Origin of the sequence: uncultured Victivallis sp. (assembly GCF_944391105.1) — a bacterium.
Taxonomy (GTDB): Bacteria; Verrucomicrobiota; Lentisphaeria; order Victivallales; family Victivallaceae; genus Victivallis.
On sequence record NZ_CALXSK010000003.1, the window covers coordinates 1 to 55,937 of the forward strand.

Annotated in this window: 55 protein-coding genes, 3 tRNA genes and 2 pseudogenes (1 of these 60 running past the window's edge); 41 read left to right on the top strand and 19 right to left on the bottom strand. The window is 58.7% G+C overall.

All coding sequences use genetic code 11. The features are described 5' to 3' along the window. Window positions 1–168: 168 nt before the first annotated feature. The 5 genes and pseudogenes from Q0K10_RS01795 to Q0K10_RS01810 form a co-directional block, all read right to left on the bottom strand. Complete coding sequence (locus tag Q0K10_RS01795) at window positions 169–480, bottom strand: hypothetical protein (protein ID WP_294502381.1); 312 nt, start codon at window positions 478–480, stop codon at window positions 169–171. 93 nt (window positions 481–573) lie between these two features. After that, window positions 574–804, bottom strand: a pseudogene (locus Q0K10_RS15560) (YdaS family helix-turn-helix protein); the annotation flags it as partial. Further along, the gene (locus tag Q0K10_RS01800; RefSeq protein ID WP_294502383.1) at window positions 743–1,165 is read right to left on the bottom strand and encodes a hypothetical protein; all 423 of its coding nucleotides are present in this window, start codon (window positions 1,163–1,165) and stop codon (window positions 743–745) included. The gene Q0K10_RS01800 and the pseudogene Q0K10_RS15560, both read right to left, overlap by 62 nt. A 25-nt stretch (window positions 1,166–1,190) precedes the next feature. Beyond that, window positions 1,191–1,349 carry a hypothetical protein gene (locus Q0K10_RS01805; protein WP_294502384.1) on the bottom strand — a complete coding sequence of 53 codons (159 nt, stop codon included), beginning with the start codon at window positions 1,347–1,349 and terminating at the stop codon, window positions 1,191–1,193. 30 nt (window positions 1,350–1,379) lie between these two features. Beyond that, window positions 1,380–1,592, bottom strand: coding sequence for a helix-turn-helix domain-containing protein (locus Q0K10_RS01810; RefSeq protein ID WP_294502386.1), 213 nt, complete (start codon window positions 1,590–1,592; stop codon window positions 1,380–1,382). 151 nt (window positions 1,593–1,743) lie between these two features. On the opposite strand from Q0K10_RS01810, the gene Q0K10_RS01815 reads away from it, so the two are divergent. From Q0K10_RS01815 to nrdD, 31 genes and pseudogenes are all read left to right on the top strand, one after another. After that, window positions 1,744–2,091: a helix-turn-helix transcriptional regulator gene (locus Q0K10_RS01815; RefSeq protein WP_294502388.1), complete on the top strand. Its 348-nt coding sequence runs from the start codon at window positions 1,744–1,746 to the stop codon at window positions 2,089–2,091. Window positions 2,092–2,145: 54 nt separating this feature from the next. Continuing rightward, complete coding sequence (locus Q0K10_RS01820) at window positions 2,146–2,763, top strand: hypothetical protein (RefSeq protein ID WP_294502391.1); 618 nt, start codon at window positions 2,146–2,148, stop codon at window positions 2,761–2,763. A 614-nt stretch (window positions 2,764–3,377) separates the two neighbouring features. Beyond that, window positions 3,378–3,824 (top strand): hypothetical protein, encoded by a 447-nt coding sequence (locus Q0K10_RS01825; RefSeq protein ID WP_294502394.1) that lies wholly within the window; start codon window positions 3,378–3,380, stop codon window positions 3,822–3,824. A 12-nt stretch (window positions 3,825–3,836) separates the two neighbouring features. Further along, window positions 3,837–4,160 carry a hypothetical protein gene (locus tag Q0K10_RS01830; RefSeq protein ID WP_294502397.1) on the top strand — a complete coding sequence of 108 codons (324 nt, stop codon included), beginning with the start codon at window positions 3,837–3,839 and terminating at the stop codon, window positions 4,158–4,160. 12 nt (window positions 4,161–4,172) lie between these two features. Next, on the top strand, window positions 4,173–4,802 hold the full coding sequence (locus Q0K10_RS01835; protein WP_294502400.1) for a hypothetical protein: 630 nt from the start codon (window positions 4,173–4,175) through the stop codon (window positions 4,800–4,802). After that, window positions 4,786–6,207: a hypothetical protein gene (locus Q0K10_RS01840; protein WP_294502403.1), complete on the top strand. Its 1,422-nt coding sequence runs from the start codon at window positions 4,786–4,788 to the stop codon at window positions 6,205–6,207. The genes Q0K10_RS01835 and Q0K10_RS01840 overlap by 17 nt, the downstream gene beginning before the upstream one ends. Next, on the top strand, window positions 6,182–7,747 hold the full coding sequence (locus Q0K10_RS01845; protein ID WP_294502406.1) for a DUF935 family protein: 1,566 nt from the start codon (window positions 6,182–6,184) through the stop codon (window positions 7,745–7,747). Before Q0K10_RS01840 ends, Q0K10_RS01845 begins: the two co-directional genes overlap by 26 nt. After that, window positions 7,744–9,030, top strand: a complete 1,287-nt coding sequence (locus Q0K10_RS01850; protein WP_294502409.1) for an ADP-ribosyltransferase — start codon at window positions 7,744–7,746, stop codon at window positions 9,028–9,030. Before Q0K10_RS01845 ends, Q0K10_RS01850 begins: the two co-directional genes overlap by 4 nt. Before the next feature lie 2 nt (window positions 9,031–9,032). Beyond that, window positions 9,033–9,260, top strand: coding sequence for a hypothetical protein (locus Q0K10_RS01855; RefSeq protein ID WP_294502412.1), 228 nt, complete (start codon window positions 9,033–9,035; stop codon window positions 9,258–9,260). A gap of 99 nt (window positions 9,261–9,359) precedes the next feature. After that, window positions 9,360–9,953 (top strand): hypothetical protein, encoded by a 594-nt coding sequence (locus Q0K10_RS01860; protein ID WP_294502417.1) that lies wholly within the window; start codon window positions 9,360–9,362, stop codon window positions 9,951–9,953. A 63-nt stretch (window positions 9,954–10,016) separates the two neighbouring features. Then, window positions 10,017–11,090 carry a phage protease gene (locus Q0K10_RS01865; protein WP_294502421.1) on the top strand — a complete coding sequence of 358 codons (1,074 nt, stop codon included), beginning with the start codon at window positions 10,017–10,019 and terminating at the stop codon, window positions 11,088–11,090. A gap of 1 nt (window position 11,091) precedes the next feature. Beyond that, entirely contained in the window at window positions 11,092–11,490 is a 399-nt protein-coding gene (locus Q0K10_RS01870; RefSeq protein ID WP_294502422.1) for a hypothetical protein, read from the top strand. Window positions 11,491–11,506: 16 nt separating this feature from the next. Beyond that, window positions 11,507–12,406: a Mu-like prophage major head subunit gpT family protein gene (locus tag Q0K10_RS01875; protein ID WP_294502424.1), complete on the top strand. Its 900-nt coding sequence runs from the start codon at window positions 11,507–11,509 to the stop codon at window positions 12,404–12,406. Further along, window positions 12,403–12,813 (top strand): phage protein Gp36 family protein, encoded by a 411-nt coding sequence (locus Q0K10_RS01880; protein ID WP_294502425.1) that lies wholly within the window; start codon window positions 12,403–12,405, stop codon window positions 12,811–12,813. The genes Q0K10_RS01875 and Q0K10_RS01880 overlap by 4 nt, the downstream gene beginning before the upstream one ends. A 155-nt stretch (window positions 12,814–12,968) precedes the next feature. Continuing rightward, window positions 12,969–13,379, top strand: a complete 411-nt coding sequence (locus Q0K10_RS01885; RefSeq protein ID WP_294502426.1) for a hypothetical protein — start codon at window positions 12,969–12,971, stop codon at window positions 13,377–13,379. 55 nt (window positions 13,380–13,434) lie between these two features. After that, window positions 13,435–13,782, top strand: coding sequence for a hypothetical protein (locus Q0K10_RS01890; protein WP_294502427.1), 348 nt, complete (start codon window positions 13,435–13,437; stop codon window positions 13,780–13,782). After that, complete coding sequence (locus Q0K10_RS01895) at window positions 13,782–14,531, top strand: hypothetical protein (protein ID WP_294502428.1); 750 nt, start codon at window positions 13,782–13,784, stop codon at window positions 14,529–14,531. The genes Q0K10_RS01890 and Q0K10_RS01895 overlap by 1 nt, the downstream gene beginning before the upstream one ends. 9 nt (window positions 14,532–14,540) lie before the next feature. Continuing rightward, window positions 14,541–16,706, top strand: coding sequence for a hypothetical protein (locus tag Q0K10_RS01900; RefSeq protein WP_294502429.1), 2,166 nt, complete (start codon window positions 14,541–14,543; stop codon window positions 16,704–16,706). Between the two features lie 186 nt (window positions 16,707–16,892). Next, on the top strand, window positions 16,893–17,651 hold the full coding sequence (locus Q0K10_RS01905) for a hypothetical protein (protein ID WP_294502431.1): 759 nt from the start codon (window positions 16,893–16,895) through the stop codon (window positions 17,649–17,651). A gap of 7 nt (window positions 17,652–17,658) precedes the next feature. Continuing rightward, window positions 17,659–18,222: a hypothetical protein gene (locus tag Q0K10_RS01910; RefSeq protein WP_294502433.1), complete on the top strand. Its 564-nt coding sequence runs from the start codon at window positions 17,659–17,661 to the stop codon at window positions 18,220–18,222. Between the two features lie 181 nt (window positions 18,223–18,403). Beyond that, window positions 18,404–19,354 carry a hypothetical protein gene (locus tag Q0K10_RS01915; RefSeq protein WP_294502435.1) on the top strand — a complete coding sequence of 317 codons (951 nt, stop codon included), beginning with the start codon at window positions 18,404–18,406 and terminating at the stop codon, window positions 19,352–19,354. Continuing rightward, window positions 19,351–21,768 (top strand): putative Ig domain-containing protein, encoded by a 2,418-nt coding sequence (locus tag Q0K10_RS01920; RefSeq protein ID WP_294502438.1) that lies wholly within the window; start codon window positions 19,351–19,353, stop codon window positions 21,766–21,768. The genes Q0K10_RS01915 and Q0K10_RS01920 overlap by 4 nt, the downstream gene beginning before the upstream one ends. Continuing rightward, complete coding sequence (locus Q0K10_RS01925; RefSeq protein ID WP_294502440.1) at window positions 21,768–22,697, top strand: hypothetical protein; 930 nt, start codon at window positions 21,768–21,770, stop codon at window positions 22,695–22,697. The genes Q0K10_RS01920 and Q0K10_RS01925 overlap by 1 nt, the downstream gene beginning before the upstream one ends. Window positions 22,698–22,707: 10 nt before the next feature. Continuing rightward, complete coding sequence (locus Q0K10_RS01930; protein WP_294502442.1) at window positions 22,708–23,304, top strand: hypothetical protein; 597 nt, start codon at window positions 22,708–22,710, stop codon at window positions 23,302–23,304. A 12-nt stretch (window positions 23,305–23,316) separates the two neighbouring features. Further along, window positions 23,317–24,399 (top strand): hypothetical protein, encoded by a 1,083-nt coding sequence (locus tag Q0K10_RS01935; protein WP_294502445.1) that lies wholly within the window; start codon window positions 23,317–23,319, stop codon window positions 24,397–24,399. A 17-nt stretch (window positions 24,400–24,416) separates the two neighbouring features. Then, window positions 24,417–25,670: a hypothetical protein gene (locus Q0K10_RS01940; protein WP_294502447.1), complete on the top strand. Its 1,254-nt coding sequence runs from the start codon at window positions 24,417–24,419 to the stop codon at window positions 25,668–25,670. Window positions 25,671–25,690: 20 nt separating this feature from the next. Then, window positions 25,691–26,326, top strand: coding sequence for a hypothetical protein (locus Q0K10_RS01945; RefSeq protein ID WP_294502449.1), 636 nt, complete (start codon window positions 25,691–25,693; stop codon window positions 26,324–26,326). A gap of 28 nt (window positions 26,327–26,354) precedes the next feature. Then, window positions 26,355–27,125: a hypothetical protein gene (locus Q0K10_RS01950; RefSeq protein WP_294502452.1), complete on the top strand. Its 771-nt coding sequence runs from the start codon at window positions 26,355–26,357 to the stop codon at window positions 27,123–27,125. Window positions 27,126–27,177: 52 nt separating this feature from the next. After that, window positions 27,178–27,582 (top strand): hypothetical protein, encoded by a 405-nt coding sequence (locus Q0K10_RS01955; RefSeq protein WP_294502454.1) that lies wholly within the window; start codon window positions 27,178–27,180, stop codon window positions 27,580–27,582. Continuing rightward, window positions 27,575–28,012: a hypothetical protein gene (locus tag Q0K10_RS01960; RefSeq protein ID WP_294502457.1), complete on the top strand. Its 438-nt coding sequence runs from the start codon at window positions 27,575–27,577 to the stop codon at window positions 28,010–28,012. The genes Q0K10_RS01955 and Q0K10_RS01960 overlap by 8 nt, the downstream gene beginning before the upstream one ends. After that, a pseudogene (gene nrdD, locus Q0K10_RS01965) lies at window positions 28,011–28,130 on the top strand (anaerobic ribonucleoside-triphosphate reductase); the annotation flags it as partial. The gene Q0K10_RS01960 and the pseudogene nrdD, both read left to right, overlap by 2 nt. 504 nt (window positions 28,131–28,634) lie before the next feature. Here nrdD and uxuA read toward each other — a convergent pair. From uxuA to Q0K10_RS01980, 3 genes are read right to left on the bottom strand one after another with little or no spacing between them, the layout of a single operon-like run. Then, window positions 28,635–29,831, bottom strand: a complete 1,197-nt coding sequence (gene uxuA / locus Q0K10_RS01970; RefSeq protein WP_294502460.1) for a mannonate dehydratase — start codon at window positions 29,829–29,831, stop codon at window positions 28,635–28,637. Between the two features lie 2 nt (window positions 29,832–29,833). Further along, complete coding sequence (locus Q0K10_RS01975; protein ID WP_294502462.1) at window positions 29,834–30,676, bottom strand: SDR family oxidoreductase; 843 nt, start codon at window positions 30,674–30,676, stop codon at window positions 29,834–29,836. Window positions 30,677–30,693: 17 nt separating this feature from the next. Further along, the gene (locus Q0K10_RS01980; protein WP_294502465.1) at window positions 30,694–31,779 is read right to left on the bottom strand and encodes an ROK family transcriptional regulator; all 1,086 of its coding nucleotides are present in this window, start codon (window positions 31,777–31,779) and stop codon (window positions 30,694–30,696) included. A 210-nt stretch (window positions 31,780–31,989) separates the two neighbouring features. On the opposite strand from Q0K10_RS01980, the gene Q0K10_RS01985 reads away from it, so the two are divergent. The 3 genes from Q0K10_RS01985 to Q0K10_RS01995 all read left to right on the top strand — a co-directional run bounded on the left by Q0K10_RS01985 (window position 31,990) and on the right by Q0K10_RS01995 (window position 34,814). Beyond that, window positions 31,990–32,064, top strand: a tRNA-Asn gene (locus Q0K10_RS01985). Window positions 32,065–32,179: 115 nt separating this feature from the next. Further along, entirely contained in the window at window positions 32,180–33,490 is a 1,311-nt protein-coding gene (locus tag Q0K10_RS01990; protein ID WP_294502466.1) for a tyrosine-type recombinase/integrase, read from the top strand. A 316-nt stretch (window positions 33,491–33,806) separates the two neighbouring features. After that, window positions 33,807–34,814: a hypothetical protein gene (locus tag Q0K10_RS01995; RefSeq protein WP_294502468.1), complete on the top strand. Its 1,008-nt coding sequence runs from the start codon at window positions 33,807–33,809 to the stop codon at window positions 34,812–34,814. Here the strand turns inward: Q0K10_RS01995 and Q0K10_RS02000 are convergent. Next, window positions 34,800–35,129, bottom strand: coding sequence for an AlpA family transcriptional regulator (locus tag Q0K10_RS02000; RefSeq protein ID WP_154418300.1), 330 nt, complete (start codon window positions 35,127–35,129; stop codon window positions 34,800–34,802). The genes Q0K10_RS01995 and Q0K10_RS02000 overlap by 15 nt on opposite strands. A gap of 331 nt (window positions 35,130–35,460) precedes the next feature. On the opposite strand from Q0K10_RS02000, the gene Q0K10_RS02005 reads away from it, so the two are divergent. Further along, on the top strand, window positions 35,461–35,862 hold the full coding sequence (locus Q0K10_RS02005; RefSeq protein WP_294502474.1) for an arsenate reductase ArsC: 402 nt from the start codon (window positions 35,461–35,463) through the stop codon (window positions 35,860–35,862). A 282-nt stretch (window positions 35,863–36,144) separates the two neighbouring features. On the opposite strand, the gene Q0K10_RS02010 is transcribed toward Q0K10_RS02005, so the two are convergent. Then, window positions 36,145–36,219 (bottom strand) — tRNA-Met (locus Q0K10_RS02010). A 6-nt stretch (window positions 36,220–36,225) separates the two neighbouring features. Next, window positions 36,226–36,302, bottom strand: a tRNA-His gene (locus tag Q0K10_RS02015). A 348-nt stretch (window positions 36,303–36,650) separates the two neighbouring features. On the opposite strand from Q0K10_RS02015, the gene Q0K10_RS02020 reads away from it, so the two are divergent. The 4 genes from Q0K10_RS02020 (at window position 36,651) to Q0K10_RS02035 (ending at window position 41,967) form a co-directional block, all read left to right on the top strand. After that, window positions 36,651–37,019 (top strand): hypothetical protein, encoded by a 369-nt coding sequence (locus Q0K10_RS02020; protein WP_294502476.1) that lies wholly within the window; start codon window positions 36,651–36,653, stop codon window positions 37,017–37,019. Window positions 37,020–37,149: 130 nt separating this feature from the next. Further along, on the top strand, window positions 37,150–39,810 hold the full coding sequence (locus Q0K10_RS02025; RefSeq protein ID WP_294502479.1) for a valine--tRNA ligase: 2,661 nt from the start codon (window positions 37,150–37,152) through the stop codon (window positions 39,808–39,810). Window positions 39,811–39,888: 78 nt separating this feature from the next. Next, on the top strand, window positions 39,889–41,712 hold the full coding sequence (locus tag Q0K10_RS02030) for a serine protease (protein WP_294502482.1): 1,824 nt from the start codon (window positions 39,889–39,891) through the stop codon (window positions 41,710–41,712). Window positions 41,713–41,742: 30 nt separating this feature from the next. Further along, a complete protein-coding gene (locus Q0K10_RS02035; RefSeq protein WP_294502486.1) occupies window positions 41,743–41,967 on the top strand; it encodes a hypothetical protein in 225 nt (74 codons plus the stop codon). Window positions 41,968–42,030: 63 nt separating this feature from the next. Here Q0K10_RS02035 and Q0K10_RS02040 read toward each other — a convergent pair whose 3' ends face one another. Continuing rightward, window positions 42,031–43,326 (bottom strand): class II aldolase/adducin family protein, encoded by a 1,296-nt coding sequence (locus tag Q0K10_RS02040; protein ID WP_294502488.1) that lies wholly within the window; start codon window positions 43,324–43,326, stop codon window positions 42,031–42,033. 152 nt (window positions 43,327–43,478) lie between these two features. Between Q0K10_RS02040 and typA the strand changes: the two genes are divergently transcribed. Both typA and Q0K10_RS02050 read left to right on the top strand, forming a co-directional pair. Continuing rightward, the gene (gene typA, locus Q0K10_RS02045; RefSeq protein ID WP_294502490.1) at window positions 43,479–45,284 is read left to right on the top strand and encodes a translational GTPase TypA; all 1,806 of its coding nucleotides are present in this window, start codon (window positions 43,479–43,481) and stop codon (window positions 45,282–45,284) included. Between the two features lies 1 nt (window position 45,285). Next, the gene (locus Q0K10_RS02050) at window positions 45,286–46,623 is read left to right on the top strand and encodes an alkaline phosphatase (RefSeq protein WP_294502492.1); all 1,338 of its coding nucleotides are present in this window, start codon (window positions 45,286–45,288) and stop codon (window positions 46,621–46,623) included. A 56-nt stretch (window positions 46,624–46,679) separates the two neighbouring features. Here the strand turns inward: Q0K10_RS02050 and Q0K10_RS02055 are convergent, their stop codons facing one another. The 7 genes from Q0K10_RS02055 to folE form a co-directional block, all read right to left on the bottom strand. Further along, complete coding sequence (locus Q0K10_RS02055) at window positions 46,680–49,571, bottom strand: sialate O-acetylesterase (protein WP_294502494.1); 2,892 nt, start codon at window positions 49,569–49,571, stop codon at window positions 46,680–46,682. Further along, window positions 49,568–50,680, bottom strand: a complete 1,113-nt coding sequence (gene ispG, locus Q0K10_RS02060) for a flavodoxin-dependent (E)-4-hydroxy-3-methylbut-2-enyl-diphosphate synthase (protein WP_294502496.1) — start codon at window positions 50,678–50,680, stop codon at window positions 49,568–49,570. The genes Q0K10_RS02055 and ispG overlap by 4 nt, the downstream gene beginning before the upstream one ends. Next, a complete protein-coding gene (locus Q0K10_RS02065) occupies window positions 50,661–52,406 on the bottom strand; it encodes a site-2 protease family protein (protein WP_294502498.1) in 1,746 nt (581 codons plus the stop codon). Before Q0K10_RS02065 ends, ispG begins: the two co-directional genes overlap by 20 nt. Window positions 52,407–52,530: 124 nt before the next feature. Next, window positions 52,531–54,144 carry a hypothetical protein gene (locus Q0K10_RS02070; RefSeq protein WP_294502500.1) on the bottom strand — a complete coding sequence of 538 codons (1,614 nt, stop codon included), beginning with the start codon at window positions 54,142–54,144 and terminating at the stop codon, window positions 52,531–52,533. Next, window positions 54,141–55,292, bottom strand: coding sequence for a 1-deoxy-D-xylulose-5-phosphate reductoisomerase (gene dxr / locus Q0K10_RS02075; RefSeq protein WP_294502503.1), 1,152 nt, complete (start codon window positions 55,290–55,292; stop codon window positions 54,141–54,143). Before dxr ends, Q0K10_RS02070 begins: the two co-directional genes overlap by 4 nt. A gap of 1 nt (window position 55,293) precedes the next feature. After that, a complete protein-coding gene (dtd, locus tag Q0K10_RS02080; RefSeq protein WP_294502505.1) occupies window positions 55,294–55,734 on the bottom strand; it encodes a D-aminoacyl-tRNA deacylase in 441 nt (146 codons plus the stop codon). Continuing rightward, window positions 55,731–55,937, bottom strand: the 3' end of a protein-coding gene (gene folE / locus Q0K10_RS02085; protein ID WP_294502508.1) for a GTP cyclohydrolase I FolE. 333 nt of this gene lie beyond the right edge of the window; only the last 207 of its 540 coding nucleotides appear in the window; its start codon lies beyond the right edge, outside the window; the stop codon is at window positions 55,731–55,733. The genes dtd and folE overlap by 4 nt, the downstream gene beginning before the upstream one ends.

The following is a 55,937-nucleotide window of genomic DNA, read 5'->3' on the forward strand; positions in this document are numbered from 1 at the left end:
CCTCCGTTTTCCGTTGTGCCATCGTGGCACAAAAATTCTGATACAGCTTCCCGACTTTCGGCAGACACACGCGGCAAACGGTCAGCTCGAACGTCGGGCGCTGCTTCGCCTCGATCCGCAGCGTGTAAAGGTTGTCCGCGCCGGGTTCCCGCCGGCAGCATTCGCATTTCATGGCTGCGCCTCCTCTCCGGTGCCATCGGCGGCACCGGCGGCTTCGGAGCCGGGAACTCCGGAGTCCCCGATGCAGGAATAGCGGCACTTGCTGTTGCATGTTTCAGTGCCGGCATACCGGCAGTTCCAGGCGCAATCATCCGCACCCCGCTCTTCGGCCGCGCAGAAATGTCTGCCGATCGCGATCTGCAACTGCTTCAACCGCCCCTGCAGCTCCGGAGGGCACTCTATTTTCGGGCGGAAGTTCAGTGTCACAATCAGTGCATCCAGCAGATGCAACGTATTCAACTGAAAATCGTCTTCACTCATTGATCCGTCTCCTGTGCTATCGTGGCACAATGTTTCCGCCGTGGTACCGGCCAAATACGGCTTGATGTGCGGAAACAGGGTTTTCCATACCTTCGGTGAAATCGATCTGACTCTGCCTTGTAAATATTTACTGATGTTCTGCGGTGAGATCCCCGTCGCTTCCGCGAATGCCTTTTGCGATCCGGCGATCTCGCACGCCCGCAGAACTGCCTGCCTGATCGTGCCGTCAAATTTCCGCATGGTTCTCACTCCCTCTCCGGTGCTATCGTGGCACAACGTCTCGTTCACGCGAACGGGCATTCGAATTCGTATCCGCGCCGCCATGCCGTTTCCTTTCGGATCCTGTCCCCGGTTCCTCCGTGGCAGTCTGAATCCGTTCCGGATGATCGATTATAATAAGATCCGGCCGGTTGCTTTTGCCCGCCTCACGTGCAATATCATCCCACGAACGCGGCCCGGCAGCGATGAACAGGCAGACTTTTTTTAACTTGAATACGGCCCGGGTTATCTCTGGCATATACTCCGTTTTGCAGGAGAATATCGGTATTCCCGCCTCAAGCCTGATCAGTTCTCGCGCCACCTCCGCTTCCGAAGCGGCCAGGCAGTAGAATAGAATACGGGTTTTCGGTTCTTCGCTGAGAATGCCGTGGATTACGGCTATATGCTTGCGAGTTTTTTCGTCCATGTTTCATTCCTCTCCCTGCGGTCGTTCACGCGAACGGGCACTCGAATTCGTATCCGCGCCGCCATGCCGTTTCCTTTCGGATCTTTGCCCCGATCCGGACACGGCCGTCCGGATCGACCGTCCAGGTCGTGACGTAACCGGGCTTCTCATTTCCCCATTCAAAGTATTTGACTCTCTTTTTCATCGGTGTTCCTCCTTGTCTTGTCTGGTGCTATCATCGTACCGCACGGGTGCGCGCTCTGGAAAACTCCATGAGATCCGCCGGACGGCATTGCAGCACCTGGGCGTAACGTTCCGCCGCATCGGCGTTGCGGATCCCCTTTTTCTCGGCAATGCAGACACATTGACGAGAAACCTGCAGCCGTCGCGCCAGCTCTGCCTGGCGGAGTCCCCGCTTTTTTCTCATATCCTGCAGTTTTGTCATCATAACCTCCATCGGAAATATCCTGTTTGTGGTTATAATACTACGATCAGGATATTTTGTCAAGCAAAAAAAGAACAATATCGCGAAATTTATTTGATATGGCGGGTTTTTGTGATATTGTGTAAAGCGAAAATATAACATACAGGATACTGCGATGATAGAAAAACTCGTTCTCGATGCGCTGAAAGAGGCGTGCGTACGGGCTGGAAATCAGCTCGAACTGGCCAATCAGTGCGGGGTTTCGCAGGGGCAGATTTCCGATTACCTGTGCGGCCGCCGCCAGATCCGCAACATGACTCTCGGGACACTCGAGAAGTTGTTTCCAGAGCTGGTTCTGACGTTCTTCCGCGATCAGGGCGGTTCCGCCGCGGATCCGGTAGAGCATGAAATCATGCGGATCGTCCACGGCATGACGCCCGCGCAGAAAACACGTTGCCTGAAGATCATCGCCGCGAACTTTCCCGATGAAATCATCAGCGAAATGAAGCAGCCGGAGGAGTGACCGCGAGCCAAATTTTGGCGAAATGCGAAGAAAAATTAAAGGGGAGGCTGGGAAATGAATTCGGAAGATGTTTTGTGGGTATTTGCTATTGCCATTGTAGCATTGGCCGTTTGGTGTTTTGTCCTGTTGACTTGGGGAACTAAAAAGCACCCGATGGAGAAAGATGAATGGTACGAACTGAAGTTCAAACGCCTGCTCGAAATGTTCTTTGCCGGGCTTATGTTCTTTTCCATCATCATGTCATTTTTGGCACTGTTACCCCGCTATGATTACGAGAGCGTCAATCAGAAGTTTGAGGATTTGAAAAACAAAATGACCGAAATCGAAAGCATACAGCAGAGAATTGATGCGCAACAGGCGGAAATGGAGAAGCGGCATTCCGAATTGGAAAATGTAATCGCAAAACGGCTGAGTCGCTATAATGACGCTGTTAATAATGAACTCAGGAAGGTGAATTTGCAATTCAATGAGATTCAAAAACAGATTATGTCCTTGCGCGACGAAATAAAAAAGGGTAAGAGCGCAACAGAGGCGCAAGAGGTGGATCGACTCATCCCTGATATTGCAGTTCCCAAGATTGAGGTCCCAAAGGTCGATGTCCCAAAGGTCGATGTCCCAAAGGTCGATGTCCCAAAGGTCGATGTCCCAAAGGTCGATGTCCCCCGCATTTGATCTTACCGGCTTGACAACCGGGGCGGGTTCGAGTATAGTAATCTTGACGCGGCGGAAGTAACGCCGCTCCCACGACCTTTCGAGGCGTGGGTTTTCAGAAAACCATCCGCTATGGTCGTAGGCGACTGCAAGCGCGGGATATCCGTTTTACCGGATATCCCGCCATATTTTTACCTGCCGCACTGTCCAGTGATTGCGTGTCACCATTTATCATGTTAATAACTAACTTGTTAGTTATTAAAAAATCCGGTTTTGTGAATAAAATCGGGTATTTCCCCCCATATATAGAGGACCTTTCATCGGGGGTTCCTTGTCTGGAGAACCGGGCGGCGCGGCCGTTCCGGTTCGTTTTTTTGCTCCCGTGGCAGAGCAGGAAAGTATGAAGTAGAAAGTATGAAGTAGAAAGTATGAAGTAGAAAGTGTACCTCTTACCTCTTGCTTTTTACCTCTTACTTTTTACCTCTTACCTCTTACCTCTTGCTTTTTACCTCTTACTTTTTACTTTTTACCTTGTTTTACACATCAGCTGTGACCGGCTTGAATGGTCGTTTCGTTTGCATGTGCGCCTTCCCGGTGCGAAAACCGGGAACCAACCCAACAATCGGAGTTTGCAAATGGATTCACTCTACAACACGCTCGTCTCGCTCCTGGGAGGCGGCCTCTCCGGCTGGATCATCGCCTCGCACCAGAAGCGGCTCGACCGGCGCGACGAGGAGGAACGCCGGAAGGCAACCGACGAGATTGAACGCATGCGAGAAGAGCGCCGCCGGGCGACCGAAACCGAAATCAGCGAGATCAAGGCAAGCCTCAAGGAGCTGTCGAAAAGCCTCAAGGCACACGCGGACGCGGACAAGGCGGACGTCATTTTGAACGAACTCAAGAACATTTCCGGCGAGCAGAGCACACAGGGCGCGATGATTACGAACATCTCCGGCGAGGTCAAGCAGCTGCTCGTCGCCGACGGCGTCCGCAAGGAGAAAATCGACAGCCTCGAACGCTACATCGTCGGGGTTGACACCTCGCTCCGGGAACACAAACGCAACCATCCGGGCGGAAAATAAGGGAGGGACAACATGAATAAATACGCCATCCGGCGCGCGATCGTCCGCGCGCTTTTCGATTTTGAAAATCCGCAGGAGTTTTCGGTCGTTCTCGGACATCATGCGGTCATTCTCGCGGCGCAGAAGCTCGCGCTCTCGAACGAGGAGATCCGCGATGTCCGGCACGAGTGGAACTATCTCATCGAAAAGGGATATTTGATTCCGATTCCCGGTTACGACGACTACTGCCGGCTCTCGGGGGATCTGCGCAGCACGATCGCCTCGGCCGATCCGCTCTCCGGCATCGACCCGCTGCGGCACGACGAACGTCTCTACGGCCCGGCCGCGCTCCGGTGAAAGGGGGATCGCATGGCGAAATCAAAAAACGGGCCGCGCTCGAATTTTTCGCTGCTCCCTTTCGAGCTGCAGTACAAGATCATCGCAATGATCCAGGACGGCGCGACGTTCGCCACGATTGCCGCCGATTCCGAGATCGCCGAAGCGTACCGCAGCCGCGGTTTGAAACTCACCGCCCCGGCCATCTCGCGCCTCAAGAAGAGCGAACAGTACAAGGCCTGGACCGATCAGCGGCTCAAAGAGCGCTCGAACTTCACCGCCGACCGGCTGACCACCGCTTTTCTGCGTGAAAACGACTCCCTCGACACGATCGCCGAGCAGACGAAGGTCGCGCTGCTGAAACTCGTTCAGGAGTGCGTCGCCGGCGCGGAGGATACGAAGGAGGTCGAACGGCTCGTCCGCAGCGCGGCGACGCTCTCGAACACCGCGAAAGACAACCAGATCGCCGATCTCCGCCGGAAACTCGAACGCGCAGACGCGGAAATCGCGGAACTCAAGGCCGAACTCGCCGAACGTGAGGTTCATTACCGCGAGGAACTCGCGAAACTCCTGAAGAGAGAGAACACCGTCGCGGATCCGGAGCGCGTCGCCGACGAACTCGCGAACATCCTGGGAGTGCGCAAACATGAATCCAGTCAATGACTATTTTCTGCCGTACCAGCGCGCGTGGATTCTCGACGATTCGCCGATGAAATTCTACGAGAAGTCGCGCCGGATCGGCATCACCTACGCGACGAGCTTCCGCGTCAACGACAAGTGCCTGCGGCGGCGCAATTTCACGCAGTGGGTGACCTCGCGCGACGAACTGACCGCGCACGAGTTCATCACGGATTACATCGCCAAGTGGGCGAAGGCGTCGAACGCCGTCTGCCGGGGACTCCTCGGCGATGATCTGCAGGTCATCGATCCCGAGCGCGGCATCCGCGCGTTCGTGGCGACCTACGAGGCGACCGGCAGCCGCGTCGTCTCGCTCTCGAGCACGCCGGAGGCGTTCGCCGGCAAGGGCGGCGACGTCCTCATCGACGAGGCCGACCTGCACAAGGATTCCGGGCGCGTCATCGATATGGCGCTGCCCTGCACGACCTGGGGCGGGCAGCTCGAAGTCCTCTCCGCGCTGAGCGTGGACGGCGGGCCGAACACCCCGTTCTGCAAAATGGGGCGCGACATCCTCGAAAACGGCAACCCGATGGGGTGGAGTTTTCACCGCACGACGATCGTCGACGCGGTCGAACAGGGGTTCGTCGAGAAACTCAACGAGGTGACCGGTCAGCACTACACCCGCGACGCCTGGCTCGCGATGATGCGCGCGAAATGCCGCACCGAGGAGGCGTGGCAGACGCAGTACATGATTCAGCCGTCGAGCGACGGCGCGGCGCTGCTCTCGTATGAGCTGATCTCCGGGTGCGAGATTCCGCGTTCGGAGTGCCGCGACAGCGGCCAGGGGCTGCTTTTCGGCGGATACGACGTCGGCCGCAAAAAAGACCTCGGCGTTTATTTCGAGCTCGAACTTGTCGGAGACGTGCTCCGGCAGACGGAGTACCGGGTGTTTGACCGCGCGCCGTTCCGGGTGCAGAGCGAGTATCTCTACTCGCGGCTGAACAACCCGCGGCTCGCGCGGCTGTGCATCGATTCGACCGGCATGGGCATGATGCTGGCCGAATACGCGCAGGACCGGTTCGGGAAGTACCGGGTCGAGGCGGTGAATTTTTCGGGGCCGGTGAAAGCCGAGCTTGCGATGCCGCTTCGCGCCAGTTTCGAGGATCGCACGATCCGGATCGCGTCGGATCCGGAGATCCGCGAGGATCTTCACAAGATCCGCAAGACCACGACGGCGGCCGGCAACGTCCGCTACGAGGGCGAACGCGACGAAAACGGCCACAGCGACCGCTTCTGGGCGCTGGCGCTCGCCCGGCACGCGAAAGGCGACTCCGCCGGGCCGTGCCGGTTTGAATCGTGCGGATCGCGGACGCGGGACACCATTTTGAACGATAATTTCAACAATCCGAAACGGGTGATCGAACATGAAATACCAAGCTGGCCGTGTTAGACGGCAACGTGCGCGCAGCACGATTCCCGCCCGGCGGGTGGTCATCACGCCGGAGGATCGCTATCGTTACAGTACGCCTGCGAGCTACACCCCGGCGCGGCTTTACGCGCTGTTCCAGGCGGCGAACTCGGGGGACATCGAGCAGCTCTGCCTCTGCGGGCGCGAGATCCTCGAACGCAACTGGGATATTCAGGGCGCGATGGATCAGCGCGCGGACGCTCTCTGCGGCGTCGGCTGGGAAATCCTGCCGGGCGGCCCCGGAGAGGCCGCGAAACAGGCCGCGGAGGGGTTTGCCGCGGCGCTCGACGAGACCGGGCTCTCGCTCGGATTCACCGATCGGCCCGAGACGTTCCAGGAGCTGCTGCGCAATCTGCTCGACGGCGTGATTCTGCCCTTTTCCGCGGCGGAAATCGTCTGGAAAGAGGGGGGCGCGATCGAGGGGTTTCAGACCATCGAGCCGCACTGCTTCACGCTGCGCGACAGCATGGTTCCGCGCCTCGTGACGGACGAATATCCGGACGGGATGGAGCTCGTTCCGGATCAGTTCATCATTCACCAGCACCGGCGGCGGCCGGATCCGGCGCGCGGCGGCAAAATCCGGGTGCTGGCCTGGCTGCACTGCCTGCAGAACTGGCCGCTCAAAGACCTGTTCAGCTTCATCGAGCGGTTCGGCATGCCGTTCGTCGTCGCCCGCGTCGACCAGAACACCTGGGAGAACGAGCGCGAGGTGCTGCAGCGGATCATCCGCTCCTTCGGGCCGGACGGCGGCGGCGTTTTCACGAATTCGACCGAGATCCAGCTGCTCAACGCGGCAAACACCGGCGGCGACAACGTCTATTTCCGGGCGCTGGAGTTCTGCCACGACGCGATTTACACGCTGCTGGTCGGGCAGCTCGCTTCGAGCGGCGACTCCGCCGGGATGAGCAACGGCGACGCGCAATCGGCCGTCCGGCAGGACATCCTCGAAGCGGACGCCCGCGCGATCGAATCGACGATCCGCGCGCAGATCGCCGCTCCGTGGACGCGGTTCCAGTTCGGCGACGGCGTGCCGGTGCCGAAAATCCATTTCAAGGTCGAGCCGCCGGAGGACGAAAAGGCGACCGCCGACAAACTGCTCGTCCGTGCGCAGACCATTCAGACGCTCACCTCCTCCGGATTCATTCCGGAACTCGAGGAAGTCTCGAAAATCTTCTCTCTGCCGATGCGTTATGAGCCGCCGCAGACGGGATTCGGGCAGCAGGGCTCGCTCGGCCTGGCGACGGAGGTTCCGGAGAAAAACGATATCGGACTCAGTGCGGACAAGTCGGACAAGTCGGACAAGTCGGACCTGTCAGACCTGTCGGATGCGTTGACCGAATGGCTCGGGCCGCTGGCGGCGGAACTCAATCAGCTCTCCGCGGATACGGAGATTTCCGACGAGGAGTTCTCGCGGCGTCTCTCCGCCTGTGCGGAGGGGAGGAAAAACGGTTCAACCGGGAAACTCGAAACGTTTCTCGAGGGGCAGATCTATGACGGCATGGCACGGGGAATGACATCATGACCTACGACGAGGCGAATGAATTCATCAAAAACCGGACGTCCAAACTCACCGGGATGGGTTCGCGCGGAATTTCGCGGCGGGTTCCGCCGAAGATCCGGGCGCACTGCTTTTTCAGCGCGCGGGTGGCGGATGCGCGGGTGCTCGAAAAGATCCGCGAGATCTCGGATGCGTTCAGCGCCGGAAGAATCAGTCAGTCGGAAGCGCGGAATCAGCTCCGGACATGGCTCCGGGGGAATGGTCGGGACGACGGCACGGCGAGTGTCCGCAACCTCGGCAGCAAAGCGCGGGTCGACCTCATCCTGACGCAGAACAAGCGCATGGCGGTCGCGGTCGGGAAGTACGCGAAAGACCGCGATCCGGCGGTCGAGGCGCGTTTCCCGAGCTGGGTTTACCACTGCGGACGCAATCCGAGGCCCGATCACAAGGCGCTCGACGGCAAGGTGTTTTTGAAGAGCGACCCGATCTGGCACAAGATTTTCCCGCCCTGGGAATTCAACTGCAACTGCTGGGTCGAGAACTCGGACAAGACGCCGTCCGGCGGGGTCTCCGCCGCGCAGATCCAGCCTCCGGCGAGCGGCTATCAGTTCGACCCGGCGGATGCGTTCGAGGATTACAAGGTCGACAACTATGATTTCGATCATCCGGATCCGCCGTCGGTTCAGCGGGCGCGGGTCGAGGCAAAAGAGCTCGAACGCGAGGAGCTCAAACGGATGTACCGCGATGTGGAGAACCGCCAGCCTGGAATCATCGCCCAGGCTGACGACTTCTGGGACGATCTCTCGCAGGAGGAGCGCGACGTCATCACGCGCTACACTGCGAGCGACGAACTCGACCTCAATCGGGCCAGCCGCGGCATCGAGGATATGACCGATGAGCGTTCGGACGAGATGGATCGATTGTCGAACGTTCTGGAAAAGGCGCCGAAATACACCGGCGGGAGCGTTTACCGCTGCATCAACCTGCCGTCGGAGGAGCAGTTCAATTTGCTGAAAGACAATTTGAGCAGCAGTATTTTCGGGCTGAAAGGATTCAACTCGACATCGGTAAGTATGGATTCCGCAAGGCAGTATGCCAATCCGAAGGCGGATTACAAGATCATGTTTCATGTGGTTCGGAGCCGCAGCGGGGCGTTCATCGGGCAGCACTCCTGGATCAATACGGACAAAGAGGTGCTTTTTGACCGGAAATGCAAATTCCGCGCTTTACAACCGTGGGAACCGGGTTATATTAAAGAGGACGTCGTAAACGACGGATTCCGTCATATAGCCATTGTGGAGGTGTGAAAATGCAGGAAGAGTGGTATGAACCGACGCGAAGGGATAAACTTCGTGCCGCTGCGTTTGCCTCCACGCCCGCAGGCCGTCGAGCGCATGAGCGAGACCACGAATTGAACATGAGATGTATCGACTGGAGAGTCAGGAATGAAGGCTTTGTTCCGTCTCCGGAGACCATGAAATCATACGAAGAGTGGCTGGCGAAGCATCCGGAACTCTACAAGAATCCGCACAAGTAATCCCTGAATAAAAACCGGGCTCGTCGAAGCCCTGTATCGTACACGCTGGTGAAATACCCCGCGTGTTTTTTCGTGTCTTTTTTTGCAGGAGGGGGGGGTATGAAAATCCGCTTTTCCGTCGATCTGCGCGAGTTGCTCGACGCAGAGGCGAAAATGGCGCTGGAGTCCCGGCTCCCCGAATTCGCCGCGAAAACGCTCGAGGTATCATTGCGCGATCGCGCGGAGAGCAACGCCAGGAGCAAGATCGGCAACGGCGGGTTCGGCCAGGAACTCGCCGAGGGGATCCGCACTCGATCAGACGGCGCGGAGGTCGTCATCGATCACGTCAGCAACGACACAAACCATCTCGCGCAGCATGTGCACGAGGGGGGCGTCATCCGGCCGCGAAACAGCCGGTTTCTCGCAATCCCGATTGATCGTTCCGTCAAGGGCGAATACGCCAGGCTCCACAGCTGGAACACCGCCGACGGCAGGCCGCTGTTCATCCGGAAAAAGGAGGACGGCCCGAACGGACGCGCTTATCTCGCGGAACCGAGAGGCAAGCGGGCAAAACCGAAATTCCTCTATGTCCTCGTCCGTCAGACGAAGCCGCAGAAGCCGCGTCCCTGGTGGCCGACCGACGAGGAGTTCACGGAACTGACCGGGCGCGAACTGGAGTGGTGGCTCAAGTACACGCTCCCGCAAACGATTTAAAATCAGGTCTGACTTGTCGGACCAGTCGGACTTGTCGGACATTTTCTAACGAAAGGTTTACACATGAACTGGATCGCTTTAACTTCGGAGGGCGTCGACGTCCGGCGTGACGAACAGGGCGTCCCGGTCGAGTGGACGCTGCTGCGGATCGGCGACAACCCGATCTGCCAGGAGGGAGAGGACGGCAACATCAGCATCTCCCCCGAACAGATGAACGCGATCGTCGAGTATTTCGAGAAAAAAGGCGAGGAGATCCCGATCGACTCCGAGCATTACCTCTACGAACTCGCGAACAAGAACAAAGTTGACGAATCCGAGGCGCTTAAATTGTTTCCCGGCGGGGTCGCCGCTCTCGGCTTCGGTCAGCTCAAACTCGTTGGAAACGCGCTCCGGATCCGCGTCAAGTGGACGCCGACCGCATACAAGTTTCTGAAAGAGAAGATTTACAAATATTTTTCTCCGAGCCTGCGGGGGCTGGAAAACGGGCCGCTCCGGGTCACCTCGGTCGCCATGACCAACACTCCCGCGATCAACAACCTGGATGCTCTCGCGGCATCCGCAAACAAACGGCCCGCAACGGGCGGAAAGGGTGAAATGAGCAAACTCGAAAAAGCGCTCAAGAGGCTGCTCGGCCGCGATTCGATCGCGCTCGAAGCGGAGACGGATGAAACGAAAAAAGACCAGATCGCCTGCGAGGTCGAGGAGAAAGCCTCCCTCATCGAACAGGTCAAGCAGCTGCTCGGCCTGGAACCGGCCGCCACGCTCGACGAGGTGATCGCCGCGCTGAAAGCCGAAGTCGACAAGGCGAAAACCGCCGACGAGAAGCAGGAGAAGCTCGACGAACTCGCCGCGAGCGCCGAAAAAGCCGAACACGCCCGCCAGGTCGCCCGCGGCCGCGCCGAGGGAAAGATCGTCGAAGCTGACATGGAGTATGTGAACAGCCTCGACAGCAAGGCGCTCAAGGCTCACCTTGACCACACGGCGCGCAAGGTTCCGCTCGCGCGGGTTCCCGCGCCGGCGCGCAGATCCGACTCGACCGCGCTCTCCGCCGTTGACCGCGTCGCGATCGACTGCCTGCGCAACGCCGGGATCGAAAACGCCGAATCCGAATACCTGAAACAGAAGAAAGGAGAATAACATGGCTGCTCTCACTGAACCCAGGAACACCCGCGAACTGCACGTCGGTGCGGTTCATTACAGCTACGAGCGCGTGGTCGCCGCGGACGCGACCGTGTTCGCCGGCGCGCTTGCCGCGCAGGATGCGTCCGGAAACGCGGTTCCCGCCTCCGACGCCGCCGGACTGGTCGTTCTCGGCCGCGCCGAGGCGACGGTCTCCGCGGGGGACGTGCTGGTGATCCGCCGCGGCGCGTTCCTGTTCGACAACGGCACGAGCACCGAGGCGCTCACCGTCGCGGACATCGGCGCGGATTGCTATGTCGTCGACGATCAGACGGTCGGCAAGCTCGGCGGAACCAACAGAGTCAAAGCGGGCAAGGTGCTCGACGTAACCGATGACGGCGTCGCCGTCCTCATCTGAAGAAAGGGGAAATTTCATGAATCTTACGACTGAAAAATTTGCCGCCATGCGGATCGCCTACGACATGGCGTTCAAGGCCGCGTTCAAGGCCGCTCCGACGGTTTACGAACAGTTCACGATGATCGTCGGAGACTCCGCGCACACGACCGTCAAACTGCCGTTCATGGAGCAGTTCGCCTGCATGAGAAAGTGGCTCGGCCCGCGGCAGATCAAGAACCTCGAAGGCAAGATGATCACGATGACCGAAAATGCCTACGAGGAGACGGTCGGCATCAAATCGCGCGAAATCGAGACCGACAACTGGGGCATGTATCTGCCGAGCATTCAGCAGATGGCGGTCTCCGGCAAGGCGCTGTGGGATCAGCTCGCGATCGACGCGCTGCTCTCTCCCGCCGCCTGGATCGACAAGAAGGCGTTTTTCGCCACCGACCGGAAGTACGGCAAGTCGACGATCTGCAACAAGACCACCACGGCGCTCTCCGCCGCGAGTTTCAAGCTCGCGCGGCAGACGATGCTCGCTTATGCCGGGCACGCGGGAGAACCGATCGCGGTCAGCCCCGACACGCTGATGGTCGGCCCCGCGCTCGAATTCACGGCGCGTGACATCCTCGAGAACGATTTCGAGCTCGATTCCTCCGGCAAGATCGCGGTTCGCAACACCTGCAAAGGCCTGGCGAAACTCATTGTCAATCCGCGCATCACCGGCGACTGCGCGAACTACTGGTTCCTGATGAGCTGCTCCGGCCCGATCAAGCCGGTCGCCGTCCAGAAGTCGAAGGAAGCGACGCTGGTGAGCAAGAACCGGCCGGACGACGAGGGGGTGTTTATGGAGGACATGGCCATTTTCGGCACGAGCGCCTACGGCTCCGCCGCGGCTGCGTTCCCGCACCTCGTCTACGGCGGAATCGTCGAATGATGAGTTACGCTACGCCCTCCGAGCTGCGCGCCCGGCTCGGTGCAACGATTTTCGCGGAGATCTATCCGGAGGAGACGGACGCCTCGCCGGATCTTGAGAGTTCCGCGGCGGAGATCGACGGTGCGATCGCCTCCCGTTACCGGCTGCCGGTCACGGGAGAACGGTCGCTCGCGCTGCTGCGCGACTGGACGCTCACGCTCACCGAGGAGCGCGCCTACGCCCGCGCCGCCGGCAGCACGTTCGCGGAAAAGGTCAAGGAGCGCGTCGCCCAGGTGCGCAAATATCTCGAGTTGATCCGCACAGGGGGATTCAAATTCCCCGACGCCGAGGAGCGGAACGAGGGCTCCGTGGCATTTGCCACCGTCCGCGAACCGGTGTTCGGCCGCGAGAACATGAAAGGATTCTAATCTCCCCGAAAAGTGGCCACCCTTCGGCCACGGGCCTCGGGTCCGCTTCGCGGCTCCGGGTACTTTTCGGGGGCCCCGCTCTCCGGGTCTCCGTGCGGCTTCGCCGTACTCGACCCTGCGAGAAAGGTTTTTAACCAGTCGGACGAGGAGATTTCATGAAACTGCAGGAACTCGCCGGGGAGCTGCGAACGCAGCTCCTCGAATTTTTTCAGACCGTCCGGATCACGGCGATTCAGAACGCGGATCAGTTCCTCGCAGAACTCGCCGCGATCAATCCGGATAAACTCCCCGGCGTGCTCATCGTCTACGAGAGCACCATGTTCAGCGCGACGAATACGATCCGGGATGAGCGTTTGACGCTCGTTCTCATCGACCGGTTCCGCGCGAACAGCGACGACCGGGCGCTGCAGCTGTTCACCGCACTCGAACAGCTGCTCGAACTCTTCCCGCCGGAGGGACGGATGATCGAGGAGGTTTTCGTGCGTCCGGAGGACGTGCAGGCCTCGTCCCCTTCGGCGGATTTCGCAGCGGTGGCGCTGGGATTAATCATTTCGCAGGGGATTTAACCTGTCGGACAAGTCGGACTTGTCGGACTTGTCCGGCTATATTCAGGAGTTTAATATGAGCGACAAAATTGTTTTCGGCCTCGCGACCTACAAAAACGCGGTCGCCGGGCTGCATCTCCAGACAGTCACCTACGGCGAGAGCGCCTCCAGCGCGGAGGCGACCGACGAGGACGGCTACATCGAACAGATCGATGTCTACGGCAAAAAGCGGACGATCCAGTGCGAGGGCAATGTGACGGTTGACGCTGATCTCTCCGCCCTCACCGTGGGGGGAAGCCTGACCGTGGACAGCAAGGATTACAAAATCGATTCCGTCTCGATCAAGGAAGCGGTCAACGGACACAAGACCGCCTCCATCAGCGGCTCCGCGCCGATGGAGAAACCCGCTGACCTCGGAGGCTGATGATGCGCAGAACTCCGGAGGAACTCCGCCTGCTCGCGACTCCGGAGTTCTCGCGGCTCCTCGCGACGGATCCCGAGCTCATCCGGCTGGAGGCGGAGAAATACGATAAAAACGGCGAGACACGGCTTCTGCTGGAACTTATGGGTCTCGGCGACTTCCGCATCGGGAAACTGCCGATCCGGCCCCTGACGGCCGCGAAATGGGCGTTTCTGTGGATGCTGGAGAACCGGTACGCGACCGGCGGCGAGATCCGGGTGATCGACAACGACGTCGCGCTCTATGTGCTCTCGCTCTACGACCTGCGGGATCTGCGGCGGGAGGGCGGCGCGCTGTGGGAGATTCCGGGGCGGGCGTCCGGTTACGCCGACGCGACCGGGCTGGAGTTCCGCGAGCTCTGCCGCGAACTGGTCTGCTGGCGTGATTCCGCGTTCCGTCCGCTCGAACTCATGCCGCCGGCGGAGCAGGCGGAGGAGTCGCCGCGGTTCGACGCGCAATGGCTGACCAGGATCTGCGCGATCGCCGCGCACGAATGCAACGAGACGCTCGAGCGCGTGATGTTCGAGCGGACGCTCTCGACGGTATGCTGTCTCTTTGTGAACTACGCGCAGCGCCAGAGCGCCGAGCCGCACCGCTTCCGCCGCCGCCCGAACGAAAAACTCGCCGCGAAAATTTCCGCGAGGATCGATCAGCTCTCGGAAGAGTTTCTGTCGGACAAGTCGGACCAGTCGAACCGGTCCGACAACCAATGAGGAAGAATTATGCCTACTGTCTGTAAAATCACGCTCGACGCCACCGAGTATCGGCGCGAACTCGCCGCCGTCGTGGCGGAGAGCCGCGAGGCCGCCCGGACGCTTGCTGCGGTTTCGTCCGCGCCGTCACCGTCTGGAGCGGTGTCTCCATCTGGTTCGATGGACAGTATGACGCCCGATGCAACATCCATCGGAATGTCCTCCGAGCCGGTCGAGATTCCCGCCACGATTGCCGTGGATACTGTCGAGGCGGAGCAGACGATTGATGAACTCGAGGATAAGCCTGTAAAACCGGAAGCGACGGTAACGGCTGATACCACCCCGGCGGAAAACGAGATGAACGATCTCGAAAAAAAGCCGGTCGAAGTAGAGGCAAAGGTGACCGCGGACACCTCCCAGGCGGAGGCCGCGACCTCCAAAGTCTCGAAATTCGGAACCGCGATCCGAGGAGCGATGAAGGGAAACGTCGGGGAACAGATCGGCAAGGGTGCTGCGGCGATCGGGGCGGTCGGCGCAATGGCGGGAGCGGCGGTTCCTCCGGTCGGAGCTCTGGCTGCGGTCGTCAACGCCCTGCTCTCTCCAATCGCGATTGTAACCGCGGCCATCGCGGCTCTCGTGGCGATCGGCATGGAGGTCTGGGATTATCTGACCGTGAGCGCGGAGGAGTATGCCGAAAAGACGAAATATGCCTCAGAAGCGGCAGAAAAGCATGCGGAAAAGGTTCGCGAACAGGATCAGGCGGCGCAGGCGTACATGGATCGGCTGCGCGAAATCGCCACAATCGAAAATGCGGGAAACAGCACCAAAGCGGAAACGGCGCAGATCCTGCAGGTGCTCCAGGAGCGTTACGGGGACCTCGGTGCCGAGATCGACTCCACGACCGGGCGGGTCAAAAATCTGCTCGAGGTCGAGCAGCGACTGAATGAGGAGCGCGGCAGACGCCTCGGAACGGCGAACATGAAGCAGGCCGAGGCCTATATGAACGAGGCAAAGGCAGCCTATACGAAAGCGCGCGGGAGCGAGTGGAGCACCACTGAAATATATGCGTCCGGCGAATTTCAAGGCATGATGGAGTCGCGCACATACGAGCAGATTCTCGCAGATCTCGAACAGCGTGCGCAAAACGCATCCCGTTCCGATGAGATTTCCGGTTACAACGATGCGATCAGCAAGGTCAAGGCCGCGATTGAGGCTCGCAACCGGGCAGCGAGTTCCGTTGCCACCGGATACGAAAGCCGCGAGGAGTACGAACAGGCGCTCGTTCAAAAAAAAGGCGCGGCGGGGGCGGCACAGCGTGATCGCGACGCGGCGATCCAGGCGGCGGCCGACCGGCGCAGTGACGACGAGTTTTCCGATCTGCGGGACATCGATGCGAAAAAAGCGAACCGGCAGGAACGGATCGCGGCGGAACGGGCCGAACGGCAGCAGCTGCAGTCCCTTCTGGACGAGGCACGGCAGAACGTCGCCAAAGCGGAACAGGAAGGCAGCGAAATCGCCAGGGAGGACGCTCTGAAAGCGCAGTATGATCTCGAGCGCCAGATTCAGCAGTCGCTCGATCAGGAATACGCTTTGAAGCGTCAGATCGATACTCTGGACAAACAGCGTGCCGAGGCGGTCAACCGAATCACCACGCAAGCGAAAAATGAACTCGAGTACAACGCGCTGATCCTCGCCGGTGAGTACGACAAGGCCGCCGCGCTGAAGCTCGAACAGGAGCTCAAGGCCCAGAACCTCAAGCTCACGAAAGAGGAAAAAGACGCGATCCTCGAACAGCGCAAAGCGCTCGGCAGTCAGAACCTCAAGCGCAATCTTCAGGATCAGGCGTTCGACCTCTACGGGCAGGCGATGAACAAGGCCGGGCTCGGCAAGGAGTTCGAGATGCAGAAGGCGCTCCGGGACGCCGAGCGCGCGAAAGGTGCCGAACTCACGGAGGAGGAGGCGAATCAGGTGAAAATGCTCACCTCGCTCTCCTACGACCTCGCGAATCAGCGGGACATGCAGTTCGGCGACACCTCGATCAAAACGAACAGCCTCACTTCGCGCGGCGGATTTTCCGGAGGCGCAAAAATGCCGGACTCGGAGAAGATCAACCGCGAAATCGCAACCACCAGCAAACTGCAGCTTGAGCAGATGCGATACATAGCCACGATCTGCGAAAAGCTCGGAGCGTTTTAACACCAGGTCGGACCAGTCAGACCAGTCTGACCAGTCGGACAAGTGAAAGTTTCATTGCTCGCAGGCATGAGTACGGCGAAGTCGCACGGAATGCCGGAGAGCGGGGCCCCCGAAAAGTACCCGGAGCCCCGCGAAGCGGGGACCCGAGGCCCGTGGCCGACGGGTGGCAACTTTTTGGGGAGTATTATGGGCGTAAAATTTCAAAGCCGGGTGCAGGAGAGCACCACGGACGGGATCACCACGACCATCGTCTGGAGCGGCACTGTCGAGGAGATGCTTCAGAAGCAGAACGAGGTTCTCATCAACGGCTATACGGACAACGGGCAGCTCAAGAGCTCGCGCGTCACGCAGGTCAGCCCGAAGATCTGGAACTGCGAACAGAAGTTCCTGCTCGCCGCGGACGGCGAATTGTCCGAGCCGCCCGACACGAGCTACGGGAAGAAGTCCGCACAGCTCAAGGGGTCGATGCTTTCAATGCCGCTTGAGACGCTCAAGGATTATCTCGCCTGCTGGAACTACTACCTCGCCGCCGCTCCCGGCGTGAGCGATGTGCCGAAGTGGTGGGAGACTGCGAAAGACACCGTCCTCGGCCTCAAGGATTCGCAGTCCTACGTCTGGATCAAAACGCCGGGCGAGCTGCCGACCGGCCCGAAAGGGAGATGGCGCATTCTCAAAAACCCGACGAAGCCGGGCGTGGAAACATACGATCTGGCGACCTACTCGGTGACGGAATCCGCCCGGTTCCGGTCGGCCTCCGCCGCCGGAAAAATGGTCGCGAACACGCTGAACAAAATCGGCAGACCGTCCAATGATTTCAACATCAAAGGCGGCGACTGGAAATGCGACGACGCGAGCGTTTCCTACACCGGGAGCTACTGGCTGGCAACGTTGACCTGGACGCTCTCCGGCGATGCAAAAGGTTGGGATAAAGAACTGTACAAGTGAGGCGATCATGATTCCCCGAAAATTACTCAGAGGCGACAAGTTCACCTCGCTTTACGATCTCTGGAATCAGATGATCGATCATCTGTACGAGATCCGGCCGGTTGCCGGATCCGGCATTCAGATCCAGCGGATGCCGGCGGGGATGCGGTTTTCCGCGACCGCCAGAGGAGGCTCCTCCGGTTCGGGCGGATCGTTCGGTGATCTTGGCCCGTTCGCCGTGACGCTCGAGGAGAACGCGGAGACGAAAAAGCAGACCGTCAAAATGCACAACTCCGCGAGCGACGGCGAAATCGCCGGACTTGTCACGATCGGCAGCTCCCGGTTCGAGATCAAAAATCAGGAATGGGCGCCCGCCGCCGGGATCGTGTTCTGCGACATCACCTGCAACGCGGAGTCCGGCGAGTATCAGGTCTTGTTCAGTCTCGCGGAAAAGCTGCCGGAAACGACGGACGAAAAACGGTACATCCTCCGGCTCGCGGAGGTGACCTGTGACAAGGATCAGAAAACGTACAGCGTCGCACAAATTCGCGCAGTCGGCGACATCGAGGTGCTGGGAAGATGGGTGAAATAATCCCCGAAAAGTGGCCACCCTTCGGCCACGGGCCTCGGGTCCGCTTCGCGGCTCCGGGTACTTTTCGGGGGCCCCGCTCTCCGGCATTCCGTGCGGCTTCGCCGTACTCATGCCTGCGAGAGTGGATTTTTTAACGGACCAGTCGGACCAGTCTGACAAGTCGGACAGAGAGGAGCAGGAGATGCAGGAGTTGAACTGGCAGGCGTTCGGATTCCCGCTGGTGGCGTTTCTGCCGGCGTGGAAACCGGCGGAGGGGCTGCAAAAAGCGCTCGCGGAACGCCTGCTGCCGTTCGCCGAAACGTGGGACATTGAGACGATCGCGGAAACAACGTTCCTGCCGCTGCTCGACGAGTGCCGCGCGGGGCGCGAATGGTCGCTCGCGTTCGACCGCGAGCTGCGTTCCGTCGCGGAACGGTATTTGAATCACACGAAGCTCGACCTCACTGATCCGGCAGAGTGGAGCAACCCGCTCTGGACGTGGGAGGATCTCCTCCTCGCCGCGGCGGAGGGGGAGGAGAAACGGATTGCGGATCCGGAAAAGGGCGACCTTTCCCCGGAGTGGAATCTCGAATGGGCGATTCAACGCATGCGGGCGATCAATCTGCTCTGCTATGCGCCGGTTCCGTATCTGTACGATTACCTTTCCGGCAGCACGCACAACGGGGAGCCGTCCAGCCCGTCGGCGTCGATCTCGGCGGCCTTGAAGGGCGAAGAGCCGGGAACCGGCAGCGGACTCCCGGCAAGCTACGTCAACAACATCTACGGCCCCGACCACGGATGGCGCGAGGGATCGTACTGCTGCAACGTGGTCGTCTGCAAAAAGATTTACGCGACTCTTCCGGAGGGATTCACGCCGGACGGCAACGTCTGGCTGTTCCTCGACGTGACCGGAGCGGACGGCAGCGAGCAGGGATTTTCCGGATCCGGCGTGACGTTCGGCATGAACCGTTTTCCCGCGGACGCGGAGGGGGTGTTCGTCACGTTTCCCGATAACAACATCGGTTCCGGGGTCGCGTGGCCGACGCGAGACCACCCGACCTGGGGCGGCTGGAAATCGACCAGCTGCCAGGCATTCGCGGATTATTCAAGTCTATTTCATTTCAAAAACGAGTCCGGGGGCGAAACATCATGATTTTGTGCTACAACCTCACGCGGCAGCTGATGGTTGACGCGGACAACTGCCGCATCAACACGAAGCCGTCGCTGTTTTTCGGCGAGCGTCCGGTCTGGGAACTCCGGTTCCTCGAGGGCGAGCCGGGAAGCGCCGGCACCGCGTCCGACCTCTCGCACATCGTCTCGTACCGGGTGGCGGTTGACACCGACTGGAACAGTGCGACCGAGCCGATGTGCCGCACGGTCGAGGGGATCGACAAGAGCCGCGCGGCGGAGGGGGTTTTGCTCGTTCCGGTCAATGCGAACACGCAGAATTACCTTTCAAAAATCGAGGGCAAAGAGTCGGTCAACGCGACGTTCGAGCTGCGCGGATTCGATGAGAACGGCATTGTCGTGCTGATCGTTCAGATTGCCGTCACCTGCCGCGGCGCGATCGATCCGGAGGGGGGAAATCCTCCGATGGAGGTCGATTCGGATGTCGCGAGCAAGGCGTGGACGCGGGGCGTGCTCGCGCAGCAGCTGATTTTCGAGTACAGCATCGACGGCGCGACGAACTGGCACAGCGTCTGTGCAAACCATGTCGACCAGTTTCAGCGGGTCAGGCACGGCGCGGACGGCGTCTGGAGCGAGGTTCAGCCGATCCCCTACGGCGAGGACGGCATGACCGTCGTCCCCGATGCCGTTTCGCCGATCGCCGACCGACCGGCCGCCGCGGACGAGGGAAGCTGTTTCGTTTCGAGCGACGAGGGAAAGGTCTACTGGTTCATCGGCGGGGCCTGGACTCCCGGCGCGCCGCTGGCGACGGTTCCGGGGCCGGAGGGGCCGCAGGGGCTGCAGGGAGAAGTCGGGCCGCAGGGCGCGCAGGGGCCGCAGGGACCGCAGGGCATTCAGGGGAACGACGGCATTCAGGGGCCGCAGGGCGTTCAGGGCGAGCCAGGCGACGGGCTTATGATCGACGCGACCGGAACACTCGCGAACCGGCACAATTACGACGCGGCCGACCGGGGATTCCGCTATCTCGCGACGGATCTCTACTGCGAATCGATTACCGCAAGCTCGTCCGGAACCGTGTTCGCGCGGCTCGAGTCGGAGGACGACGGCACCCGCGCCCGCGCCTGGAGCGACGGTACGACGATCGTTTACACGGATCTCGCCAGCCCGGCGCTGCTCGATCCGATCTATCCGGACGTGTCGCTTTCGAGCGCGGCGGACACCGTGCTTGCGACCTCGACGCGGTATCAGCTCTACTATCAGAAAACCTCGGACGACCTCGGCGCCTGGAGCGCCGGGATCCGGCTCTATTGCGGGCCGCAGGGGCCGGAAGGGCCGCAGGGGCCGGAAGGGCCGCAGGGGCCGCAGGGCGAAAACGCGGCGCTCGCCGCGCCGGTCGATTTCGGAACCGGCGGAAGCGCGGCGCTCGAGATCGTCGCGAACGCGGTCGAACTCGTCGGCGTCCGGCCGATCGCGTCGGTGGAGCTCTATTTCGATGATCCGGACGATCCGGGCGAGGTCAAAACCGCAGCCGTTACGCACCGCGTGACGATTCACTACTGCGACACGGACAATAAAACGCACGTCTATTTCACCGACGCGACCCTCGATCTTTCGCTCGGCGGCCGCATCCGGTTCGCGCAGGGCGTCGGCAGCATGACGCAGTATCAGGAGTACCTCGAACAGGGCGGGACGCTGACCTATCTCGAATGGCTGCAGGCCGTGCGCAACACGATGGAGGAGGCCCCGCTGGACGGCAAATTCTACTGCCGGCAAAACGGCCGCTGGGTGGCGGTCGCAGTCGCGGCACTGGAGGACGTTTCGCTCTCCGGTACGACGGAATATCAGGAGGAGCTCAAGGTCGGCGCGCCGTTCTCAATCGTGTTCGACGTCGTCGCCTCGAACGGTGCGGACGTTGAATTCACGCTGACCGGGGGAACGCTTCCGGACGGGATCACGCTCTCCGGGCGGACGCTTGCGGGAACGCCGACGGCCGGAGGCAGCGCGGAGCTGGTGTTCACGGCGCAGGCGACCGGCGTCACGCTCGAGATTACGGTTTCCCTCGTGATCGTCGAGGCGCAGACGATGTATTACGGTTACGTGATGTCCAGCGAAGAGGTCTATCGCGTGACGGACATCACGGCGGATATGCTCGAAGTGCCGACTGTCAAGAGCGCGAACGCGGCGGCACTCGGGAAAACGAGCCTCGGCGACGCTCCCGCGGGCGCAATCGTGTTCGTGATGCTGCCGAAGTCCTCGCTGCTCACCGCGGCAAAGTTCGACGGCATCAGCGGATACGTTGAGTTCGAGGAGGATGCCGGCGGAATCACCGGATCGGGGGCGAACGGCACGGAAATCACGCTTTTCGGCGCGACCTATCTCGCGTATGGCGAGGTTCGTCTGATCGCCGGGGAAACATTTATCAAAGTGGAGGCATTGTAATGGCGGATTATATCACGCTCGCGAAACCGCTGCAGCTCTCGACGCCGGGCACTGCGCCGATCGCCGGGCTGACCGTGGCGGACACCGCCGCGCTCGAGGCGATCGACTCGCCCTGGCTCGGCATGTTCGTGTACGTCCAGGCGGACGGGAAAACCTACCGCGTTACGGGGTTGAAGGAGATCAGCGTCGGCGTTTTCAAACGCCTCGCGGTCGCGAGTTATGAAGCGCTGCCGGATCTCGATGCGATGGAGACCGCCGCCGCTCGGCCGGCGTCGATCACGCTGCCGGTTCCGTTCGATGAGAATGACGACAACGTTTCGCTCGTCGTGGATTTTTCCGAGGACGAAACGTTTCCGGAGGAGGAGTTCACCCGCGTCACGATGTCCGTTCACCACGCGAAAATGCGGGTGTTCTCCGGGGAAAAGTACGTTTCGATCGACGAGACCTGCGTCGGCAAACCCTATTACGGGCAGTCCGTCACGTTCACGCTCGATGACGAAATGTTCCCCGGATACGTCGCCGGGAAAACCTATTTCGCGCGGTATTCCTGGGTGGACAGTCAGGGGGGATTTTCCGAGTGGCGAGGCTTCAAATTCACCGCCGACGTGGTCGATTTCGAGCCGATCCGGATTCCGCTCCTCTCCAGCACGAAGGTCAAGGCGGAAACGAGCGTATCCGGCGAACTCCATCTCGACTACCTCGAGGGCGGAATTCAGAACTATACGATGTATGACGACGTCACGATCGCGCTCGAAAACGTCTCGAACGTCCCGTTCGCCGAGGCGCTGGTCGTCAATATGCGCCGCACCGGCGGGACGCTCACGGTCAAGCGGGGAACCGTTTCGCAGACCTATTCGGCCGACAAAACCTACATGATCGCCGTTACCAACTTCGGCGCGCTCAACATCATTGTAACCGAAACCATTTAGAGGAGGAAAAATGAAAAAGCTCTGCGCAATTCTGACCGTCGCGCTGCTGTTCGTCGCGGCCGTGGTGTTCGCCTGTTTCGACGACGACCCGTTCTCGAACCTGAACAATGTCGCGACGACGGTGGTCGGCGGACACGGCTCCGCGACTGATGTGGAGTTTCCGGGGGATCAGTATTTGCACCCACTCCCGCCAGCGGAGTCGCTGAACTCGTATGCGAACGTCGTCGAAACGTCGTTCCCGCTCACGCTCGAAGTTGCGTTCTCCGGGTTTGTCGATGAGCAGGGCGAACAGGTGACCGAGCCGATTACGCGCATGTGTGTGCTCTACTACTCGACCGCCGGGAAGTGGACGATCCTGCATGACATCCGCAACCCGAAGTACACGGTCATCTATCCGGCGGACGAGCGGCGCGCGCTGTTCGGGCGCTACACGATCCCGTCCTCGCTCGGATTTTCTCCGGGGCAGTACATCTCCGTGATGCTCTATTTCGCGACGGCGAATTACGAAAATTTCGACCTCGACACGGTGCTCGCCTCGTCGGCGAAAACCCCGATTCCCTCCACCGCGATCGCGCTCGTGCCGACCGGAAACATCAAGCCGTACTGAGGACAGCATAGCATGAAGCCGTATTTGTTTGCAATCCTCGCGGGAACGCACAAGCACCGCTGGAAAAATGGCGTCTGCGAGACCTGCGGACAGACGCACTCGCCGCATAGTTTTATAGACGGGACGGGTGTCTGCTCAATCTGCGGATTTTCCTGTGCGCACCCGCAGGGGTTCGAGTATCTGACGGAGGCGTTTCACCGCTGCCCGGTCTGCAATCACTCGGAACTCCATAACCCGTCGAGCGTCGTCGCGACGCATGACGCGTGCTGTCACTGCGGAGTCTGCGATCATGACATCACGACGCACCATTTCGGCTCGGACGGGATCTGTCAGTTCTGCGGATACGTGTGCAACCACGCGGGGACGCTCGTCGCGTATGGGACTACCCAGCACCGGTGCACGTTCTGCCAGTGGGTCGGTCCGCATGATTTCAGCGTCGTCGCCTCTCCGCTCGTCTGCAAACACTGTTCGAGCTGCGGATATGATCTCAAGCACGATTTTACCGGGAATCACTGCTCGACGTGCGGATTCACCTGCGACCACTCGTCGTATGAGTGGAAACACGGAATCTGCCTCATCTGCGGGATGCAGGTATGCCAGCACGAGTTCGATCCGGCCGACCTCACCGGGGGCGCCGTCTATTGCACGCTGTGCGGCTCGCTTCTGAGGCGGCAGGGCGATCCGTTCTTCTGTACCGAGGGCGAATACATGGGCAGCTATTACCACACGTCTGGGAACGAGGTGAACGGGCAGAAGATTTACATCCGCTACCGCGAACACAAGTATATCAATGACGACGGAGTGCTCGTCGATGTCGGAATGATCGGCTATCAGTACGGGATGGTCGCGTTGAACATCACGACGCCGACGCGGTTCGGCGGGGACTATATGTACACCTGCCGCGGACTCGTGTTTTCCGATGACCCGAAAAATCTGCCGATCAACAACACGCTGCTCTCCGGCAACGGGAAATATATCGTTTCGATGCGGCAGTACAACCTGGACGGAACGCCGAGGAGCGACGAGGTGAGTTACACCTCGCCAGACTTCCCGACCCTGTACGGCGTCGATCGTGACGCCCTCATCAGCATGTAACAGGAGGAATCAATGCAATGAACACAATCACGAAAACCGCCGCCGGGGCCGCTGCTGCGGCTGCGGTGGCCGCCGGGGTGGCGCTTTACTCAGCGTTCGACCAGGAGCCGCAGATCGATACCGCGTACGTCGATGACGTGCAACCCGTGACCGTCGAAACGCCGAAAATCGTCGTCCCGAGCGTCGCGGCCGCGACCGTCTCGATCCCGGCGATCGATTCGTTCCGGACGGTCAGCTCGTTTGACCTCGAATCGCTCGGCGTGCCGCGCGTCCAGTCAGCCGCCGTCGCAACGCCAGCCGTGACCGATGCCGCGGCGGACATGCCGGAGGCGGTCTCCCTGCTCAAAACGCTGCTGCCGCTGATCCGCGACCGGCGGACGCTGCTCGGCTCGGACATCTCATCAAACAGCACCGCCTGGCAGCGCTGGGCGGCGATTTACCAGGACGCGGAGTATACGCAATACGTCCCGGATTACAAACCGCTCGCGCCGGGGCTCCGGATCATCAACGAGGTAAAGTGCCCGGCGGACGCGGCGGAGTTTTCGACGATGCAGAGCCGCCTTGACTACTACGCCGCGCGCGGTTACAACGCCGTGCTCGTCACGTTTGACACGACCGGGAACCTCCCGCGCCTCAGCGCTGCGGTCGATTACATCAAATCCGCCGGGTTCCGTGTGGTCATCGCCTATGCCGGGCGCGAGGATCTGCGCGAACCGGTCTGGCGTGATCCGGATACGCTGCGCCGCTGGCTCTCCACGCTCGGCGGCAAGGCGGACGCACTGCTGCTCGGCTGGAGGCGCACGAGTCTGCATTTGTTCCTGCCGGATCGCGCGTTTACGAATTTCCTGATCCGGTCGGCGCGGGAGGGGAATCCCGATCTGCCGTTTATCGGCATGGCGTACTACGGCGAAACGGCAGAGACGCTGCAGGGGATCACCTACGACGTGCCTGAAAACTGCTCGGCGGTGCTGGTGGTCGGACTCGGGTATCCGCGCGCCTCGACGCGGACGGCGCTCCGGACGCTGTTCCCGGAGGTCGCCGATCATCCGCATTTGATCGGGCTTGCGGTCGGCGAAAAACCGTATTTCGACACGCAGAACGCGACCGGCAAAAGCCGCGCCGAGAACGAGGCGATTCAGCGCCGCATTGAGATCCGCCTGCTGCAGGCCGGATGCGCGTCGACGATGACCTACTCGGGCGACGGCTCCGACGGCGCATACGGCGACACGACGAAAACCGAAAACCTCTGCCGTGTGTACGGCGGAAAATAACAACCATGAAAGGGAATCTCATGAAACGACTCCTCACGCTGTGCCTGGCGCTCGTCTGCTGCGCCGGGTTCGCCCTCTCCCAGGATGACGCGAAAACGCTCACCGAGGCGGAGGCAGTGCTCGCAAACGCGGCCGCGCCGTACACGCCCGAGCAGTTTCACGCGCTCGCGATGCGGGAGATCCTGACCGGCGACGATCCCGCCACGTTCGCCGCAGTGCAGGAACGCATTGCAAAGGCTGCCTCGCAGGTCGCATTCAAAAACGACGACGAGCGCGCCGAGCGGGTTCGGGGCGTGACGATTTCCGCCTCGCTCTGGAAGTACGGCGGGCGGTTTGTCGAGGAGGGATACGCCTACGCGAAAGCCGCCGGTGTCAGCGACCCATATTTTGCTCTCCATGCTCAAAAGCTCGGGATGTCCGAGGCGGACGAGCTGGCCGGTTACATCGAGCTGTTCAGCCGCGCGTATGAGGCTGACGTCTGGATTTTTCGCAGCCGGAGCAACCGGTTTGCCGCGCTGCTGAGCACGCTGCCGGAGGAGGAGGCGCGGACGATCCTGAAGCGGCTGAACCGGGTCTATTCTCCCCGCCTCGTCGAAAACGATGAACTCTATCGCCCGGTCGTCACCGCGATCCGGACGATGCTCGAAACGTATTAAAAAAAAGTAAGGAAAGGTTTGCGCAAAAATGAAAAAACTCGTTCTCTCGACTCTCCTCGTTCTCTCGTCCGTCATCGGCGTTTCCGCGTTCGACTGGAGCGCCTCGTCTGCTGTTATGAATGCAATCAATACGCAATTTGTGACGGATGCCGCGTTGATCGAAAATGCGCAGGCGTTCGTTGATGCGGCACAGCCGACCGATGACGCCCAGCGCTATCGTGTGATCCGGATCCGCGCTCTGATCCGGTTTCAAAAGGCTGCCGGAAACATCACGTTCGACGACCAGAAGAAATTCATTGACGACCAGCTCTCAGAGCTGAAATTTGATGGGGAGGTCAAGGCGCAGGATTACCTCGACTGCCTCTACATCTGGTGGTATCGCGGGTGGGACAATGAGGTTTACAGCCTCATGAAAACGCTCGACGGCCATGAAAAGTGGCAGGATGCCGGACACGTCTGCGACAAACTCGGGAAATACGAGGAGGCATACAACTATTATGTGGAGTCCGACACGTTTCCTGATCGCGCCGTGAGCATTGCAGCAACCCGTCTGAACGATCCTGCCAGAGCGTTTGCCGCCGCAAAGCTGATTCTTGAGCGGACGTACTGGGCGAGTTGCGTTTCGTCGGTGATCTCGAATACCGTTTCGCACCTGGTGGGGAATCCGGCGATTCCTGCGGACGAGATGAAAACGTTCCTCACGAATGCGAACCGGAAATACTCCTCGAAATTGATTGAGGATGACGCCGCCTGGCGTCCGGTCATTACGATGATCCGGACGATGCTTGAAACCTACTGACCAGAGAACGCGCCCGCCCGGATCACCGCCGGGCGGGTCTGAAAGGGTTGACATGTATACGGAAACTCAAATTCTCGAAAAACAGGCCGACGCCGAGGCCGCCGGGCTCGCGGGAGCCGAGCTGCTCGATGACGTCGGGCGCGCCGTCCAAATCTGCAACGGAATCGGCGCATGCTGGATGCCGGAGCGGCTCCGCGCGCTGATCTCTCGGCTGTTTCCGATGCTGGTGCTCCCCGCGGATATCCATGACTTGCGTTATGACCAGGGCGGCGCCGAGCTTGACCGGCTGCTCGCGGACGTGGAAATGCTCGAAAACGGCATCCGAAACGCGAATCACAAGTACCGGAGGTTCGATCCGCGCCGGTACATCGTGCAGTTCGTGATGCTGCAGTTCTACATCAAATTGAGGGAGTACGGTTCCCTCTCGTTCAACAAGAAGGAGGACGAAAATGCGTAAACTGATTCTCACATTTGCCGCCGCCGTCGCGGTCGCACTCATTGCCGCCGGCTGCGCGAGTACCACGACGACGATCACCGAGTTCGACGCCGAGGGCAACGTAATCAAGACGACAACGACGAGCGAGAGCGTCATCAAAACCGTCGTCGCCTCCACGCAGGGAAAGAGCGTGCTGGCCTGGGAGGACGGCTGGGCTGCTTATCTCTCCGTGAGCTCCGGAACGCTCGAAGACCCGACGCCGCACGGAAAAATGTTTGCCGGGAAAACGAACCGCGGGGCGCTTTCGCTGCTGCCGAACCAGCAGGGGCTGCCGGGGATCGCCCGGATCATCCAGGCGACGAAGAGCGACATCTCTGCGAGCCTGACCGACGGCGTGGCGGCCACGAGCAGCGAGATCCAGACCGCCGGAAAGGAGTCCGCAAATGAGTAAATGCAAAGCCACATGCGAGGTTTACAGCCGCGTCTGCGGCTACTTCCGCCCCGTGAGCAACTGGAACAAGGGCAAGAAAGAAGAGTTCAAGGAGCGCAAGACCTACAAGGTGCAGTAAACGAAATTTTTCAAACACCCACTGATGTCACATAGCATTGATTTGCGACATTGCAACAGTGTCGAGCGTTTTTTCAGATCTTATATATGAATAGCCGGGCGTCGTGATGGCGTCCGGCTATTCATTTGCCTGGTAAGTGTGTAAACAGTATTTCCTATTTTACCATCAAGGTTTACACTTTCCCTCCCTTGCAATATCTACGCGACTGTGTAAACAATTCCTCCCCCCCTGCTCAAACCGCCCCTTACAATATACAAATACAATGTGATACTTGCATTTCCATGTTGTGTGTGATAATTTGTCAGTTGTCATTTGAAGCTCCGTTCTATGGGTTGCGATTGGCGAATTGCAATACTATAGCACGGAGTTTCTTCTCTCGCCTTTAAGCTGAAGCTATTCGGCTACATACCGGCGCAGCCGGTAGTTTTTTTGCGCTTAAGCAATATAAAAAAACACCCGGTTCCGTTGACGGAACCGGATGTCCGGAATCAGAGTTTCGGGATTTTAGAGCCCCATCGACTTCAGAATGCCATGCTCAAGCCCGCGAATTTCGGCGAGCCCCTTCAGACGGCCGATCGCGGTATAACCGGGATTCGGGCAGGGCGGTTTCGCGAGATCGTCGAGCATCGTGTGCCCGTGGTCCGGACGAAACGGCAATCTCCAGTCGGAACGTCCGGCCTTCCTGCGCCGGATCTGCTCCTCGATGATCGCTTTGACAAGTCCGTACATGTCGACCACCCCCTCGAGGTGGTTCGCCTCGTAGAAGTTCCCCTTGCCGTCGTGCGCGGTGCTGCGCAGATGAACAAAGCCGACCCGGTCCGCGCACGCCTTGAACATCTCGACCACGTCGTTGTCGAGCCGTCCGCTGAAGCTGCCCGCGCAGAAACAGACTCCATTCGCCGGGGAGTCGACCATCGCCAGCAGATTGCGGACATCGTCGATCGTGCTGAAGATCCGCGGCAGTCCGAGGATCGGGTAGGGGGGGTCGTCCGGATGGATGACCATGATGCAGCCCGCTTCTTCCGCGACCGGGCACACTTCCGAGAGGAAATGCTTCAGATTCGCTTCGAGATCGGCACGGGTCAGGTGTTCATACTTCTTCAGCATCGCCCGCACATCTTCGAGCGTGACTCCCTTGAAGCCCGGGAAGTTGTCGATGAGCCCGGTTGTGAACTTCTGCAGCTCCTCCTGGTTCAAGCTCTCGTAGAACTCCTTCGCCTCCGCGACCTTTTCCGGCGTGTAGGATTTTTCCGCATCCTTCCGCTTCAGGATGAAGATTTCGAACGCCGCGAACTGCGCCTGGTTGAAGTAGAGCGCCTCCGAGCCGTCCGGCAGCTTGTAGGCCAAATCGGTGCGGATCCAGTCCAGCACCGGCATGAAGTTGTAGGTGATGACCCGAATCCCGCACTTGCCGAGATTGCGCAGCGAAACCTTGTAGTTTTCGATGTACTCTTCGCAGCGGCCGGTTCCGGTCTTGATGTCCTCGTGGACGGGAAGGCTTTCCACCACGCTCCAGACGAGGCCCGCGTCTTCGATGAGTTTCTTATGTTTTTCGATCTCATCGACGCTCCACACTTCGCCATAGGGAATGTGGTGCAGCGAACTCACAACGCCGGTTGCGCCGGTCTGGCGGACAAACGAGAGCGGAACCGGATCCTTCGGCCCGTACCAGCGGAATGTCTGTTCCATGTTGTACGGCATGACTACACCCCCGAAAATGCCGAGAACGCCCCGTCGATCGGCAGCACCACGCCGTTAATGAAGGAGGAGCTTTCGTCGACGAAGAAGAGCAGCGCTCCCGTGAGATCCTCCGGCACGCCGAATCTGCCCATCGGCGTGTGCGCGAGAATTGTGTTGCCGCGCGCGGTGAGAGTGCCGTCCGGATTCGTGAGCAGCGTGCGGTTCTGCTCGGTGAGGAAGAATCCCGGAGCAATTGCGTTGACCCGGATTCCGACCTTCGAGAAGTGCACCGCGAGCCACTGCGTGAAGTTGCTGACCGCCGCTTTGGCGCCGGAGTAGGCCGGAATCTTGGTCAGCGGAGTGAACGCGTTCATGCTGGAAATGTTGATGATGCTGCCGCATCCCTTCTCCGCCATGGCGCGGGCAAATACCTGCGTCGGCAGAAGTGTGCCGAGGAAGTTCAAATTGAATACGAATCCAACACCCGCCGGATCAAGGTCGAAAAATGTTTTGAGTCCTTCCGCATGATTTTTCAGATCCTCGGGGAAGAGGAACTCCTTGCTGGTTGTTCCCTTCGGATTGTTGCCGCCCGCGCCGTTGACGAGGATGTCGCAGTCGCCGAATGCTTCCTTGACGGCGGCTTCCGCTTTTTTGAGGCTGTCGAGATCGAGCACGTTTGCGGCGACGCCGATTGCTTTGCCGCCGGCGGAGACGATCTCGTCGGCAACCTTGACGGCCGCCTCCTCCTTGAGGTCGAGAATCGCGACTTTCGCGCCGCTTGCGGCGAGTGCTTTGGCCATGACGCTGCAGAGGATTCCGCCGCCGCCGGTGACGACGGCTGTTTTTCCGGTCAGATCAACTTTCATGATGGTTACTCCTTGGGTTATGAGATTTTGGAAATGTTGTCGATAACAACTTTTAAAGCGGCTCCGAGGGCTGCGCCGATTCGACCGCTGCCGGAGAGCTTGATCGCAAGCGGACGTTGCGGTTCAATATGGAGATGCTGCCCGAGTTCAGCCGCAAACCGGTTTCCGAGATCCCGGAATCGGCCTCCGAGGACGATTTCCGCCGGATCGAGCAACATGGTGAGCAGTGTGATGACATACTCCGTGCAGTCGAGAAGATATCCGACCGCCGTCCTCGCATCCGGATCGCCGGAGCTCCAGGCGCTGATGAGTTCGGTGGATGAGAAGCGGTTGCGGGCGAGTTCGAGCAGGAATTTCTCGTTCATGGCCTGTTCGATGGGCAGGAACGAGGTCCTGTCGGGGGAGGGGACGCAGAGAGTACGAATTTCGCCCGCGGTACCGGAGCGCCCCTGCAGAAGTTTGCCGTTCTGATAGATGGCCGTACCGATGCCGCGTTCAGCGGAGATGAAGATAAAATCCTCCGTGGTGCGTGCCGCCCCGAAATAATATTCCCATTGAGCTGCAGTTCTGGCGCGGTTGTCGAGAACGACCGGCATGGATACTTTCTGCGAGAGCTTTCTGGCGAACTCGCGTCCTTCGAGCGGAAAGTTTGCACAATAGACCACTTCGTTTGCGGTGCGGTCGATCTGTCCTGCGATGGCGACGCCGATTCCCGCGACCGGTGCAGGCGCAAGATTCACAAGTTCTTCCGCAAGTTCGGCCGTCCGGGACAGGATTCCGTCGAAGGAGTTGTCATGTTGGATTTCGCGTGCTGCGGAGAGTTTGCCGGCTGCGTCGCAGAGGACTCCGCGGAGTACGGATTCATGCCCGATATCGATGCCGATGGCAGAGATGCGCTGAGGTTCGAGCGTCAGGAGGATCGGGGGTTTTCCGCCGCTGGAGATGCCGCATCCGGATTCCCTCAGCATGTTTTGACGGATGAGACCGTCGACCAGTGTGGAGACGGCGGGTCGGCTCAGGCGCATTGCCTTTGCGAGATCCGCTCGAGAACAGGAGCCCTGTCGCAGTAACATCAAAAGCAGTTTTACGGCGGAGGAGACCATGAATTCCTCTTTGTTAATGTTGTTTACAAAGTATAAGATACTCCATTTTTTGAAAAATCCAATTCCGAAAGGGGAAAAAATGAAAAAAACTGAAATGAGAGTTAAGACGGAGAGAGAAAATGGGAAAAATTTTTACAGAGATCACCTTGACACGCGAGAAAAAAGGATTATATTATGGAATACGCGAAAGATATGATGCTTCGCACACGCTCCGGCATAGCTCAGCGGTAGAGTAGGTGGCTGTTAACCACTTGGTCGCTGGTTCGAATCCAGCTGCCGGAGCCATTTTTACGCTCAAAATTCACCCTGAAGGTGCCATTCTTTACCACCAAGACTTTCATTTCCCAGTTCAACGGCTATATTGAGCCAAAACAGGATTTTACCACAAGGAGTGCGTAAGATGGGAAAGAAATGCAAAGTCAAACTCGACGTCGGAACCGTTTACCAGAAAGAGGAAGGCGGCACCTACTACTTCCGTTACCAAGTCCAGCATGAACGCAAATGCGTCAGCTTGAAAACCTCCAATCAGGAAGAAGCTCTCGAAAAAGCCCGGAAACTGCTCCCGATTATTCAAGCCACCACCGAGGAAGTCATCTCCGCTCACGTCAAAGTCGCACGGCACCTCGTGAAACAGGCACGCCCGCTGCCTCTCTCCGAAATCTGGAACGTCTACTCTAAACACCCTCAGCGCGCAATCCCCGCCACCGTCCGGGAAGAACTGGCCTATCACTCCACGCTGGACGAAATGATCCGCTACTTCTCCCGTTACAGCAACGTGAAAGATGTCAAGGATGTTACACCGGCCATGGCGGAGGACTTCGCAAACCATCTCAGAACCATGCAGATTTCCGTGGCAACCCATAACCGGAAAATCGTCCGTATCCGTCGAATCTTCGGAACGCTGAAAGATTACCTGGGCATCGAAAATCCTTTTGGCTCATCGGTATTGTTGAGAAAGGAACGCGAGGAACAGGGAACCTTGGTACGCCGCATCGCCTTTACGCGGGAACAGGAGGAGGCCATCCGCAGGGAACTGGACAATCCCCACCGCAAGCTGATGAATAAGGCGGAAATCAAAGTCGTCTATTACATCGGGATGTATACCGGTCAGCGTCTGAAAGACTGTGCGCTGATGCAGTGGCGAAACATTGATTTGGAACAGAAGCGTATCTGGGTCAAACAATTCAAAACCGGGAAAGAAGTGCTGATTCCGATTGCGGAACCGTTGCAGGCGGTTCTTCGGGAAGCTCGGAAGTGGCAGACGGATTCCTATGTCTGCCCAAAGGTCGCCGCCCGCTATCAGATCGTGGATGAAAGAGGCAAGGAAATTGGCGACAGCCTGGTCAATATCGATGTCCTGCGGGTGATCAAATGGATCGGGCTGGAACCGTCCGTGGCAACCCCGGGACGTAAAAGAAAGGCCACGGTCTACGGCTTTCATAGCCTCCGTCACAGTTTTGCCAGTTTCTGTGCCGAAGCCGGTGTCCCGAAAGCCGTAGTCGTTTCGATCCTCGGCGCGGATTCTTCCATCATCGACCGTTTCTATACCCATGTGGGCGAGGATGCCCAACGTGCCGCCATCGAAGCGATCAGTGGCGGAGCTTCGACGACTCCGGAACAGCGGATCAAACAGCTGCTCGAATATGTCGGTTCGCTGGCAACTGTAAGCACTGAAGTTTCTCATATCGTCTCTCTTCTATCCGGAAAATAATAAGATTTTTCTTGTCAAAACACTTCACCGACTATCCTTTTCGGAACAGTCGGCGAAGTGTTTTTGTTTCAAATTTTATAAATTTCACAGCGCATCATTCTCACTTTCGCTTCGAACTATAAATATATATTTCTGTATATTTGCAAATATAATTTCAACATATATACAAAAATAATCTATCGATTGTAAAAATATAATTTAAATATAAAATCACTTGATTTTCTTCGCTTTACGTTTATTTTATATTTGTAGAAATGGTTATTCCATTTTTCTGAGCCCGTAAAAAGTATCACAATTGAAACGGAAAGTGAAAACAATGTCGGAACCGCCAACATGTCTTATTCCGCAAAATGCTCAGACGCCTTTTGATTGCTGGAATTTGCCAGATGAGGGAAACAGGATTTTTTGGCATCCAGAATTGAATATCCCGGCAGAAGGGCTGACGCTGATTACCGGCGAAGGTGATCTTACCGCTTTGGCCTTCGATATTGCGTGCCGTTGTATGAATCTGAACTTGGGGAAACTGTTATATCTGCGTTCCGACAACTTTCCTGAACATAGTCCTTTTCCCGCATTTTTAACCAAATGCCTCCCTGCGCCCTGGGGAGTCATCAATATAAAATTCAGTACCGATTTGCAATATTGGCCGCTTGATCTCAGCGGTATTCCGCCGCAGCGAAATTTCATGTGGCTTGTTATGTCCAGCAAAAAAATGATTTGGAAACGTTGGCCGTATGCCACCTCAAATACACGATCCAGCCTTGAAGCGAATTTGGATCTTTGTGCAAAAGCCGGAAACAAGTTCACATTTCTTATTCTGGAAGGTCAGGTGAATTTTGAAGAAAAAACTGATTTTTATGCCACGATGAAGCGTCTGAAGAATAGTGGAATGACCGTTTTGATCGTGACCCCCAAGCCGCCCCGTGGAATCTCCCGCAATGCCATATGGGATACTGTTATCACGATGCGGAAATGGCGGGCGCACCACTGCGGAAAACATCGTCTGGTTGCCGATATTCGAACTCGTACCGGCAAGCGAAATTGCCAGGTACGTTATCAGGAGTATGGGAATTTTTGGGTTTGCATTCCGGATAAAAGAGATCTTCTTCGGGAACCGGTCAGGGAAATGATGGCTGCCGGACTGAATGCGAAGCAAATCGTCGCAGCTATCAATGCACGATACCAGGGATTGAATAGGCCGCTGACCGAATCCGCTTTGGCCGCGATGAAGCGTTTTTGGGGATTTCGGACTTACAGGCCGGAAAAGAAACCACGGACAAAGCGAACGGTTCAGCGGAACGTTGGAGCTTCAGATTTCCGATGAAATAATGTAGTCAATCACATCGGTATTGCGGTATCGCACCGCTGATCCGACCATTTTCCTTTTGAACGGGAAAGCACCTTCGGCTTCAAGTTTTTTAAAGTTGCTGTGACTGATACCGAGCATTTCTGCGACCTCCTGTTGATCCAGCAATTTCGGAATAACTGCGGGCTTGGGAATGCCGTGCTCCGCAAGGCTGGTCAGCTGAGAAATCGCCTCGTTGTATTCCGGCAGCGAAATAATTCCCTCTTCCGCGACCGGGCGCATAATCCGTTTGAAAAAGCGGACGGTTGTCATTGAAATTCTGACTTCATTCATGTATGCGCCCCTCCTTTTGAGCGCATACGATTGCGGTCTGCGAATATTTTTTACCTTTGATCCTGCATTATCTTATACGATTCCCTAACTGTAAAGCTCCCTCCATTCTGCATTACCGACAGTCGCCTTATGAAAATCAGTGGAAATGCGAGCTGCAGGCAGCCATCTCCAGTTCGGTTATTAGAAATAGCAACATAGAGTAGCAACGATAAAAAGCCATAACCCATAAAACCATAACAAACGATAAGCAGAAAATAAAAGGATAAGTCTGGAGATAAGATACGGAAGTTGATTTCTGTTTCTCTGCACCGGCAACAGCTGCCGCAGCCAGATGGCGGAAGGCTGGGCGCGCGCCTTGAAAAATGATGTGGTGGAAGTTTTTTCCGCCGGCATCGAAAAACATGGATTGAATCCTTACGCCGTTCAGGTGATGGCGGAGGCCGGAGTGGATATTTCCGCACAAAAATCCAAATTGATCTCGGAATTGCCGACGCTGGATTTTGATTATGTGATAACCGTTTGTGGAAACGCTCATGAAAACAGCCCTCTCTTTCCCGGCAGAACCCGTATCATCCATGCCGGCTTCGATGATCCGCCCCGTCTGGCCGAATCGTGCCGGTCTGAGGAGGAGAAACTTGATTGTTACCGGCGGGTACGGGATGAGATCCGGGCATTCATTGAAAAGTGGTTCTTCTCCGGTTTGAGCCGTGATTTGCCTCAAAACCGGCTTTGAAAATCTGAATAGCATGGAAAAAGATCGACCTTAGCCTTATCGTTTTGTCTCATCAAGCGCAAACCCGGGAGGCAAAATGTCGATCACATTGCTTCAAAAACCCAGAAATTCCGCGGATTTCAACATCGACCGAAGGATTCAACAACAAGACTCGATGGCTCATCCGCCAGGCAGATGACTTTCGAGACGTATTCTATCTCAAAAAGGAAATCTTTCAGCTGCCCTCTGTTCAAGCTCAAAAGCAACTATGATTCATGGCTTAAACCGGTGAGAAAACAAAAATGGTAGCGGGGGATGGAATCGAACCAACGACCTTCAGGTTATGAGCCTGACGAGCTGCCACTGCTCTACCCCGCAACGAAATGGGGTGGTAGACCGGACTCGAACCGGCGACCTCCTGGGCCACAACCAGGCGCTCTAACCAACTGAGCTACAACCACCATTTTTTCTGTGTTTTACTAATATACTCCAAAATCCCCGGTTGTCAAGCTCGAATTCTTCTTTTTCATAAAGTTTTTGCCTGTCTGCCATCGTGACTGCTGTGAATATTACTGCCAGGATGGTTCAAAAAGAAAGTGCGGAAACTTGCCCGAATCGTTCCTCCATCTTTTGCCTGGGCGACAGGAGCTCTCCCCATCCCCGACGGCCCCTGTGCCGATTTCAGGATTTTTTCCGTAGGAAACCCGTTTTTTTTTCGAAAAACTCCCGAGTCGCATGGAAAAAATAAATTTGCAGATGTAATGTAAAAAACCGTCTGCCGTCATTGTGAACATGGAGTCCCACGGTTTGTGAAAAAACGTATTTGGATTTTGATTCTGGTAATTGCCGGGACCGGATTTTTCGCCGCGCCGAAAGCGAAGGCGATGGATCCGGTGACGATCGCGATTCTCGCACCCGCCGCAATGCGCATGGCCGAGGCGACCCATCCGTATGTCATGTACGGTATCGGCTGTGCCGCGCGCGGCATGGCGAAGGCGGGAATGGCCGGATTCCGGATTCTCTACCTGCCGTGGGGAATCGTGCAGTGCACCCTCGGCTTTCCGCTCGGCGGATTCGGGCCGGGCGTCGGAAACATCATCGAGGGAGGAATCGCGCCGTTCGAACTGGTGTTCCGAATTCTGATGCTGCCGGTGAATCTGTTCGGCGTGGATGTTTGACGCCGCATTCCCGTTTTGGGAAAAAATCGGATTTTCCGGAGTGTTCCCCGCGAAATTGTGCCGGATTCATGTTATATTAATCCGTAAACATCATTGATAACCTGAGATACGATGGAGTGAAACAAACGATATGAGCACACGCGAACCTTTGCCGCGCGCCTATGAACCGGCGGCGGTGGAAGCCAAATGGTATCCGCACTGGGAGAAATCCGGCTACTTCCACGGAAAACCGAATCCGCAGAAGAAACCCTATTCGATCGTGATTCCGCCGCCGAACGTCACCGGAATCCTGACGCTCGGGCACGTGCTCAACAACACGCTCCAGGACATCCTGATCCGCTATCACCGCATGAAGGGCGAAGAGGTGTGCTGGTTCCCCGGCACGGACCACGCCGGCATCGCGACCGAGGCGCGGGTGGAAAAGTATCTGCGTCAGAAGGAAAACACCTCCCGCGATCAGCTCGGACGCGAAGAGTTCATCCGCCGCGTCTGGCAGTGGAAGGGGGAGTTCGGCGGCAAGATCATCCGCCAGCTCCGTACACTCGGCTGCTCCTGCGACTGGGAGCGCGAACGGTTCACGATGGACGAAGGGCTGTCGGCCGCTGTCCGCAAGGTGTTCGTGGAACTCTACAACAAGGGGTACATCTATCGCGGACAACGCATGATCAACTGGTGCCCGGTCGCGAAGAGCGCACTCTCGGATGAAGAGGTGATCTACAAGGACGTCGCAGGCAAATTCTACTATTTCCGCTATCCGCTTTCGGACAATTCCGGTTATCTGGTCGTTGCGACGACCCGTCCCGAGACGATGTTCGGCGACACCGCCGTGGCCGTAAATCCGGAGGACGAACGCTACAAGCACCTGATCGGCAAGACCGTGAAGCTGCCGCTGACCGATCGGGAAATCCCGATCATCGGAGACGTTCACGCCGACCCGACCAAGGGAACCGGCTGTGTGAAGATCACTCCCGCACACGACCCGAACGACTTCGAAGTCGGCAAGCGCCACAACCTCGAAGTCATCAACGTCATGAATCCGGATGCGACGCTCAATGCCCGCGCCGGGAAGGAGTTTGAGGGGCTCGACCGCTTCGCCGCGCGCGACAAGGCCGTCCGGATGATGGAGGAGCAGGGGCTGCTCGAAAAGGTCGAGGACATCCGTCATGCCGTCGGCTACTCCGAACGCGGCGACGTTCCGATCGAGACGCTCGTGAGCTATCAGTGGTTCTGCAACATGAAGGAGCTCGCGAAGCCCGCGATCGAAGCGGTGCAGTCCGGAAAGATCAAGTTCCACCCCGAGCGCTGGAGCAAAACCTATTTCCACTGGATGGAGAACATTCAGGACTGGTGCATTTCGCGTCAGATCTGGTGGGGACACCGGATCCCCGCCTGGTACAACGATGCGACCGGCGAAGTCTACGTCGGCGAGGAGGCTCCGACTTCTCCGGGCGAGTGGCGCCAGGAGGAGGATGTGCTCGACACCTGGTTCAGCAGCTGGCTGTGGCCGTTCTCGATCATGGGCTGGCCGGAAAAGACGGAGGAGCTCAAATACTTCTATCCGACCTGCGACCTCGTGACGGGGCCGGACATCATCTTCTTCTGGGTTGCGCGCATGATCATGGCCGGGTGCGAGTTCATGAAGGAGATTCCGTTCCGGAACGTCTATTTCACGAGCATCATCCGCGACGAACTCGGGCGCAAGCTCTCGAAGTCGCTCGGGAACTCTCCGGATCCGCTCGACGTGATCGCGGAGTACGGCGCGGATGCGCTGCGTTTCACGATCACCTACATTGCGCCGGTCGGGATGGACATCCGCTACAGCAACGAGAAGTGCGAGATCGGCAAGACTTTCGCGAACAAGCTCTGGAACGCGTGCCGATTCCGCCAGATGCAGGGGGATACCTCCGCGCATTTCCGCGCGCTGCCGGAAGACATTGTGGCAAACGTCTCGGGCGACGAGCGCTGGATGCTTGCGAAACTCGACGCGGCGATCGATTCGATCGACACCGCGATTGCGGAGTTCCGGTTCCACTCCGCCGCACATGAGGTGTACGACCTGGTCTGGTCGAGCTTCTGCGACTGGTTCATCGAGGCGGAGAAGGTGCCGATGCGGGCGGGCGGCGCGGAGAAGGAGCGGGCGCTGGCGGTGCTCGACTACGCGCTCTACCGGATTCTGCGGCTGCTGCACCCGTTCATGCCGTTCATCACGGAGGAACTTGCGCACCAGATGGGATTCCTCGGGGACGAGGAGACGATCATGTTCGAACCGTACCCGGAGGACGACGCGTTCCGGAACGCGGACGCGGCGGCGCTTGCCCGGATCGACGGCAAGTTCGAACTTGTGCGCGCGGGCCGCTTCCTGAAGGCATCCTACAATCTTCCGGACGGGAAGAAAGTGAAGTTCTTCGTGAAAGCGGTCGACGCGGAGTCGCTCGCGTTCCTCGAGTCGGAAAAGGCTTCGATGCTGAGTCTGCTGAACGCCGAAGAGATCGAGATTTCGCTTGCGGATTACGATCCGGCGGTGAATGGCGCGGCTCCGTCTCAGGTGTGTGCGCTCGGGACGGTCTATCTGCCGCTGGCCGGATTGATCGACATCGCTGCGGAGAAGGCGAAGCTTGAAAAACAGAAGAAGGAATTGACCGGCTGGATCGCGGGAACAAAAGCGCGGCTCGGCAACGAGAAGTTCCTCGCAAAAGCGCCGGAGAATGTCGTCGCGGATACGAAGGCGCAGCTTGCGGCAATGGAGGAAAAGCTCGCGCGTACGAATGAGTTGCTTGATTCGTTGAAATAAATCATTCCGGAGCTCTCCGCCGCCGGTGGAGAGCTCCCCTGCGGTCTGAACGGGAACGGGGTGGTCAGGAGGCTTGTGATGAGAAAGATCTGGTGTCGAGCGGGCGTGGAACGATTTTTCCGGAACAGTTTTCTCGCTTTTTGCGCAATCGCATTCTGCTGTGCGGAGGCGGCGGAGGCCAATGCGGAGAATTCCGGCGGCAGCGGGCAGAAATCTTCGCTGCTGTCGCGAATCCGGAAGAATCACCGGGGAACAGCCGTCAGCGAGCGGGACAGCGATTACTATCTGATCGTGAAGTCGCCGGACGGGCGTGGTTCGGCCTTTCTGGTCTGGCTGTGGGAGCAGCCGGTCATCGTGACGAATGCGCATGTCTTTCTTTCGATGAAAGATCCCGAGATTGTGGACATCAACGGGCGGAAGTACGTCCCGAAAGAGGTGCTTGCCTCGAAAACGCGCGATCTGGTCATCATCTCCTACGAGGGGGCGGAACAGGAGCAGCGGGAACTGCTGACCGCGGTCGGCGATGCGGGAGCCATTCCGATTGACACCGGGGTGGTTGCTTACGGCAACAGCCTTGGCGACGATGTGATCGTCACGCAGAAAGGGAAACTGCTCGGCATCGGCCCGGATAAGATTGAAGTCGATGCTCCTTTCGTTCCCGGCAACTCGGGCGGCCCTGTGGTGCTTGACGAAGGTGGAGAGGTGATCGGCGTCTCGACATATCTGCGCATTCTTGAACCGGATCGGAGCACGACCGGTTCCAAATACGAGGCGACGAAACTGAAGCGGCAGGTGCGGCGGTTTGCCACCCGCATCGACAATCTTGATCCCTCCGATCTCGAACCGGTCTTTCTGGAGAAGATCGGCCGCGAGCGGGAACTGGTGCGCCGAAGCAGCGAATGGGTCTCCTGCATCAGCGACACCTTCAAGGAGGATGAGGCGTTCACGCTCGAGCGGTTTCAGGATTTCCGTGAAGAGTGCTTCCGCCGCTGCCGGGTGCTGATCGAGGGGGAGGCGGCGGAATGGAGCAACACTTATCTGCGGAACAAGTTTTCCGAGAACCGCGAAATGATCGAGGCGGTTCTGAAGGTGCTGAAGCTCGATTTTCTTGTGGAGATCTCCCGGATCGGAGTACTGCTTGATGAACACGCGTCCAGTCTGCTTTCTGTGAAGCGCGAGGGATCTCCCGTGCGCTGTTTCTTCTGCATGGGCAGCGGAAAAAATTCGATCAAGAAACCGAATCCGCTTTATAGGCCGAAATCCGCTTACGCCCGCTGGGTCATCGAACGCAGGAAGTGCCCGGTCTGCAACGGGAACGGCAAACGTCCGCTCTGGTCGGAACGGATCTGCTTCACCTACCCGAAGGAGCTCAAGGATGCCGCCGGGCGGCACATTGCGGAAGCCGGGCAGACGTTCTGCGGATTTCTTCTCGGTGGAACGGAACAGCAGGAGCTTGCCCGGTTCGTGTTTTACCGGAAGAAGCCGCTCTATCGCATCCCGAACGCGTTCGGCGAGACGCTGGTTTTCGCCGGAAATCACTTTGACCGTTCCGCGACCTGCACGGCGCTGACTTTCATGTTCGGTCGGCTGCTCTGCGTGGAGATCGTGACGCCGCAGCTGGAGAAAGGGGGAATCCGCGAAGGGTTGACGCGCTATCTGAAAGAGGAGCTGTCGGACTCTTCGCCGTTCTATGTTCAGGCGATCCGGATCGTGGATCGGAAGATGATTCCTCTGGATTTGCGCGGGCGTCCTCTGCTCAAGCCGGTGAAGCCGCAGCGGATGGAGGACGACCCGGAGTATGACGGCATGATCGTGCGTGGTGTTCACTCCTGTTTCGGCGCGATCAACGCGCTGGATCTGAACTCTCTCGCGGAGAAAAACCGGAAAGCTCAAAATCAATGAATCTGTTCAGCACAGTGCTGTAACGCACACATGACAGTCGCGATATCCATTCTTTCGGCGGGAGTCGTCACGTTTGTCGTGATGATCGTTTCGCTGATTTTCGTCCACCGGCTTTTGAGATGGGTCGAGGAGTATTCAGGAGTCGAAAATTTAACTCCCCGGCTCTATCTCGCCTGGATTCTGCTTGGGGCCGCGCTGTTCTGCGGACTCTTCATCGGAACGAGATCGCTGCTGGAATCCCTTTTCGGAAATTGAAAAAAATCCCGGAGTTTCCGCAGGAAAACTCCGGGACGCGATTTTAGAATTCGATCCCGATGATTACGGGATGAGTTTGAACGCTTTCACGAGGTCGGCGATCTGTTCGTCGTTGATCGGCTTCATCCCGCCGAGATTGCGCGCACTGATGGTCGCCTTGGCGCTGTATTCCGCAACTTCCATGCGGTCGAACGCCTCAAGCAGCGTACGGCCGCTCGAGATCATGCAGTCGTTCTGAATCATGATGATCGGATAGCGCGGCGAGAGCGTTCCGGTGATCTTCCCGAGCTCGCGGAACTGGGTTCCGAACGGGAAAGTCGGCATTTCCCGCAGCAGGATGTAGCTCTCGGGAATCACGCGCGGATCGAACTCCTCGTGCGCGACCATGTAGCCCATGAGGTGCGGCGGGTTCGCGATGATGAGCGAGTTGATCTCCGGCTGGGCGTCGAAGATCGCGCGGAAGAGCCAGGCGGCCCGGCTGAGTTTGCGGCCCGATTCGTACCGCATCCCCTTGACCAGCACCATGTCCTCGGGCTGGATGTTGCCGCGGTCGACGTTGCGCGGGGTGATGAGTATCCGCTCCTTGTCGACGCGCACGGCGAAAGTTCCTTCCGTGCTCGTGAAGAGCATCTGCTTGTAGGCGCGGCGAATCAGCAGCGCCATCTGGTAACGCAGCTCCATTTCGTCGCTGGAGCGCACTTCCGGGTCGAACGGCCGGAAGTCGATGTTGCGGTCGAGCTGGCTGAATTCGATCTCCGTATCGGAGAGGTAATGCGGCGTGCCGAGCTGGATCGCGCGGTTGATGAGCCGGGCGCAGAAGTCGAGCGTCTCGAACCGCTGGAACGCCTCCTGAAGCGTGGAGCCCGCCGTGCAGGCACCGTGGTTTTCGAGCAGAATCGTCGAGTGACCGGCCGAAAAGGCCGCCGCGACGTTCCGCCCGAGCGCTTCGCTGCCGGGAACCTCGTAGGGGGCGTAACCGACCGTGCCGCAGATCTTTTTTGCGGCCGCGTGGACGCTGGTGTCGGGAATCTTCCCGGCCACGCTGAAGGAGACGAGCGCGGGCGGGTGAGCATGCAGAATCCCCTTGATGTCGGGGCGCATCTTGTAGATCGCACGGTGGAACGGGGATTCGCTCGAAGGTTTGTGGCGTCCCTCGATGGTTCCGTCTGGCTTCACGCAGACGATGTCCTCGCGGCGCAGCGTTCCCTTGTCGACGCTGCCGGGGCTGATCCACATGTTGCCGTCGGAGTCGAGGATCGAGAGATTCCCGCCGCTGGTGGTTGTCATGCCGTATCCGTAGATACGCTTCATGATGTCCACAATCTGGTCGCGCGGATGGACGAAGTTTTTCTGGTTCATGATATAACACTTTCCGAAATATGGGTTGAACGTATCGATAATATACACGTATTTTCCGTATCCGGCAAGTGATGTTTCATTGAAAATCGAGCTTCCCTGTGCTATATTGTAAAGATTTACTTTTCAACATCCGAACAGAGGTATGAAAGTCCATGCGCGACTTGAGAAACATTGCGATCATCGCCCACGTCGACCACGGCAAGACGACGCTGGTCGATCAGATCATGAGGCAGGCCAAGATTTTCCGTGAAAACGAAGTAGTTGCCGACTGCTTCCTCGACAGCAACGATCTGGAGCGCGAACGCGGCATCACGATCCTGTCGAAAAACATCAGCATCGAGTACAAAAACGTCAAGATCAACATCATCGACACCCCGGGACACAGCGATTTCGGCGGCCAGGTCGAGCGGGTGCTGAAGCTCGCCGACGGTGTGATTCTTCTGGTCGACTCCGCCGAGGGGCCGATGCCGCAGACCCGTTTCGTTCTCGACAAGGCGCTTCAGCTGAATCTGCGGCCGGTGGTGGTCATCAACAAGATCGACAAGCCGGACGCGCGGCCGGATGCTGTGCATACCAAGGTGTTCGATCTCTTCTGCGAACTCAACGCGAGCGACGAACAGCTCGATTTCCCGCTGCTTTACGCTTCCGGGCGAGACGGCTGGGCGGTGCGGAATCTCGACGATCCGCGCGAGTCGATCTATCCGCTGCTCGACGCGATCATCGAATTTGTTCCTCCGCCGCAGCGGGTCGAGGGACCCGTCCAGTGCCAGGTCGCGACGCTCGATTACTCGAATTTCGTCGGCCGTATCGGAATCGGCCGCGTCTATCGCGGCACGCTTGATACCCGCAAGCCGCTCGTGATCGTCAAACGCGATGGAACCATTGAGAACACCCAGGTGAAACAGCTTTTCACTTTTGAGGGCATCGGCCGCAAGGAGACCAGCGTGGTCGAGTGCGGCGACCTCTGCGCGATTGTCGGAATTCTGGACATCGACATTTCCGACACGATCTGCGATGCGGAACACCCCGAGGCGATGCCGGCGATTGCGATCGATGAGCCGACCATCTCGATGATGTTCCGAATCAACGACTCTCCGTTCTTCGGGCGGGAGGGCAAGTACGTCGGCAGTCGTCAGCTGCGCGAACGGCTTTACAAGGAGGTGGAGCGCGATGTGGCGCTGCGGGTGGAGGATGTCAACGGGGAGGCGTTCAAGGTTTCCGGCCGCGGCGTGCTGCACCTCGCGATTCTGATCGAGACGATGCGCCGCGAGGGGTACGAATTCGCCGTCGCGAAGCCGCAGGTGATCTGCAAGGAGATCGACGGCGTGAAGAACGAGCCGATCGAACGGCTCAGCGTCGACGTTCCCTCCGAATTTGCGGGCAAGATCATCGAAATCGTCGGCCAGCGGCGCGGAGAGCTCATCCAGATGGAGTCGCGCGGAACGCGGCAGCTGGTTGAATTCTTCATCCCGACCCGTGGACTGATCGGGTTGCGCAGCAAGGCGCTGACCGCGAGCCAGGGCGAGGCGATCGTCTCGCACTTGTTCGACCACTACGAGCCGTTCAAGGGGACGATTCCCTCCCGTACGAACGGAACGATGGTCAGCATGGCGCAGGGCAAGGCGATCCCGTTCGCGATCGACGGACTTCAGCAGCGCGGCGAGTTCTTCATCGAGCCAGGCGTGGATTGTTACGAGGGCATGATCGTCGGGGAACACTGCAAGGAAGGCGACCTCGTGGTCAACGTCCAGCGAGCGAAACAGCTCACGAACCTGCGGGCGGCCGGGAGCGACCGGAACATGAAGATCGCCCCTGCGCGCAAGATGTCGCTCGAACAGGCGCTCGAATATATCGAGGACGACGAGCTTGTGGAAGTGACGCCTCTGAACATCCGGCTTCGCAAACTTTATCTGACGGAGCTTGAACGGCGTCGGAACCGTTTTAAAACGGAAGAGTGAAATGAACCGGGCGGCCTGTTTCGTATTCGCCCTGTTTTTCAGCTCCGTCGCCGCGTTTGCGGAGACGAAGAATGTGATCGTGCTGTTCATCAACGGAGCGAATCAGGCGCAACTTGAGTTCGCCCGGCTCGTTGGTGAGGAGATCGCCGGGATGTCGAACACTGCGGCGCTTCCGGTTCAGGGGACGCTCCTGCCGCTGGCGGGGGATTTCCGGAATCCGGCGGTGGCGGCCGTCAACGGTGCGCTTCTCGGCCGCGCCGAGGATGGCGCCGTCGGAGGATTGTCTTCCGGTGAGGAGCTCGATTCCGTTGCAACGCTGGCGCGACTTCGGGGGAAACGGGTCGGAATTGTATCCGACGGAAAATTGACCGGACCTCTGCCCGGGGCGTTTTACGCGCATGAGCCGTTGGAAAATGGTGCCGCCGCTGTCGCAAACTGGCTGCCGCTGTGTGATTTCAATTTTCTTGCGGGCGAGGTGGAGGTGTCTCCGGAAGAGTCTGCGGAGGATCGCATCGGCGGCGTGATGGCGCAGCTTGGTTACCGCAATGTGCTGGAACTCAAGAATCTTTCCCCGCCGGCAACCCGGCTGTTCATCCGCCACCGGGATCTGCCGGGAAAATGTTATGCTCAGGAGCGTTCGTCGCGGGAGGAGCGGGACCGCATGATCGATTATGTCGATGCCGCGTTGAAGTGCCTCGACAACCGCAGCGGTTTTTTTCTCGCGGCCGATTTCAGCAACATCGGCCGCGCGGGGGTCGAAAACGACAGCTCCATGCTGCTGCGGGAGTTATGGCTCTATGACCGGGCGCTGGGGGAGGTGTTGCGTTTCTTCAAGGAGAATCCGGAAGATACGCTTGTGATCGTCGCATCGCTGTATGATGCCGGAGAGTTCCAGCTTTCGGGAGAGCCGGGAGCGGATTTCCCGGTCGGGCCGAGCCGGACAGCTCTGCTTGCGGAGTTGAACCGTTCTTCCCTCAGTTTCGACAAGGCGCTCGAACTGCTCGGCGCAGGGGAACTTTTTGCGCCCGGAGCAGTGGAACTCAAATTGCTTCACCGGCTCTATTTCCATGTTCCCCGGCTCGAAGATGCGGAGGTTGCGGCTGCGCTTCACCATTTTTCCGGCATCGCTTCGGGAAGTGAATTGCGGGACTATCGCGAGTGGATCGACGAAGTGTTGCGCCTGCGAGACCGTCACCTCGGTGCACGTTGGGAGTCGAAGCGCGTGGTGACTTCCCTTACTCCGGTTCTTGCGATCGGGCAGGGGGCGGAGGTTTTCGGCGGAGAGTATACGCTGGAGGAATTCTCCTCCCGGCTTCGGGAAGCCGTCGGAATTCTGTGATGACAAAACGGGCTCCGGAATCACGGATTCCGGAGCCCGAATTCGTTATTTCGCGGTTACTCCATGCTGACGAGGACGTAGAGCCACGCGTTCCTGTAGTTCTTCAGGGCGCCGGAGAAAGTCCAGTCCGGATTGTTGACGGGCTGATTGCCGATGCCGATGTCCGAATTTCCGCCGACGGAGAAATTGTTGTAGGCGAAAACCGTCTGTTTTTCTCCGAAGTTGTGAATCTGCATCGAGCCGTAGCCGGGATCAACTCCCGTAATGCGTTCGTCACCGAAATCGAAGGTGGAGTCTGACGCGCCGGGGATACCCGCCGCGTTACGGTTGCCGTAGTTGCAGGACCAGAATTCGATGTTGCCCTCCGCGAACGTGCCGGTCTTGACCTTGTTCGTGTTGGACTTGACTTCGAGATTGGCGATCTTCTTCTGGAAAACCGCGCCGGTCGATTTGGTCGGGACGCCGAGTTTGGCAACACTCGGATCGAAAGCATCCATTCCCGCGTAAACCCAGCTCTCCTGGTTGTCGTTGCCGGTCAGAACCATGAGGTATGCGACCTTTTTCGCCTTGCCGGTCAAAGCGGCACTGTTGTCGAACTCATAGTTGACACGGGTTCTGTCGCCGAAGCCGGAGCCGCTCTTGAGATCATAGGCGTAGGCGAGCTTCATCGAGCCGGCTTCCGGCACGCGTGCCGTAACCTGGCCCATGAGTTCGGATTCCGTCTTGCGCGGAACTTCATCGACAAAGACATACAAAGTCGCCTTGCTGTAGTTTTTCGCGGCGTTCGAGAAGGTCCAGTCCGGATTGTTGACCGGCTGGTTGCCGATTCCGAGGTCGGCGTTCGAACCGCCTTCGAAACGGTTGTACGCGAAAATCGTCTGACGAGCCCCGAAGTTGTGGATCTGCATTGAGCCGTAACCCGTCTTGACGTTGTTGTCAATCTGGTCGCCGAAATCGAAGACCTGATTGCTGGCGTTCGGAATCCCGGCCCGGTTGTACTGCGCATAGTTGTTCGGCCAGAATTCGATGTTGCCTTCATTGAATTTCCCGGTTCTGATGCTGTCGACGTTCGAAAGCACGTTCATATTGCGCACGCGGGTCTGGAACAGCGCGCCCGTGGAGCGGACCGGCACACCGATCTGCTTCACATTCTGGGTGAACGGATCCATCGAGACGCAGACGAACTGCATGTTCCCATCGTTGCCGTCGAGCCGGGCGATGTAGGTGATCCGGGTGAGTTTCCCCTTGATCGCGTCGCTGTTGTCGACCGTGTACCGGACTTTCGTCTTGTCGCCGAAACCGGAACCGCTCTTGAGGTCGTATTCATAGACAAGTTTGCTGTTCGCATTGTAATAAGCGAGCAGTTCGTCAAAGCTCGGTTTGTATTCGATCCGGAACGAGCCGAGGACAAGACCCGCTTCATTCGCGAGTTTCCCTTCGTTCGTCTGATTCCACATGTAGCGCACGCTCCTGGGTTCGGCGACCTGGTCGGAACTGACGCGGATCTTCGTGCCGTCAACCACCGCTTTGGCCGGATAAAACACACCGTCCATGCCGGCAACTTCGAAGAACGGAATGTTGTCCGCATTTTTCCAGCTTTCGACGAAGTTGAAGTCGAGAACGAACGCATTCCCTTCGACCTTCGAATCTTTGAGACGCGGCGAATCGGCTTTGATGTCGCTGCGGCCGTAATCATTCTTCAGAGCCAGATACGCAAGCCGTTTGCCGACCACCTCTTTGTCGGCGGGATGGATGTCGCGGATGTTGTGAACCGCGTCGGTGATGACCGCCATGCCGACCTTCTCATTCGCGTCGACAAACGCCTGCTGTGCCTCCCAGAGCTGCGGCAGGACCGTCGGATCGCCGCCGTAGGTGAACGGAGCAAGCTGCGCGAAATAGAACGACATTCCGGGATTCTGGAACACTTTGCGCCAGCCGTTCAGCAGTGCCTGCATCTTGTGCTTGTAGAGCATCCGGTCGCCGAGGTTCGCTTCGCCCTGATACCAGATCGCACCGCGCACGGCATAAGGCACGTAAGTCGCGAGCATCTTGTTGAAGAGCACCGTCGGCTGCTGATGGTTGTTGAACGGCTGCTGTTCCGCCGGAAACGCGGGCGGAGTCGGCGGTTGCTGACCGTTGGCGATCGCATTTTTGTACTTTTCCATCCAGGCGGCGTAATCGACCATGACCTTGTCGCTGACGGCCTTGTAATCACTCGTCCCGGGGAGTTTCGCATTTACGGTTTTCGCGATGTTTGCGAGTTCCGGAACCGAGTCAAACCCTTCCGGCGGCGTCCACGGTTCGATCCGGGTTCCGCCCCAGTAGGCGCCGATGATGCCGACCGGAACGTCGAGCTCTTTCACGAGTTCTCTGGCGAAGAAGAATGCGGCTGCGCTTGCCGCTTCGAGCTCCTGGCCGGGAACGGCGAGATTCCATTTCACCGGCTCCTTCGTCATAGCCGTGCCGCTCCACTGACGGGGCATCCGGGTGAAACGGAAGGTCGGGATGTTGGTTTTGTCGGCGACTTCCTTGCCGGTGCCGTTCGCGTTGCGGTGGCGGAAATTCGCTCCGCCGCCCCAGAGCGGCATCTCCATGTTGGACTGGCCGCTGGCGATCCACACTTCTCCGACGAGGACGTTCTTCGCGCTCACCGTGTTCGTCGGGCCGGAGGCTTCGAGCGTGCGGTTCTCCTTGCTGGCGGCGAGGGGAGCAAGTTTGACCATCCACTTGCCGTCGTTTGCCGCAGTGGTCGTCAGGGTCTGATCCGCGAATTTCACGGTCACACTTTCGCCCGGATCGGCCCAGCCCCAGACCGGGACTTCCATGTCGCGCTGCAGAACCGCATTGTCGGAAAAGACCGGTGCGAGTTCCACTTTTGCCTCGACTGCGGTTCCGCCCAATATGAGCGCCGCTGCCGGAAGCAGTTGCATCCATCGGAATTTCATCATTGTTCCCTCTCCTTTTTCTGACTGCATTTCAGAATTTCCGCCTTGAAACATTCAAATCCGGCCTCGGGCTCAAACGCTCCGATCACTTTGCCGAGTTTGAAGATGACAAGCTGTCCGTTTTTGCTCCCGGCCATGCCGAGGTCCGCATCGTGCGCCTCGCCGGGACCGTTGACCGCACAACCCATGACCGCGATTTTGCGCAGATGAATCTCGTATCCGTTCCGCTTGATCGATTCCACGAGTTCTTCTGCCCGTTCCGCGAGACCGATGAGGTCGATCTCCGTGCGGCCGCAGGTCGGGCATGATACGATTTCCGGCGAGGCGCTGCGCAGGCCGCACGCCTCAAGAATCCGCCTGCCCGTGACGACCTCTTCCGCCGGGTCTCCCGTGAGACTGACCCGCAATGTGTCGCCGATACCCTCCATGAGCAGTGTGCCGATGCCGACTGCCGATTTTACAATGCCGCGCCCCGGCGTTCCCGCTTCGGTCACGCCGATGTGCAGCGGGTAATCCGTCCGTTCCGCAAATTTGCGGTAAGCCGCAACCGTCACCGGGACGCTGGAGGATTTCAACGCCGCCTTGATCGCCGTGACACCGAGTTGTTCCAGCATCCGGCACTGTTCGAGTGCACTTTCCACAAGCGCTTCGGCCATCGCCTCGTCGCGGCTCATCCCCTGAAGCTCGAATTTGCGCAGCAGCGCGGGCCGCACGCTCCCGGAATTCGCTCCGACCCGGATCGGTATGTTTCGTCTGACCGCCTCGGCCGCCACAAGCTCCAGACCGTCGCCGAGATTGCCGGGATTGAGCCGGACGGCGTCGACATTGCTCTCCATCGCCGCGAGCGCGAGCCGGTAGTCGAAATGGATGTCCGCCACGAGCGGAATCGGGCTCTCCGCCCGGATTGCCGCCAGCGCGCGCGCCGCTTCCGGATCCGGAACCGCGAGCCGGATGATTTCGCAGCCGAGTTCATGCAGCTGCCGGATCTGCGCAAGCGTCGAAGCGACGTCACGCGTGTCGGTGTTGGTCATCGACTGGATTGAAATCGGATTCCCGCCGCCGATGACGACGTTTCCAATCCGGATGATTCTGCTATTGCGCCGTGGTACCATGGTTCTCTTCTGTTTGAGGCTGCCCGGAATCCGTTTCCGGTTCCGGAAGATTTTTTTCAGGGGCTTCCGTCTTTATCGGAAGCAGATGAGTCTGACGCAGCAGTCGGCGGCCGTCGGAGAACGTGACGTAAACCATAAGCCCGATCAGCAGTACGACGAAGACCATCGACAATCCCTTGATGATGACGGTCGGCAACGGTTTCCGGAAGATGATCTCTATCAGGCCGAACATGATGTGTCCGCCGTCAAGCACCGGCAGCGGAAACAAATTGAAGATCGCCAGTGCGAACGAGATGATGACCAGAAAGTAGATCGCGCTCATGATCGAGGCATGTCGCACCGAGGTGAAGAGAACTGTCCCCATTCCGAGCACTCCGGACATGTGGCTCGGCTTGAGCGAGCTGGTCTGTTCCGTCAGTCCGAGCTTGTTGCCGAGTCCGACCAGAATGCCGACGAGGGATTTGCGGGTCATCTCGACCGTGTTCCCGAGCTGCTGAAACGGCGTCGGATGGTCGAGCATCTCGATCTCGGCTCCGATGGTCTGCGGCGTGCAGACGATCGGTTCGATGGCGAGTTCGTGTTTTTCCCCGTTCCGTTCGAGTTCGATGACGGCTTTCGCCTTCTTGTTTTTGGTGATCAGCTGTTTGAACTCCACGTTGCTGGAGACCGGAACCCCGTTGACTTTCAAAAGTTTGTCTCCCGGCTGAACCCCCGCCGCCTCGGCGGGATAGCCGGAAATGAGAGAGCCGACCAGCGGTTTGTTTCCGTTCTTTGCGACATCGAAGTTGATTCCGATCAGATAAGAGGTGTTTTCCTCTCCGGCAAGTTCTGGAATGTCTTTGGGCTGTACGCTCACCTCGAGTTGTTTTCCGCCGCGCAGCAGGGTCAGCCGAACCGGCAGACCGCGGCTGCCCGCGAGGTCGATTGCGCTCTGATATTCGAGAAATTCCGACAGCGGTTTGCCGTCGACGGCGATTACGACGTCCCCCGGCTCGATCCCCGCCTGTTCCGCCGGCGACCCAGCCTCCGGATAGATCACGATCGGCACGAGAACCGTGAAGAACGGCCAGGCGATTCCCTCCGCCCGGAGCTGGCTCGGCGCATTCGGATTCTCCGCCGGGACATAGGCGATGTGAATGATCTTACCGTCCCGCTCCACGTCGAAGGTGACTTCTCCGACCGTCAGCAGGATTTTGTTGAGGATGACCTCCTTCCAGGTCGCGAAGAACGGTTCGCCGTTGATTCGCATGATCTTGTCCCCGGGACGGAGACCGGCGGCCCATTCGGGTCCGCTTTGATCGACCGTGAGCACGGAGAGCTCCCGCATTTTCGGCGAATCCTGCGGAATCCCGATCCACCAGACGAAACAGCCGATCAGCAACCCCGAGAGAATGTTGAAAAGCGGTCCGGCCACCGCGGTGATGATCCGGTCCAGCGGTTTGGCGCGCGGCAGTTCGGTGCCGTCTGCCGCCTTCGGAATCGCGTCGGTCGCGTCGACCTGCGGCAGTTCGACGTAGCCGCCGAACGGCAGCCAGCCGAGACGGTATTCCACTCCGTTGATTTTCTTCCGCCAGAACGGTTTGAATCCGAGCGAGAACGCATCAATGTGCAGTCCGCGCCACTTGGCCGCGAGAAAGTGACCGAGCTCGTGCGAGAAAATGCAGAACCCGATCGCCACAAATACAAAAACAATGGAAAGTATATTCAGGATCCAGTCCAGTATCATTAATTCTTTTCCCTTTTCTTTATTTCCGGGAGAATACGTGGAGAGCGCATCCTCCTCTTTTTACTAAAACATATGAATATAGCATAACAGTTTTTTCTGTTTTTTTCAAGTGTTTCAACCGGATTTATTCTCTTTTTCCGGCCGGAACGATGCGGAAAACCGCAGTGGCTCCGGGGATTTTGTTCAGAAAATATTCCCAGTCCAGTTCGCCGGGATCCTCAATCCTCGCCCCCAGCAGATAATACCGATACCGGTTGTTCTCTACGGAGACGGGAGGGCACAGCCACAGGTTCAGTGCGAGGCTGTTTTTGAGCTTCAGGAACATGTTGAACAAAGGAATCGCCTCCTCTTCGGGCAGGGGACGGATGAATGCGATGACCGTATCTCCGGAAGCAGGGGCGCTTCTGAGTTCTTCCAGGCCGTACAGATAGCCGTTCAGCGCGTTGAGACGCACCGGAACTCCCGGCACGTCGATCGAAATTTCCTGTTCCGCTCCGTTTGCCACCGCCCCGTTCAATGCCTGGAGGTTGCTGCGGTTCAGAATCAGCAGTTCTCTGGCCCGCCCGGTGGGCCGCTGCAGAAGTCGACGCCGCTGCTCATGATACGCGTCGGGACAGTTGTTCCAGGCGAGTGGCAGCAGGTCGTTGGCGGGCAGGAGAATCGTGAGTTCCGCCGGCAGCTCCCGGATCTCTTCATGCAGCGCGTACCAGTCCGGGTACGGTTTCTGATAGGCTGCCGCGATCCAGTATAAACCTGCGGCCGCAACAACAAAGAAAATCACCCGCCGCAGCTTCGGGAAGCGCCGCTCCAGCTGTGTACAGCCGTATGCCGCCGCAAGCGCGGTGGCCGCCACCAGCGGCAGATAGGTCCGCTCGGGCCCTCCGTTGAAGAGCAGTGCCGCCGCAGTCAAACACCCCCACACCCACAACACCGGCCAGGAACGATGGAATCCCAGGAGAAACGCCGCAAGCAAAAGCACGAAAAGATAAAACGGAATTCCGGCGAGCATCTGCCCTGTGAAAAAGGTGAAGAATTCCGCGAGCGACCCAATCGTGATACCCCACTCCTGGTTTGCCGCATAATTCTCCAGATTCATCCACACCCAGGCCAGGCTGAAAATTCCGCCTGCGGCGAGCGCCGCCAATCCCGGCAGATACCTCTTCCAGTGCTCCCGGCAGCGGTATACGCTGACGCAGCCGATCGCGCCGAGATAGAATGCGGAGGTCGGCAGAGTCAGCATCGAACCGATCGACCCGAGCAGAATTCCGATGACGCCCGGAACCGGATGGCGTCGCACCGTGACAAGCCCGGCGGTGAACAGCAGCAGCAGACACAGTTGCAGCGAGTAGCCGCGCGCCTGCTGCGAATAGAACACCGCTCCAGGAAGAACCGCGAGGAAAAACATCGCCCACAGTGCCGCGCTCCGCCGTTTCCACAATCCAAACGTCGCAATGCCCGCCAGCGGAACGGCCAGAATCCCCGCTGCCAGGGCCGGCAGCCGAATCCATTGCGGCGCCATTCCCGGGACGTAGATCCATTTGATGAAGAGAGAGTTCAGCGGGTGGTTGTTCGGCAGCGCCAGTTCCGTAAAGATCCGGGAGAACGGTCCTGAGGCATAATTTTCAAACGTCCAGATCTCATCGTATTCCAGTGCGTCCCCGAGCCGGAACAGACGCAGAACAATCGCCAGAAGCACGATTCCCGCAGATGCGAGATAAAACCGGCATTTGCGGTTCATCCCTTCACTCCTTCCGCATACCGGCGCGCCCACGAGTCCGCCGCCCGGATGACGGTCAGATCGCTCTGCGGCCGCGTTTCGTGGGCGGCCATGGTCTTTTCGATGATCTTCCAGATCGCGGGGAAGGGGATCTCGCCGCGGCGGAACCGGTCGACCGCGACCTCGTTGGCCGCATTCATCACGCCGGGCAGCGTGCCGCCGCGCTCCATCGCTTCGCGGGCGAATTCGAGCGCGGGATATTTTCCCGGCTCCGGCAGCTGCAGATCGAGCGACAACCGCGCGGCGAAATCGAGCTCCGGCAGATCCGTCGCCGCCCGTTCGGGATACGTCAGCGCATACGTGATCGCAAACCGCATGTCGGGTCTCGAAAGCTGGGCGATAAGGCTCGAATCGGCAAGTTCCACGAGGGAGTGAATGACCGACTGCGGGTGGATCAGCACTCTGATCTGCTCCGGCCGGACCCCGAACAGGTGACGGGCCTCGACCATTTCAAGTGCCTTGTTCATCATCGAAGCGGAGTCGATCGTGACTTTCGCCCCCATGTTCCAGGTCGGATGAGCGAGCGCGTCCTCGATGGTTGCCGCGGCGATCTCCGCACGCGTCCACTCCCGGAACGCACCGCCGGAGGCGGTCAGATAGAGATTTTTGATCTCCCCCGGCCGCCGCCCCGCGAGGCACTGGAAAATCGCCGAGTGTTCGCTGTCGACCGGGATGATTTCACTTTCGGGATGGGCGGCAAGTTCACGGTTGATGATCTCTCCGGCCAGAACCAGCACCTCCTTGCTTGCGAGCGCGATCCGTTTCCCCGCCCGGATCGCCGCAATGACCGGTTCGAGCCCGGCGGTTCCGACGATTGCGCAGAGCACGATGTCGGTTTCCGGCGACGTGACCAGTTCCAGCACCTTTTCCATTCCGCCCGCGCTCCGGCAATCGGGGGGAAGGCGGTTTGCCAGTTCCCGTTCCCTGGCCGGATCCGCGGTGACGGTCCATGCCGGATGAAACTGCATCGCCTGGACTGCAAGTTCTTCGAGATTGTTTCGGGCGACCAGCCCCACCACCCGGAAACGGTCCGGCAGCGCCGCCAGTGCCGACCGCGCGCTTTTCCCGATGGAGCCTGTCGCTCCGAGTACCACCACCCCTTTGCTCATACTATCGTGACTCCACCATGATTGTCACCGGGCCGTCATTCACGAGGGAGAGTTTCATCTCCGCACCGAATTGCCCGGTTGCGACCCGCACCCCGTAGCTGCGGCACAGTTCGATGAAGGTTTCATACAGCGGATTGGCCTGTTCCGGGCGGGCCGCTTCCGTGAACGAAGGCCGCCGTCCGTGCGAGGCGTCGCCGTAGAGCGTGAACTGCGATACGACCAGCGCCTCGCCGCCGATGTCGAGCAGCGAACGGTTCATCTTGCCCGCTTCGTCCTCGAAGATGCGCAGATTCATGCACTTCTCCGCGACGAATGCCGCCTCTTTTTCCGTGTCGGAATGCGTGATCCCGAGCAGGATGACCAACCCCGGACCGATTTCGCCGATCCGTTCGCCCGCGACTTCGACGCTGCCGCGGGCCGCCCTCTGTACCAGTGCCCTCATCGGATCAGGCGCGTGAATTCGTTGCGGGTCGCAAGTTCGCGCCGGAACGACCCGACCATGGAACTTGTCGTCATGACCGAGTGCTGCTTCTCAACACCGCGCATCTGCATGCAGAGGTGCTGCGCCTCCATGACCACGCCGACCCCCTGGGCGCCGAGAATGCTCAGCAACGCCTCCGAGATCTGTTTCGTGAGCCGCTCCTG

Excerpts from the sequence above, each read along its gene's own strand:
- Q0K10_RS01800 (WP_294502383.1), bottom strand. The coding sequence starts at position 1,165 with ATGGACGAAAAAACTCGCAAGCATATAGCCGTAATCCACGGCATTCTC.
- Q0K10_RS01950 (WP_294502452.1), top strand. The coding sequence starts at position 26,355 with ATGAAAAAACTCGTTCTCTCGACTCTCCTCGTTCTCTCGTCCGTCATC.
- Q0K10_RS01935 (WP_294502445.1), top strand. The coding sequence starts at position 23,317 with ATGAAGCCGTATTTGTTTGCAATCCTCGCGGGAACGCACAAGCACCGC.
- Q0K10_RS01980 (WP_294502465.1), bottom strand. The coding sequence starts at position 31,779 with ATGGTCTCCTCCGCCGTAAAACTGCTTTTGATGTTACTGCGACAGGGC.
- typA (WP_294502490.1), top strand. The coding sequence starts at position 43,479 with ATGCGCGACTTGAGAAACATTGCGATCATCGCCCACGTCGACCACGGC.
- Q0K10_RS01960 (WP_294502457.1), top strand. The coding sequence starts at position 27,575 with ATGCGTAAACTGATTCTCACATTTGCCGCCGCCGTCGCGGTCGCACTC.
- Q0K10_RS01900 (WP_294502429.1), top strand. The coding sequence starts at position 14,541 with ATGCCTACTGTCTGTAAAATCACGCTCGACGCCACCGAGTATCGGCGC.
- Q0K10_RS01810 (WP_294502386.1), bottom strand. The coding sequence starts at position 1,592 with ATGATGACAAAACTGCAGGATATGAGAAAAAAGCGGGGACTCCGCCAG.
- uxuA (WP_294502460.1), bottom strand. The coding sequence starts at position 29,831 with ATGCCGTACAACATGGAACAGACATTCCGCTGGTACGGGCCGAAGGAT.
- Q0K10_RS01895 (WP_294502428.1), top strand. The coding sequence starts at position 13,782 with ATGATGCGCAGAACTCCGGAGGAACTCCGCCTGCTCGCGACTCCGGAG.
- Q0K10_RS01805 (WP_294502384.1), bottom strand. The coding sequence starts at position 1,349 with ATGAAAAAGAGAGTCAAATACTTTGAATGGGGAAATGAGAAGCCCGGT.
- Q0K10_RS02005 (WP_294502474.1), top strand. The coding sequence starts at position 35,461 with ATGGCGGAAGGCTGGGCGCGCGCCTTGAAAAATGATGTGGTGGAAGTT.
- Q0K10_RS01930 (WP_294502442.1), top strand. The coding sequence starts at position 22,708 with ATGAAAAAGCTCTGCGCAATTCTGACCGTCGCGCTGCTGTTCGTCGCG.
- Q0K10_RS01990 (WP_294502466.1), top strand. The coding sequence starts at position 32,180 with ATGGGAAAGAAATGCAAAGTCAAACTCGACGTCGGAACCGTTTACCAG.
- Q0K10_RS01925 (WP_294502440.1), top strand. The coding sequence starts at position 21,768 with ATGGCGGATTATATCACGCTCGCGAAACCGCTGCAGCTCTCGACGCCG.
- Q0K10_RS01855 (WP_294502412.1), top strand. The coding sequence starts at position 9,033 with ATGCAGGAAGAGTGGTATGAACCGACGCGAAGGGATAAACTTCGTGCC.
- Q0K10_RS02000 (WP_154418300.1), bottom strand. The coding sequence starts at position 35,129 with ATGAATGAAGTCAGAATTTCAATGACAACCGTCCGCTTTTTCAAACGG.
- Q0K10_RS01870 (WP_294502422.1), top strand. The coding sequence starts at position 11,092 with ATGGCTGCTCTCACTGAACCCAGGAACACCCGCGAACTGCACGTCGGT.
- Q0K10_RS01830 (WP_294502397.1), top strand. The coding sequence starts at position 3,837 with ATGAATAAATACGCCATCCGGCGCGCGATCGTCCGCGCGCTTTTCGAT.
- Q0K10_RS01995 (WP_294502468.1), top strand. The coding sequence starts at position 33,807 with ATGTCGGAACCGCCAACATGTCTTATTCCGCAAAATGCTCAGACGCCT.
- ispG (WP_294502496.1), bottom strand. The coding sequence starts at position 50,680 with ATGGTACCACGGCGCAATAGCAGAATCATCCGGATTGGAAACGTCGTC.
- Q0K10_RS01865 (WP_294502421.1), top strand. The coding sequence starts at position 10,017 with ATGAACTGGATCGCTTTAACTTCGGAGGGCGTCGACGTCCGGCGTGAC.
- Q0K10_RS01920 (WP_294502438.1), top strand. The coding sequence starts at position 19,351 with ATGATTTTGTGCTACAACCTCACGCGGCAGCTGATGGTTGACGCGGAC.
- Q0K10_RS02040 (WP_294502488.1), bottom strand. The coding sequence starts at position 43,326 with ATGAACCAGAAAAACTTCGTCCATCCGCGCGACCAGATTGTGGACATC.
- Q0K10_RS01915 (WP_294502435.1), top strand. The coding sequence starts at position 18,404 with ATGCAGGAGTTGAACTGGCAGGCGTTCGGATTCCCGCTGGTGGCGTTT.
- Q0K10_RS01845 (WP_294502406.1), top strand. The coding sequence starts at position 6,182 with ATGAAATACCAAGCTGGCCGTGTTAGACGGCAACGTGCGCGCAGCACG.
- Q0K10_RS01945 (WP_294502449.1), top strand. The coding sequence starts at position 25,691 with ATGAAACGACTCCTCACGCTGTGCCTGGCGCTCGTCTGCTGCGCCGGG.
- Q0K10_RS02070 (WP_294502500.1), bottom strand. The coding sequence starts at position 54,144 with ATGAACCGCAAATGCCGGTTTTATCTCGCATCTGCGGGAATCGTGCTT.
- Q0K10_RS02055 (WP_294502494.1), bottom strand. The coding sequence starts at position 49,571 with ATGATGAAATTCCGATGGATGCAACTGCTTCCGGCAGCGGCGCTCATA.
- Q0K10_RS01885 (WP_294502426.1), top strand. The coding sequence starts at position 12,969 with ATGAAACTGCAGGAACTCGCCGGGGAGCTGCGAACGCAGCTCCTCGAA.
- dxr (WP_294502503.1), bottom strand. The coding sequence starts at position 55,292 with ATGAGCAAAGGGGTGGTGGTACTCGGAGCGACAGGCTCCATCGGGAAA.
- Q0K10_RS01795 (WP_294502381.1), bottom strand. The coding sequence starts at position 480 with ATGAGTGAAGACGATTTTCAGTTGAATACGTTGCATCTGCTGGATGCA.
- Q0K10_RS02030 (WP_294502482.1), top strand. The coding sequence starts at position 39,889 with ATGAGAAAGATCTGGTGTCGAGCGGGCGTGGAACGATTTTTCCGGAAC.
- Q0K10_RS01910 (WP_294502433.1), top strand. The coding sequence starts at position 17,659 with ATGATTCCCCGAAAATTACTCAGAGGCGACAAGTTCACCTCGCTTTAC.
- Q0K10_RS01820 (WP_294502391.1), top strand. The coding sequence starts at position 2,146 with ATGAATTCGGAAGATGTTTTGTGGGTATTTGCTATTGCCATTGTAGCA.
- Q0K10_RS01840 (WP_294502403.1), top strand. The coding sequence starts at position 4,786 with ATGAATCCAGTCAATGACTATTTTCTGCCGTACCAGCGCGCGTGGATT.
- Q0K10_RS02050 (WP_294502492.1), top strand. The coding sequence starts at position 45,286 with ATGAACCGGGCGGCCTGTTTCGTATTCGCCCTGTTTTTCAGCTCCGTC.
- Q0K10_RS01955 (WP_294502454.1), top strand. The coding sequence starts at position 27,178 with ATGTATACGGAAACTCAAATTCTCGAAAAACAGGCCGACGCCGAGGCC.
- Q0K10_RS01905 (WP_294502431.1), top strand. The coding sequence starts at position 16,893 with ATGGGCGTAAAATTTCAAAGCCGGGTGCAGGAGAGCACCACGGACGGG.
- dtd (WP_294502505.1), bottom strand. The coding sequence starts at position 55,734 with ATGAGGGCACTGGTACAGAGGGCGGCCCGCGGCAGCGTCGAAGTCGCG.
- Q0K10_RS02065 (WP_294502498.1), bottom strand. The coding sequence starts at position 52,406 with ATGATACTGGACTGGATCCTGAATATACTTTCCATTGTTTTTGTATTT.
- Q0K10_RS02035 (WP_294502486.1), top strand. The coding sequence starts at position 41,743 with ATGACAGTCGCGATATCCATTCTTTCGGCGGGAGTCGTCACGTTTGTC.
- Q0K10_RS01890 (WP_294502427.1), top strand. The coding sequence starts at position 13,435 with ATGAGCGACAAAATTGTTTTCGGCCTCGCGACCTACAAAAACGCGGTC.
- Q0K10_RS01825 (WP_294502394.1), top strand. The coding sequence starts at position 3,378 with ATGGATTCACTCTACAACACGCTCGTCTCGCTCCTGGGAGGCGGCCTC.
- Q0K10_RS01940 (WP_294502447.1), top strand. The coding sequence starts at position 24,417 with ATGAACACAATCACGAAAACCGCCGCCGGGGCCGCTGCTGCGGCTGCG.
- Q0K10_RS01875 (WP_294502424.1), top strand. The coding sequence starts at position 11,507 with ATGAATCTTACGACTGAAAAATTTGCCGCCATGCGGATCGCCTACGAC.
- Q0K10_RS01815 (WP_294502388.1), top strand. The coding sequence starts at position 1,744 with ATGATAGAAAAACTCGTTCTCGATGCGCTGAAAGAGGCGTGCGTACGG.
- Q0K10_RS01850 (WP_294502409.1), top strand. The coding sequence starts at position 7,744 with ATGACCTACGACGAGGCGAATGAATTCATCAAAAACCGGACGTCCAAA.
- Q0K10_RS01835 (WP_294502400.1), top strand. The coding sequence starts at position 4,173 with ATGGCGAAATCAAAAAACGGGCCGCGCTCGAATTTTTCGCTGCTCCCT.
- Q0K10_RS01860 (WP_294502417.1), top strand. The coding sequence starts at position 9,360 with ATGAAAATCCGCTTTTCCGTCGATCTGCGCGAGTTGCTCGACGCAGAG.
- Q0K10_RS01880 (WP_294502425.1), top strand. The coding sequence starts at position 12,403 with ATGATGAGTTACGCTACGCCCTCCGAGCTGCGCGCCCGGCTCGGTGCA.
- Q0K10_RS02025 (WP_294502479.1), top strand. The coding sequence starts at position 37,150 with ATGAGCACACGCGAACCTTTGCCGCGCGCCTATGAACCGGCGGCGGTG.
- Q0K10_RS01975 (WP_294502462.1), bottom strand. The coding sequence starts at position 30,676 with ATGAAAGTTGATCTGACCGGAAAAACAGCCGTCGTCACCGGCGGCGGC.